The sequence below is a fragment of the uncultured Microscilla sp. genome, assembly GCF_947493425.1.
Lineage (GTDB): Bacteria > Bacteroidota > Bacteroidia > Cytophagales > Microscillaceae > Microscilla.
The window spans coordinates 1-57,671 of the sequence record NZ_CANLRP010000033.1 but is presented as its reverse complement, the minus strand read 5'-3'; the positions used below and the strand labels follow the sequence as shown (position 1 = coordinate 57,671).

Sequence of the window (57,671 nt, the reverse complement as noted above, 5' to 3'; positions counted from 1 at the left end):
CACCAACATTACAGTCAAATTTGTAATAGATGCCAGTGCCTCTATGTTGCACGAAGACCAGCCTAAAGGCAGTAAAGCCTCGATTAAGAAAATAGATTTTGCTCGTTTAATGGCTACCACGTTGGCACACCTTGCCCTGGAGCAAGGCGACGCCATAGGCTTGTTTGCCATCAACGAAAACCAACTGGTGCAGTTAGCCCCTCGGCAACATCGCCAACACCTGCACCGCTTTGTATATGAGTTGTTGCAAATTACACCAGGGGGCAAATTTCCGGCGGTAGACGATAGCCCCTTGTTGTACCATAACCAAGGCGGCAATAAAGAAATGATTGTTTTTATAAGCGATATGTACCAACACGGCAACGAGATTTATAAAACCCTGGAGCAATTGAGTGCTTTACGTAATGAAGTGTTGTTTTTTCACCTCATGGGTAATAATGAGCTGGAACTAAATTATAAAGGAACAGTGACATTGGAAGACTTGGAAACGGGGCAAAGGGTACAGGTAGACAGCCAAAAAGTGCGCAAACAATACAAAGAAGAGTTAGCGCAGCATTTGAACAAAATAAAAACTCAAATGTTGGATTTAGAGATCAGTTACAACTTATTCTCGATGGGCGAACCAATAGACAGGGCACTGAATGATTTCTTGGTGAAGAGGAGGTTTTAAAAAATGGCTTAATGGTTATATTGCTTTATGGCTCTATTGTTTTATGGTTGCGCAAAGCGATTTCTTAATTATGAGAAAAACTACGGGCTTTCGACTAATAAAGCTTACTTAGTGAAGATTTTAGTTACACGCGTCAGCCACTATCGACTATTGACTAGTGCACTGGGGATTAAATAAATATATTATTTATTCGAGGGTATTTTGTTTGCTGACGCACTTCAAAAAGTGCGCAGAGTTAGTTTACAATTCCGATGCATATCGGAACCGGAGCTACGCGTTACTTTTTGAAGTAAAGTAAGCGGGCTAAAGACTCCGAATAATATGATAGAAATTTAGTACCCAATGCACTAGGGCGCATCAACTACTTTCTGATCAATAAAAACTAAGAAAACAGCAAAAAACTCCCGACTCCCGACTAAAAACTATTGACTATCGACTTCCGTCTGTCGGTTTTGTAAACTATTAAAAATCAGTGTGATATAAAAGTGTAGTTACCTATGGAACAGGGTGTAGCTAGCACCTTGCACCTTGTCAGTGCTATGGACTCCCGACCAATGCTGTTTCCTTAAGGATGGAGCATTTAAACAAACAAACGCTTGAGCCATCTGCGACAGGCTCAAGCTAAAAGCTAATGGCTAAAAGCTTTGTTAAGGAAACAGCATTGGACTCCCGACTAAAAACTATTGACTCATGACTATACAACAACCAATATATTTCTGGGCTTTGTTAGGCCTGCTAGTGCCACTCATTATACACTTGTGGAGCCGTAAATCAGGCAAAACCATAAAAGTAGGCAGTGTGCAATGGATGATTGCTGCCGAAAACACCCGCTTGAGCAGTATTCGGTTCAACGAAGCAGGATTGTACCTATTGCGTTCAGGCTTGGTGTTGGTTGTCGTATTTATCTTGCTGGATGTGAGCCAACAACAGCCCAAAAAAGCCGCCCGCTTGCCCACCCAATGGCTGTTGACCGAAGAGGCAATGCTCAGCCATCCCACAGCACGCTTGGCAATAGATTCTTTGCAACAAAAAGGCTATGCTATTCATTTGCTCCAGCCTGGTATGCCCGAAGTATTGCCCACGCAATTAACCGCCATTAAAACCAGTTTGTCTACCAATTCCGCCAAAGCAAGCAATGTTGATTATTGGTCGTTTTTGCGAGAACTCGACACCCAGCCTGCCGCCCCCGAACAGGTATGGATACTTGCCCCCAATGCTGCTCGAAATTTTACAGGAAACCGCCCCCAACTAAGCCTAAAAGTACAATGGTTGCCCTTACCAATCGAGCGCAAACAAGTGTTTTTGGCAGATGCCCTACAGTTGCCCAACGACAGCCTTTGGTTGAGCATTGGCATCAGCACAAAAGAAGGCACTCATTTGCTCAAAGAAAAAGTAAAACAACAACCTTCTATTCAAATCAAAGATTTACCCTTGATCAATGTCCAACGCCAACAAGTGAGCTTTGCCACTGCTCCTCAAAACACGGTACCCATTCGCCAGCCCAAGGCACAAAACGTACAATTGCTATACGATAATGACTTCGCCCTTGACCAGCAATATTTGGCGGCAGCCCTGCAAGCCGTGGGTGAATATATAGGTGTTGAGGTAAAAGTATATGCTACAAAAAAACTGGATGCTACACGCAAAACTGATTGGTTGGTGGTGTTGAAAAAAGGAAAGCTTGTGGCTAAAGATTATGAAAAAACAGGGACGCGAAAATTATTTTATCAAGCAAAAAATGTAGCACAATGGATCATAAGCGATAGCAGCCAAGCCCAGGTGCATTGGTTGTGCCAACGCCTAAACCCTGAGCTAAACCCTCAGGTATTGGAGGTTGGTTTGTTAGAAGAACTTACCCAATGCTTGTTTGCCAATCCAACGGCAACAGCACGAATACGAAAGTTTGACCAAAGGCAACTCAGTAATACACAGGCAGTACCCCAAACTATAGCCCAACAAAGGCGATCAACGGTTCCGACCACTAAAACCCAAAGTTTTAGAGGGTGGCTGTGGTGGCTGTTGGCAGTAGGCGTGTTGATAGAAAGAGTACTGGCAAACCGAGGCAATAGTCATTATAAGCTTGTCACCAACCAGCAAAAATCACTAGAGAATACTCAATAAAAAGAACCATGAATACAGACAAAACCCAGATAAGCCAATCAAAAGAAGCCACCGCCCGGCAACAACTTACGAAACTCCAACGCAAGTGGCGCAAGTACAAGAGCGTTGAGTTGCTACTGTGGGCATTGAGTATTAGCGTATTGGCAATGGCAGCTGTCTACTTGGTGGTACCTTGGTCGGCAGGAGCATTGACTGGCACAGGAGCTTTGCTTGCTGTATGGGTGTGGGGAGGTTTGCTTTGGTGGCGGGGCTTGCGCCAAATTACTTTGTATGACGTGGCACAGTATTTAAACAAACACCATCCTACATTAGAAAACAGCAGTGAGCTGTTGCTTTTGCCCGAAGAAGACCTGAACCTACTTGCTAAAATGCAACGGCAAAAAGTGAGTCTAGCCTTGTTAGGAGCAGTTTCAAAAGCCACATTGCCCCATCAATTGCCCAAAGCCGCCCTTACCTTATTGGGTAGTGGCATGCTTGCCAGCTTGCTATTTACCCTTAACTTTGGCGTTGCCCATTTGCCCAAAGGCACCCAAAAAAACATAGCCAGTGACACCTTAAATAATACGACCCAATTGCCCAAACATTTACCCGCCAGTATTCAAAGCATACAGGCTATAGTGCAGGCTCCTGCTTATACCCGACTAGGCGCACAAGTAGCCCCCGAACTCAATATAAAAGCTGTAGAGAATAGCATGATTCGTTGGAAAGTTCGCTTTAAAGGTGACATCACTCAAGCCGCGATTGTATTCAATACAGGCGATTCGCTACGGCTGCAGCCCAACCCACAACGCACCAACGAGTATGTAGCACAGTGGCGACTCAAAGAGAAAGGGTTTTATCAACTGGTGTTTAGACAAACCACCCAAAAGGCTGCTTTGAGTGCATCAAATGAGTGGCAAAGCAGCGAGTTTTTTTCCTTGACTCCCGTGCCCGATACACGCCCTAAACTTTCCCTTGCGGGGATCAATGATTATGAAGAACTTGAGTTTAAACCCAACATCGATATTAGTTTTAATGCCAAAATAACCGATGATTATGGTGTAACCGATGCCTACATAGTGGCAACCGTGAGCAAGGGGCAGGGCGAATCGGTCAAGTTTAGAGAACAAAAACTACGCTTTGGTAATTTCGTTCCTGGCCGGCGAAGCCATCAACTGCATAAAACACTCAACCTGCAAAAATTGGGAATGGCACCCGGCGACGAACTCTACTTTTTTGTAGAGGCTATAGACAATAAAAACCCTCAAGCCCAAAAAGGACGTACTGAGATGTTTTTTGTAAGTATACAAGACACCACCCGCGAGCAATTGACCGCCGAAATGGGCAATGGGGTAAACAAGTTACCTGATTATTTTCGGAGCCAGCGACAATTGATTATTGATACCGAAAAGCTGTTGCGTAATAAGGCCACGATGCCACGAGATAGTTTTGAGTACAGAAGTAATGGCATAGGAGTAGACCAAAAGATTTTACGATTACGCTATGGCAAATTTTTGGGCGAAGAGTACGAGGTAAGTATTGGAGGCGATGAGCGACACGATGGTCATAACCACGACCACGAACATCATAAGCACGATGACAAAGGCAAAAGAGACACGGTGCGCTACAAAGACAAAAAAACGGGTAAAATAATTACGGAGGTTCACTACGAGGGCGATGGGCACGGCGACCACGATCATGGGCACAGTCAATGGAAAAAACGAACCTCATCGTTGGAAGTACTCAAACGCAACGAAAAAGACCACAAACACCGCCCTAAATCGGCGGCTCCCTCTAACAACCCCAACGATTACGTGCCTACCAGCGTGATGCACCTGCACAACTTGATGGAAGAAGCGACATTTTTTGATGAAGTGCTCAAAAAACAGCTCAAAGAAGCCTTGGTAAATATGTGGCAGTCAGAGCTACATTTGCGTACCCACCGCCCCAAAGCTTCGTTGCCTTACCAATACAAAGCCTTGAAACTCATCAAACAAATTCAGCAAAAATCAAGAGTATATGTAGAGCGCATTGGGTTTGAACCCCCACCCATCAAAGAAAAAGAAAAGCGTCTCAAGGGCGAGCTGGAAGACATCCGAAATGTGTATAAAAAGCGCAACACCGAAGCTCAAGTGCTATACCCCAATATTCGCAAGGTATTGCCCCTGCTGGAGCAATGGCGTAACCACCGTATAACTTTGCCCACTATAAGGCAAAAACAATGGTTGAGGGCAGCAGGCAGTGAGCTTGCTACAGTGGCTATAGACAAACCTGGACAGTTTTTGACTGCTCTGAAAACCTTACAAAAGCTTACCCAAGACCAACTCACCCCTGTCGAAATTAACCGGGTATTGCCTTACCTTATCAATGCCTTGTGGCGTGCGTTGCCGCAAAAAGCTGCCGAACCTGGCACCCAGCGCAAAGTTAAAAACCGTTTGTTGGAAATTTACTTAAATAAACTGGGCAGATGAGATTGGAAGAAATAAAGCCTGAAGAAATCAAACTAACCAGCATAGTGTGGTTGGTAAATCACCAAATGTTTTGGATAGTAACTGTTGTTTCTTTGGTAATGTGGGCATTTTTGAGCTGGCAAGCCTGGCAACGCCCCAATAAAAAATATTTAGTAGGGCGGTTATTGGCAAGCGCAGGTCTGGTGTTGGCTTTGGCAATGTTAGGGCTGCAACCTGCCCGTCAAACCACCCAAAAAACTTTATCCGCTATTTTGCTTACCAACGAGTATACAACGGCAACAGTCGACAGCCTGCGTGAGCGTGAAGACAGTGTACTCGTATTTGGTTATCAAGAGGTAGCCATTGACAAACATACAATCAAAGCCCCCGACGCGGCATTTATTCAACGCAATTACCCCCAACTGGGCACACTGCACATAGTAGGCGATGGAGTACAAACCTATGACTTGCCTAGGCTTAAATCGTTCAATGCTGTATTTCACCTCAATCCCATACCAGCAGGTTTTACCTCTGTAAACTACGCCCCTGAAACCATTGCCCAAGACAGGTGGCAGGTAAAAGGGAGCTATCATAACCCCACCGATACCAATGTGGTATTGGTGTTGGCAAGCCCTGGTGGTGCAGTAGACTCTGCTCTGATTGGTAGTCGTCAGACCGAAAACTTTGCCCTGCGTGACCGCCCCAAAGAAGCCGGGCAGTTTATCTATCGGGTGTTGGTAAAAGCCCCCACTGGAGATACATTATACAATGAACCTGTTCCAGTACACATTCGTCCCAAGCAAAAGTTAAACATTGTGATTATCAACAGTTTTCCCCGGTTTGAGACCAAATACCTCAAAAACTGGTTAGCCACCGAAGGGCATCAGGTAGCAGTGCGTTCTGTTATTTCTAAAAACAAGGTCAAAGATGAGTTTGTCAATCAAAGCGCCACTGGTTTTCAACTCAACGCTGCTTTGCTCAAGCAAATAGACTTGTTGATACTAGACGCTGAATATGCCCAGGGCTTGGGAGCAGGTACAATGGCAGTGTTGCGTCAGGCAATCAAAAATCAAGGCTTAGGTGTGCTCATTCAGGCCGACGAATCGGGGAGGGTGCCTACTGCTTTGGCGAGTTTTCCGCTGGGGCGTATCGAGCATGAAAAAACAATGGTTGATGGAAATGATTTTGGGGTAAAAGGTAGTTTTGAGTTAAAGCAACAGCCTTATTTGCTACAACAAAAACTAGGCATGCTTGCCTTGGTGCGAAACCAACAGGGGCAAGCCTTGGTAGGTTACAACGTGACTGGGTTGGGGTCGGTGGGGATTAGCCTCATTGCCGAGTCTTACCAATTGTTATTGGATGGCAAGCCCAGTTATTATGCCGCTTATTGGTCGCATCTGTTGAGCAAACTTGCCAAAAAACAAATACCCACGCACGTATGGGAGATAAACACGGCTTTTCCTAAGGTCAATGCGTCTTGCAAACTAACCCTTAGTACGGCTACACCCCAGCCAGTAGGCACGCTTACTAAAACAAGTAATGTACTGGAGTTTTATCTACAAAACCAAGTCAATTTTGATCAAAAGTGGAACGGAACTGTTTGGGCAGAACACCAAGGCTGGCATCAGTTGCGGGTAAAAGGAGATACCACCGAACAAACCCCTTTGTATATTTTTGGTGAGCAAGATTGGCAAAATTGGCAAACTATTCATCAAATACGTGCCAACGACCATTGGGCACGCCAACAAGCTACTAATGCCAACTCAAATACGGTTACACCACTTACTCAGCATCAGCCCATACCTTTAGCGTATTTCTTTGGTTTGTTTTTGTTGTGTACAGGTTTTTTATGGTTAGAGCCTAAATTATAAAGTGTAGTCCCATAGACACGCGTTTACGCAAGTGTGTAGTTATCCAATCGTTGGAATGAGCAGTATTTTTTAGGTACACTTATTGTCTTAACTTCTATTAATTAAGAAAATATGAAGTTACTTTGTTAAAAATATAATCAACACGCTCTGTTGAAAATGTCGGGCACCATACATCTGTCACAAGATGAATGAGTGCCCGTTTTTTATTCACTTGTATGTTACCATTATTATATAAAGAGCTTAAGAGTGGCATTATTCTAAGCTAAATGCGTGGTTAGTATTGCTTTATGATTATTGTTATATAAATATTTTGTTACTTTGCGCAATTTATGTTTGATACTACAACTATATTGATATCAAACACAACCTAAAATAGCTGGCTGATAGTATACCCCTTTGGCTAATGAAGTTGTGTCAAATCTTATATAATAGCCCAACGGTTTGCCCCTTCTGTTGTAAGTGCAAGTACTACAGTAGCATTGAATGCATTTCTTCTAACAAATATTTATGTAATATGATCAAAAGATTTACGCTTATTGTATCAATACTTGGATTATTGGCTGGTTTTACCACCACCTTTGCTCAGGTAACCAACTCCGCCTTTAATGGCAAAGTAACCGATAGTAAAAACGAACCTTTGCCAGGGGCAACCGTCGTAATTGTACATAAACCCACTGGTACCCAATATGGGGCAGTAACTCAGGCAAACGGACGATTTTACTTGCCTAACCTTCGTCCAGGCGGTCCTTATAGTTTTCAGGTAAATTTTGTAGGGTTTAAGCCGCAAAAAAAAGAAAATGTTTTTGTAAAATTAGGGCAAAACCTAGCCGTTGATTTTCAGCTAAAAGCAGATGCCGCTACCCTTGAGCAAGTAGTAGTAGTGAGCGATCAGTTGTTTAACAATGACCGCACAGGAGCAACCTCTAACATTAATCGCGACAAAATAGAAGCCTTGCCCACCATTAGTCGAAGCCAGCAGGATTATACACGTTTGACCCCTCAAAGCGATGGCAATAGCTTTATGGGACGCAATGCCTTGTTTAATAACTTCTCGTTGGATGGCTCTATTTTTAATAACTCGTTTGGGTTAGATGCTCCCACCCCTGGCGGACAAACCAGTGCTCAACCGGTGAGCTTAGACGCTATAGACCAGTTACAGGTAAGCATAGCCCCTTATGATGTTCGTCAGAGTGGTTTTACTGGGGCAGGGGTAAACGCCATTACCAAAAGTGGCACCAATGAATTTAAGGGGTCGGTTTATACCTTTATCAGAAACGAACAAATGATAGGAAACAAAGTAGCCGATGAAGAAGTGACCAACCCAGACCTTAAGTTTACCCAGTACGGTTTTAGGGTAGGCGGTCCCATTATCAAAGATAAACTATTTTTCTTTATCAATGGGGAATCGGTACGCCGCGAAGACCCAGGTTCTAACTTTATAGCCAGTCGTCCAGGAGTTGCTGGAGTCAATGTGTCAAGGGTAGAAGCCTCAGTAATGGATCAAATCAGCAATCGCCTGCGCGACCAATACGGGTACGAAACAGGTCCTTACGAAAACTATGTATACAATACCACCAACGATAAGTTTCTTGCCAAACTAGACTGGAACATCAACAAGCAAAACCGCCTGACCTTGCGTTATAACTATCTTAAGTCGGTACGAGAACAAGGTCCCAACCCTTTTGCGATCAATTTTACCGGAGGGCGCTCGCCCAGCGTCAACACTTTGCCTTTTAGAAATTCGGGGTATGCCATCAACAACAACATCAACTCTATAGTAGCTGAGCTGAGCACCCGTTTGGGAAGCAAAATGTCTAATAACCTGGTGGTAGGGTACACCCAGTTTCGCGATTTCAGAACTCCATTTAGTGCCCCTTTTCCTACCATCGAAATTGCCGAAAACAATTTGTCTTATACTACGGTAGGGCACGAACCTTTTTCAGTTAATAATGTACTCGACCAAGACGTTTTTCAGTTTACCGATAACTTTACCATTTATACCGGAAAAAATACCTGGACTTTTGGGGCAAACTTCGAGATGTTTCAGTTCAACAACTCATTTAACTTGTTTTACTATGGGGTGTTTCCGGTGCCTGCCTCAGCGGGTGGATATTCTTTTTCTTCGGTGGCCGATTTTCTTGCTACTACTGACCCTAACAACGCTGCTTATCGCGACTACAATGCAGAGGTGGCACAGTTTCAACAACAACCTTATAGGTTGGTAGAGGTAGATTTAGGGCAGTTAGGGCTTTATGGACAGTTAGAGCGCCAGGTAAACAATAATGTAAAACTGACCTTTGGTTTTCGGGTCGACTTTCCTATGTATTTTTCAAGCATCACGTCTAACCCTTTGGTTACGGCACTTACTTTTAAAGACAATGAGGGCAACGACGAGCAGCTGGACGTAGGCAAGTTGCCTAACGTTAACCCTTTATTTGCGCCTCGCTTTGGCTTTAATGTAGACCTCAATGGCGACCAAAGCACCCAATTGAGGGGAGGAACAGGTATTTTTTCGGGAAGAGTACCTTTTGTGTGGATAGGCAATCAGGCAAGCAACCGAGGCAGCAATGATCCTGCAAACATAGGGGTAGTAAATGCTACTGCCGAGGGTTTTCGTTTTCCTCAGGTTTGGAAAACCAACCTGGCGGTAGATCAAAAACTGCCTTGGGGCATGATAGGAACTATTGAGCTGTTGTATAGCAAAGATGTGAACGGGGTAAAGGTAAGAAATGCCAACCTTGCTGCGCCTACCCGTACTTTGCCCGATGGTAGAGTTGGGTTTGACGCCGCCAACAACAAAGTAAATAGTCAGGTAACGGGTGCGTATGTACTGGACAATACCAATAAAGGATACCAGTTGTCGCTTACTGCCCAGCTGAAAAAACGCTTTAAAAGTGGGCTGGATATAGGACTGGCGTATAGTTACCTTGACTCCAGAGATATGTTGATCTCTACTGAAATTTCTCAATTTATTTTTGAAGGCAACCCCATACAGGGCAACCCCAATCAACCCAACTTGAGCTTTTCTCAGTTTGGACTCAAGCATCGTATTATTGGTTCATTGACCTACCGTAAAGAATATGCCAAAAACTTTGCGACCAGTGTTGCCTTGTTTTACGAAAGTGGACGAGGCGGACGCTACTCTTATACCTACTCTGGCGACCTGAATGGCGATGGGGTAGCTGCAAATGATTTGGTATATGTACCTAACAGTCAAAGTGAGATCAACTTGGTAGACATTCGGGATGCGAATGGTAATGTAACCAAAACTGCCACCCAACAATGGACGGAGCTGAACGCTTTTATCGAGCAAGACTCTTATATGAGTAAAAACCGGGGCAAAATTTTGGAACGAAACGGTGCCCTCAGTCCTTGGTTTCACAATATAGACTTTAGAATTTTGCAGGATTTTTATGTAAAAGTAGGTGGCAAACGCAATACTCTACAGTTAAGTTTAGACGTGTTGAACTTGGGTAATTTGCTCAATTCCAGGTGGGGAGTACGCCAAGTGTTTAACATTGCTCAACCCATCAATTTTGTAGGCAACGATGCCAACGGCAACCCTCAGTATCAATATACCAATACTTTTACTGAGTCTTTCAGAAATGACGCCAGCCTTATCTCTCGTTGGAGAGCACAGGTAGGCGTCCGTTATATTTTTAATTAACGATAGTAAAGGCATAGCCAAACAAATTGAAGAGTAGTATTGTTATACCCCTCATTGCTTCTAGATACAATGAGGGGTTTGTGTTTATATCATAACTGTAACCAGTCCTTGGCAAGCAGCTCATTGTCGAATACCTGACGCTGAAAGTTCTGATTCTGTTGAAACTCCTTCATCGTTTGTGTCAACGCTACTTTTTCAAATACGCCTGAGGGCAATATGGTGGCTACTTGCCTTAACCCTGCTTTTTGGGCAGGTTCATTGATGTTGTCAGCAATCCAAGTTTGCATTTCAGGAGCTACTAAATAAGCCATTTTACGGGCATCAATTAAAGCTTTGTTTAACCTGTTTTCAATGATACAGTTTTTCCAGGCGTACAAGATATCCTTAAAATCATTGATAGACATAGAAGCAGATGTAGTATTCCAGACATCGTTGATGAGTAGCTTTGTCCGATCAATATAGATAGTAACATATTGATTTTTAAGTATAGTATCCATGTATCTTACAGGGTTTTTATTCACTAAACAACCATTGTTTGGCTTCTGCTTCATTATCAAAAAAACGCCTTTGAGTTGTTGCCTTGGGTTCTTCCAATGCTTGTTGTATAGATACTTGCTCAAAAAGAGACGAGGGAAGCACTGTGGCTATTTTTTGTAAACTAGCTTGAAAAGCAGGCATGAGCACATGTTGGCTTGTCCATTCCTGTAGCTCAGGTTCTATCATAAATTGAATCTTACGTACGTCTATCATCGCTTTCTTGGGGAGATGTTGCTTTACCAAACCAAGCCATAGCATCAAGTTAGCCTTAAAATCATCTATAGTCATGTGCCGGGTTTCTGGCAACCACTCGTCTATGATTAGTTCTTGTTCTTTGTCAAAATAAATTTTGAAGAATCGATTTTCTTTTAAGGTTTCCATATTGTTGTATTAAATTTAGTTACAGTATATGGCATAGGTGAAGGGAATAGCACTAGTACCTCAACCTCTAAATACCTGACACATTATTTCGGCGATATTCGCACCCTGACTTTACTTAAAAACTATCGCGTAGCTCCGGTTCCGATATGCATCGGAATTGTAAACTAACTATGCTCAATTTTTGAAGTTCGTCAGAGAACAAATCTCATCCAAAATAAATAGTGCATTTACTTAGAGGATAAGGTACTAGCCAAGCAACCATTGCTTAGCTTCATCTTCAGAGTCAAAGTATTGCCGTTTTAATTGTACCCGATCAGGGTGTTCATTGATGGTTTGCTGTACCGATACTTTTTCGAAAATAGACGTAGGCAGCAGGGTGGCCATCTTTCTTAAGCCTGCTTTAGCTGCAGGAGCAGCTATATACACTCCTGACCACTCTTGTAGGTCTGGGTCTATCATAAACTTCATTTGGCGGGCATCTATCAATGCTGCGGTTACCGCATTTTCAATGACCAGCTTCTTCCACTGAGTCAGGGTGGTTTTAAAATTTTCAGGGTTCATGCCCTGAGAACCTTCTTGCCAAACATCTACGAGTAATTTGTTGACAGCATCGAGATAAGTAATTATAAATGGGGTGCTGCGTAAAGTTTCCATGCTTGATTGTTTTAAAGTGAAAATAATCAAAGATGCTGGTTGCGGTATTGTTTAGGAGACATTTGGGTAAATTTCATAAAAATGCGATTGAAGGTAGATTTGGAGTTAAAGCCGGCATCGAAAGCAATGCCTAGTATAGTTAAGTGAAGGTGTTGTGGATTTAATAGCCTTTGTTTTACTTCTTCTACCCTGTAGTAGTTTACAAAGTCATGGAAGTTTTTGTTTAGTTCATTGTTCAATATTTGTGATAAAACTTTAGGCGATAGGTGTAAGTGACGCGCTAACTCATTGAGTGTAAGCGTAGGATGAAGGTATAATTGCTCTTTTTCCATTGCTTGGATAACTTTATCGATATGAGGCGATTTTTGTGATAAACTTGCTTGTTTTTCAGTATTTGCTGTATTTTCCAGAGAGGAGGCTTGATGAGCAACATCAAGTGATGCTACCATATTGGGGGTGTATACTTGAGGTTGAATAAACCCGGCAAACCCTATGATGTAAATGATAATGGCCAAAAATATTTGTAAAGGGTAAAAAGCAATGTAGTCGAGCACAAAACTAAATACCTGAATATTGAATAAGGCAATAACCAACCAAGCCAACCACACCAAAGTAAGTAGTACAATCATTACTTGTAGCCAATTGAGCGTAATAGCATTGGTATTAGAAAATTGTTGGGGTAAAATACGACGATGTTTTTTAAGCAGGCGAAAAGCCAAGAGGTTGTATATCAACCCTGACAATATTCCACCTACTTGTTCTACAGAGTTAAACAACAGGTAGGCTTGTGAATAACTGTGGTGGTTAGACTTGGGCAAACTTTGCAGCCAAAGCACCAGGTACACCATAAGAGTAATGGTAGCAGGTATAAAATGAACCAAGTCTTTGCGCTTAAACCTAAACTGGGGTAGGGTAAGGCTTTTGACATAAAAATACAGAGCCGGACCGATAATAAATATAAAAGAAAAGGGGATAAAAAGATTGCCAAAGTGATAGTCAGGTTGATTGAGCAACTCTGAAAGTAAAAGGGAAAAGATACGCCTTGCGACATAGTACCTGAAGCTATGAAAAGAGATGGCAAACAACAGGATGGCTAAAAACACATTGGCTTGTCGGTTGTTCCTGAAGTTAAATAGCAGAATAAAAGCGAGAATCAAGCCTTGGATAATACTGGGCAACGTGAGGTTTTTGTAAAAGGCAAAAGCCCAGCGCTTGGCGCTTACCTGAGTCCACACAAAAGCAATACGTCCCACCTGTGCGTTTTTAGAAGGCAGCAGTTTCATCTTGCACCCTGGCTCAGGGCAAACCCCTGGTTGGTTATATACGACATGGTCAGCGTTGCAACCACAGGGAGGACAGTAATAATAAGTTGGTTGTTGGACTTGGATAGCTGAGTCAGCCTGAGCAAATACCTGTATAGGTAAGGCTGTAGCAAACACCAGCCACCAAACACACACCACTTGAAAAACCGTATGCATGCCCAAATGTATACAAAAAATCAGTGATTTATTTCACGCTTATCAAACCACTCTTGTTGTGAAGCAGTATAGATCGTTTGCAACGCGTGCTTCTCCACTTTTTGTTGTGCTTTCATGATCGCCTTGGTAACCATGCTATGGGCAATACTTTCATTTTCATCCATTCCCATACTTTCCATCATACCTATGATGCGGTCGCTACCAAATAATTGCATAAAAGGCTCATCGAGCGAGGTAAAAAAACAAATAGGGGCATTGGGTAAGTAATCTTTGATTTGCTGCAATACTTCCTGGTCGCGTTCATACGCTGGGTAGTGTTCAGAAACAATCACTTGTAATTGGTTGCCATGGGCGAGGTATTGAGGCAATGTACTGAGTTGTGACAAGTTGTGGGCATTGATTACAAAAATATTGGTGGGGTTGGTCACCATGTCGCTTGCTTCTATAGTCTGGTGCGATACTTCAAGCTTTTCTAACATGAGTTGCACCTCCTGCTGGGTATTATCAAAATGGTGCACAATCAATACAATAGCGCCTGCTTCGGTTATTTTTTCCAAAAACCTGTACAATCCCTTAAATTTCGCAACTTTGCTTATCCATACTTTGTCGTCAGCTTGTATTCCTTTTTTCTTTTTTTTAAAAAACATTGTGGTGGTAATTTGATTTAGACAACGTGCAGTGGAGTCTAAAATAATGAATAAAAAACGTTTGCCTGATCAATTAGGCAAACGTTTGGCTCAATGTGTCTTAAGGTACGCATTTTTTGGCAAGAAGCCTAAATTTAGCGCTTATGACGATGTGGTGGGGCTATTTTTTTAAGTGTTGCCTTTTGTTTGTCGGTAAGCTGATTTTTAATCCTGATCATAAGCCTCAGTTGCTGCTTTTTGATTTGGCGCTCAAGCGCAAGTATTTTTTCAAGCTGTAGAAGGGCTGCTTTTTCATTTACCTTGGTTTGTTGAGTAAGCGTATGCATTTTTTCCATTTCCCGGTGCAACGCCCACTGCAACTTATTGAACGCTGCCTGAGTACGTTGCATTTCGTTGCTGATATATTGTTGCTGGCTTGTAGTCAATCCTATTTTTTGCTGATTTTGCATGACCATTTCTGGTGGGAAAAAACCTTGTTTTAAATGAGGCTGACGGGGGCGGCTACGGTGTTGGTTGGGTGGTTGTGCCCAACCAATTTGTACCAAACCCAATACTAGAATAAATAGGGTAAAAAACTTTTTCATATTGTTGTATTTAGTAATAAGTATTAACGCCAGTAGGAAGCAAATCGTCAGAAGGAGGTTGCCAGTCAGAAATACTATACTTTGCCTGGTGCTTGGTGTTAACAGTACCTTTTACTGCTTCTTGATTGCTTGCCAAAGTAGCAGGCAACAGTACTTTAGAGGGAGCCTGCCACTGACTAATGTGAGTAGCTTGCATAGGAGCCGTAGATGGGCTTTGGGCAAGTTGATAAATACCAATGTTCAAGGCAATCAACAACCCCGCCGCTACCAGAGAAAACCGCCACTTGCTTTTTTTCTTTATTTCCGATGCTTTCAAGGTAGCTTCCCAAATGCTGTCAAAACCAGGGGTAAACCCAGCTTCTGTTTCTTTTTGTTGTTTAAATAAGTTTTTTAATTCGGAATCTTTCCAGGGTTTAGCAGCCATACTTATTATTTTTTATTGAGTCGTAAAATATAAATTTTAAAACAAGTCACGGGTGAGGTTTGCCTGTTTTAGTCTTTTTCTTAATTGTTTTTTACCACGTTCATAATGAGTTCTTGCAGTGCCAGTAGTAATGCCCATAACCTTTGCTGCCTCTTCTATGCTTAAGTCCTGGTAAAACACCAAGTGCAATATTTGTTGCTGTTGGGCAGACAGTTGCTTAAGCATGGTTTGAAAAATAAGCTGTGTCTCCTGATCTTGTGGGCTTGCGTCAACCTGGTGGGTAAACAGATCAATATGACCACTTAACGCATCATTCAACTGGATAAGGTGAGGGGATTTTTTGCGGTAAAAGTCAATGGCTGTATTTCTTATGATTGTAAAAAGCCATGTTTTAAATTGTGCCTTTTGTTGCCGGTACCTTGCTTTCTCTTCCAGTATTTTCAAATACGACGACTGTAGCAAATCTTCTGCTTCTTCCCGATTACCATTACAACACCTGAGTGCCCAGGCAAAACTCTCCTGGTGATGGCCCTCCAGTTGTTGCCGTATTTGTATAATATCCATTGTATATAAAATCTGAGAAGTTGTTTGGTTATTTTATCGCAGAAGAAAGTGATTTATAGTACATCATCTACAATAAAAAGAGAGAGGCACCTATTTTTGTACTTAGGAATAGTAAGGAAAGATTACCGTGCCAATGAAAAGTTATTTTGTCTATTCCTTCGTGGATTTTTGGCATAACCATACGTGTGATTGTGGTTATCTTTGAACCCTACCAGTGTTCTTTGTTGTGCAGGAAAAAAGGAAGACAATAGTGATGATTTGCCAGTGTAGAATAGTTTTTATCTCCGTAGGTGGGTGAGCCTTATGTTCGAAATCTCGACAATTGTATTGTCGAAGTTAACAAAAGTTATCCACAATTCACATTTGCTTTGTTGATAAGTCTGACTACCTGTGAAACAAGCTCATTGATTAGTCGTTTGAGAGAGTCAAGTTTATGAACTAAATTCTTGACAATCTTCATTCTTGACCTATTTTTGTGTATAGCCATTAAATACAAACCATGTATTATCATAAAATTCATTATTTACTTGTTTGCTCAATTTTTTGCCTGTTTTTATTACCCTCACAAACGCTGGGGCAGACCAAGCTCTTGACTGAAGATGAATTACTAGAGGCAAAAGTGTACACTACGCTCAAAGAAGCGCTACAAAACCCCGACAGTGTATTTAAGTTTAAGCTCAGAAACCGCTTGCTTGAAAAAGTACCTGAAGAACTTTTTCAATTCAAAAACATCCAAAGCCTTGAGCTGGAAGTCAATCATTTTAGGCAGTTTCCAGTGGGGGTCTTGCGTTTTAAAAAACTACAGGTGTTACGCTTGGGCAAAAACTATTTTAGAAATGTGCCCGAAGAAATAGCCCAACTTAAGCATTTGCGGGTGCTCGACTTGCAGTGGAACTACCTAACCACCCTCCCCGAAAACCTTGCAAAACTCAAAAAACTAAAAGAGCTTAATATCAAGTGGAACGCTTTTGAAGTATTTCCAGAGGTAGTGACTAAACTGTCAAGCCTTGAAAAACTCACCCTGCACTTTAACAAACTCAAGCGCATTCCAGCGTCTATAGGTAAACTTTCTAAACTACAGTACCTGGAAATGTCAGGCAATGAACTTATTGGTTTGCCCAACTCTATTGGTAACCTCAAAGAACTACTTAGTTTAGATGTATCTGACAATCACTTTATATCATTGCCACAAGAGGTGGGCACCTTGTCTAACCTGGAAATCTTAGACTTAGGCAACAACCAAATTACCCGTTTAAATAGCAAACGTATACAAATGTTGGTGGCAGCCAAAAAGCTGAACAAAATCTGGGTGTTGCCTGACAATCTCCATTCGCTTAAGCAACTAAAAACTCTAGACCTAGTAGGAAATCAACTGACTAAGTTGCCTAGTGAAGTAAGCAAAATCAAAAGCCTTACTACACTAGACCTAAGCGCCAACGAAAACCTAGACCTCAAAATGGTTTGTTCACAACTTAAGCAGTTGCCTCGTTTAGGCATTGTGGGTTTGCGTTACTGTAGGCTTACAGCGTTGCCGTCAGAGTTTGGCGAACTTACCCAACTGCAGGGTTTAGACCTGTACGAAAACCAGTTAACCCAGTTGCCCAAAGAAATGGGCAACCTCAAAAGACTACAAGTATTAATTCTTATCAAGAATGCCTTTACCAAAAGCACCCAAAAAAAAATACGCGAGATGATGAAACACTCAGAAGTGATTTTTGGCGAGTACGAGGGGAGGAATTGATGGGGGCTGTCTCATAATAGGTTTTAGGAGAATATTCTTCTAAATACTAGCCATACCTGGCAGGTTTTTAAAGTCTGGTAGGTATAAAATTTCTTAAAAGAGGTTTTTCCTTCATAAAGTTTGGTAGCCTTTGACTTATGAGATAGCCTCTTTTTTATTTCAATAAGCGCATCACTTGTTGGTATTCAGGTTTTGCCAGCTCGGTTTTAAGCAATTGATAAGGTTTACGAAAATTGCCCCTACCTCTGTTATCAATAAAAGTATAGCGCTCGGTTTCGCGTACCTTATGCCCTTTTTCTTTAAGTTGGTTCAAAATCTTTTTTCTCAAAGCAAAATATTGTTCAATAAGTTCTCCAAACCCCTTGTCTATGGCGTTGTAGGCTTTTTTGAAGCTATGGTTGCCCAAAATGCCCATATATACCAATTGGTGACGTTTTTTAGCCCATATCATATATTTGAGAATATAAAACTTAAACTCTAGGTAGGCATAGTAAGTAGCGTCTAGTTCTGCAAAAAAATTAAACCAATCGGCAGGGGTTTGTTTGGTTTCTTTAGTATAATAATTATACAAATTCATAGAGTTTTTTGCTCCCTGATAATAGGCGTTTAGCTCGTCGAGCAAGCCATACACTCCTTCTAACTGAGTTCCCTGGCTTTTTTGCGAGGGCGAAATGTAGGTAGCAAACCTGAATGTTTGTAGGTCTTTGGGTACAATCTGGGCAATTTCTTTGCTTGGAAAAGTTTGCGTTTGTGTGACCAATATCGATTGTTGAGTGTGAATAAAAAACAAAGAATAGTGTTTGTTTCGATTATAAAGGTGTGGTGTTTTTCGCAAAGTCTGGTAAGCAAGACGTTGGGTGTATAAATGGCAAATCTCGTGTACCACTGTGTTGAGATCTTTGGCTATGTCTGCGTCGGTGGCACCGTTCATAAACGCTACAAAATCTATATTACTGCCCAGGCTCACGCTGGTTTTGCCTATTCGAAACGATGCAGGAGTATCATAATATGCTTTGACTATAGCGTATCCGTTAGGATCATATTTTTTGAGCAATTGCCAGGCACGCGCTTTTATTTGCGCCCGATTGCGGCTTTGGGCATAGGCAGTGCTGGTGATTTGTATGGTGCATAATAAAATTAGTACACTTTTTAGCCATCCCATAATATAGGGACTTCGGTCGTTTTTCAACAATCCATAATTCATAGTTTATGCAGCTACTTTGGTTTGTAATTGTGTTTTTATAGAAGGTGTGATGCGTTGTATTTATCCAGTTGGTAGACCATGATGCTAAGTCATAAGTTGGGTTGCCTGGTATCACTATAAAGTGCAGACTATTTTAAAAACTTCAAGGTCTCCTTATTTTTTACGCGTTGCTACCAACAAATTGGCACCTTGCTTTAGGTAGCCAAACGCAAAAGGCAGGGCTTTGATATTTTGGCGTGTATTGTATTTTTGGCGCAAGCCTTTCTGGTAGTATAACTTATTATACATAGCTGGTGCCCCTACATAACGGCCATAAAACGATAAACTCCACCTTTGGGCATCTTTGGCAAAAGCCTGTAGTGGTATACCTGAGTCATCTTGTACACACACCTCGGCATGGTCTAAAATTGCCTTTTGTAAGGTAGCAAAACCAGGTTGGTGCAGCCAATAGCCAGCAGTTTTTAGCATGGCAATAGGGTGGTTAAGTGCATTCATTAGTTGAGTCACTACTTGCTGGTTTTTTTCCTGACTCAAGTCAGTTTGGATATAAAGCAAAGATTGTTTTCTGGTTTTTGCTACATTCAAAAACTCTATTCTTACCCCTTTGAGGTTGTTTTTTTCTGCTTGAGCAGCTTTATTTTCATCAATCACCGTCTCTATGCTTTGTTTATCCAGCGTTACATATTCTATATTACTTATGTGGTTATCAGTGCGGGCAAGCAGCACATTCAGCACAGGCAATACACCTAATTTACTTAAATGCTGTTGCATGTCTACAGAGCTAAAATATCCTCGTTGTGAGAAAAGACGCAAGGCATTTCTTACATTACCCAAATAAGCATTCAATTCATTTTCTTTGAGGTCTTTAAGTGCAGGTAATGTACCGATTGGCTCAGCTCCCAGCAATATGTACTCGTCGCAATTGGGGAATAAAGTATAAGCGTGTAAAAAATCGGGACCACTTAAAGGGTATATTAACTGATGCGAAGTGTTGTTCAGATGATCGATCGCAGAAGAACTCCAGGTACGCATCTTTTTCAAACGATCAGCCTCAAGCGTTTTCCACATGCCCTCTATGGCAGTAATGTGGGTTTTGGTAGCTTTTTGATCAAAGATACGGGTAACCATTTGATTGCCTGCTGTATTGAAAGGCATGCCGCCTAAGATAAGTGCCAGTGAGGTGGCTTTTTCGTCAATTTTCAAGGCAGTATTTTCGCCAGTATTGTTCACTGCTTGCACATGATCCCGTTGAATAGAGCGATTCTCTAAACGAGGCATTTTCTCTTTTTTATCGCCCGCAATGCGATAGATAAAAACAGAAGCTACCAAAACTAAAAAAATCCAGATAAACTTTCTCATAAATTAGTGAGCACTTTGCCGAATGGTAAATATACTAAAAAACCTCAAAAACCAATATGATTGTATGGATAATCAAGTAGTTAACCGTCTAAGGAAGTGGTTGGTAGATAGGGTGTATGCACTTACCAAATAAGTATAACTGATACTAGGTAAAAAACCTTTATGGTTTGTGAGTAAAAACACTCATGTGCTTTTTTGTTAAAGTAGTCGCCCAAAACCTTGAATTCATCGAACCTCGCCAACTTGTGATGATCAAGCCTGGTTAACTGTATAGACAACATATGTTTAGCTCCTAAACCTCCCTATTTGTGATTATAGACCTGTTTCTACATAAAAATATATAAGTAACTGACCTTTCGCAGTGATTTTTTTTGTTTAATAATAATTACAGTGTTGGTTTATGAGTGCGTCAGCTGGACTCAGCCTTAGTTTGTTGCCGTTAAGAATCTGTGAAACGAAGCCGTAAAAACAGATCATTGTTTGAGCCGCAGGCGAGTTTGAGCTGTTTCGGCGTAGTGCAACAGATTTAGGCGAAACAAACTACAGCTGCGGTGCTTGAACTCTCCGAGAGCAAGCTCGGAGCTGCGAGCCGAACTTGATTCGGAGGTTTTTTGATTACTTTTTTACCTGTAGAAAATCCATGATCCCGAACTTGATTCGGGGAAGTAATGGCTCACAGATACTCGAATCACTGCTTTTTATAAGCGTATTTTGCTGAGTGTTATTTTTTCACATGAAACAAATTTTTGACCTGCGAAAGGTCAGTAAGTAATTATTAAAAAAATGTAGGATACAACTTTAAATAAATAACCTGATGAACATTGTTTTGGTGAGCCTGAAAGGGGAAACAAAGTTAAGTGAGTAACAGCACTTGATTGACTAAGTAAAAATACTTATAACCATCCTCCTTTGTTTATTGTTATATACTTACAACCAATCCCTTCTATTCAACTGAGCAAACACAAACGAACTTATTTAGAATAAAAAACTGATAAAATGAAAATTGCTCCCATCACTAACAATGAGTCAGAACGCTTGAAAGCCTTGTATCGCTATAGAATTATGGATACAGATTTTGAGCAAGAGTTTGATGACTTGATCAAACTTGCTTCTCATATTTGTGAAACGCCCATTTCTTTAATGTCTCTGGTAGCAGAAGATAAGCAATGGTTTAAAGCCAAGGTAGGACTTGAACCCAGAGAAACCCCTCGTGAACAAGCTTTTTGTGCGCATGCCATTCACAAACCCGAATTATTTATTGTAGAAGATGCTACCAAAGATGAGCGTTTTCATGACAATCCATTGGTCACCGGAAACCCCGATATCAGGTTTTATGCTGGCATGCCTCTCACCACCCCTGATGGCTTCAGCCTGGGTACATTGTGTGTAATAGACAAACGCCCCCGTGACTTAAGCGAAGCTCAAAAAACTGCCTTAAAAACTTTGGCTTCTCAGGTGATAGCTCAGTTGGAGTTACGTCTGAAGTTAGAGACCATTGCGCACGAAAATAGAAAAGCTACTGAAAAAAATCAAGCCATTGTAGAAAGCATCCGTTATGCCAAACGTATTCAAAGAGCCATGCTTCCTGCTACTGATGAAGTACACAAGTTGTTTAGCGACTTCTTTGTTTTTAATCAACCCCGTGACATTATAGGAGGCGATTTTTATTGGATATCGGAAGTAAAAGGTAAAAAAATAGTAGTGGTAGCAGATTGTACCGGACATGGGGTGCCAGGTGCTTTGATGGGAATGTTGGGCAATACATTGCTGCGTGATGTGGTAGACAAGAAACAAGTGACTAACCCAGAGAAAATTTTGACTTACCTGGATGTCGAAATATCTAAAGTATTGCACCAGGAGGAGAACAATAACAATGATGGAATGGATATGACTGTAGTTTGTATAGATGACCAAGCCCAAACTTTGACTTTTGCCGGAGCGCACCACAAAATGGTATATGTACAAGCAGGAGCAACTTATATAGTGTCGGGTGATAGATGTGGAGTAGGGGGAAACAGTAAAAAAGAGCAGGGAGCAGAGTTTACGTCATATAGCATAGATTTTTCTGAAGAAGAAGAGCAACCTATATTTTACCTTTTTTCCGATGGTTTCAGAGATCAATTTGGTGGCAAAGAAAATAAAAAATATTCTTTAGGTAAGTTGATCAAAACTTTGCAACATATTCATCAAAAACCAGGAAATGTTCAGCAAAGACTATTAAAAGATGAGCTGACCGAGTGGATGAGTATAGCAGGTGAGTCTCAAATAGACGATGTGTTACTGCTGGGTTTTTGCCCCAAGTCACCACAAGTACAAAAAGCAAAAATTGTACAAGAAAGAGAAGTCGTAAAAACAGCCTAACCCCCTTTTTTATTTGTTCAGCTCACAACCTGCCGTTGATTGCTCAGTTGTGGGTATTTTACAATTTTTTTGTTAGGTGAGGTTTAATTGTTTAAAATATCGAAAACTATTCACTTATTTAGTTGTTCTACTATGAGCACCACAACTCTTGTATGATTGTTGCAGTGTACAACTTGACCTTTTAATGTCAGGCAAACCAGGTGGAGTATCCACCAACCAAACTATACAATCACAAATCAACTAGTAGAATAAAAAGCTGATAAAATGAAAATTGCTCCCATCACTCCTGATGAACCAAAACGTTTAGAAGCGTTGTATCGCTATAATATAATGGATACAGGTTTTGAACAAGAGTTTGACGACCTGGTAAAGCTCGCCTCTCACATTTGCGAAACCCCTGTGTCTTTAATGTCTTTAGTGGCAGAAGATAAGCAATGGTTTAAAGCCAAAGTGGGTCTTGAGCCTAGAGAGGCACCACGAGAGCTATCTTTCTGCGCGCACGCTATTCATACCCCCGATTTGTTTGTAGTAGAAGATGCAACTAAAGACGACCGTTTCCACGATAATCCTTTTGTGGCAGATCACCCCAAAGTAAGGTTTTATGCTGGCATGCCACTCACTACCCCTGATGGGTTCAATTTGGGTACATTATGTGTGATAGATCAACGCCCACGCGACCTGGATGAAGCTCAAAAAAAAGCATTAAAAACCTTGGCTGCCCAAGTAATTGCTCAATTAGAGTTGCGTTTGAAACTAAAGGTGATAGGGCAAGAAAAAAGAATAATTGCTGAAAAAAACCGAGCCATTGTAGAAAGTATTCGTTACGCCAAGCGTATTCAAAGAGCTATGTTACCTGTTGCTGACGATGTAAAGAATATGTTTGATGAGTTTTTTGTGTTGAATCAACCCCGTGATATTATAGGTGGCGATTTTTACTGGGTATCTGAAGTAAAAGATAAAAAAATTGTAGTAGTGGCAGACTGTACTGGGCATGGCGTACCAGGTGCTATGATGGGAATGTTAGGTAATACCTTGCTACGCGATGTGGTAGATAAAAAACAGGTCACAGAGCCAGAGAAAATTTTATCTTATCTGAATACGGAAATTTCTAAAGTCTTACATCAACAAGATAACGACAACCATGATGGCATGGATATGGGCGTGATTTGTGTAGACGACAAGGCGCAAACCTTGACTTTTGCCGGAGCACATCATAAAATGGTATACATTAAAGACGATGAATCTTTTATAATAGCTGGTGACAGGTGTGGGGTAGGAGGGAATAAAAATAGTAGAAGGAAACATAAAATAATTTTTACAGCACACACCGTAGATTTTTCTGAAGAAGGCGAATGGCCTATTTTCTACTTGTTCTCTGATGGTTTCAGAGACCAGTTTGGAGGCAAAGAAAATAAAAAATATACTTTACGTAGATTGATAAAAAAACTACATACTATTTATAAAAAGCCAGGAAATATTCAACAACTCATATTGAGAGATGAGCTCAAAGACTGGATGATTGCTGGGAATGAATCTCAGGTAGATGATGTATTACTGCTGGGTTTTCGTCCTAAGTCCGCCCAATATCGAACTACAGAAGCTACTCAAGTAACAGAGTTTGTACAGGTATAATGCTATATGTAGTAATAATCAAAAAAAAGACAAACCCTAAAACTAACTAGTTTTAGGGTTTGTCTTTTTTTTGATCTACCTGTTGATAATCAGTGCCTTATAAAATTTTTGTTGTTGATATACCACCATTACTGTGTACATACCTGCGGGCAATTTGTTGACAAGTATCTGCATTGTCTGGTTGGTTTGCCCTATTTGTTTGAGTTGTCCTTGTCCTAGTTGATTAATTACATATACAGTGATTGGAGACACTTGTCCGGTTTTAACTACCAGGCGAATATCATCTTTGGCTGGGTTGGGGTACAAATCAATACTTGGTGTGGTGTTTTGATAATTGACTGCTTGCCACTTTGAGTAAGAGGTCGCCCCATCTATATCAACCGACTTTAGTCGGTAGTAATTGATACCACTGTGAGGATAATTGTCTTGTGCCGAATAGTGTTGTAAAATAATGGAGTTACCTACCGCTTCAGTCCTGCTTATTTGGCTAAAAGTATGAAAGTCGGTTGTTTTTTCGATGATAAAATGTGAAGTATTCTTTTCACTGATAGTTACCCAACGAATGTCAACAGTATTTTGACTGGTTAATTTCACACTAAATTTGCCTAACTCTATAGGTAGAGGTATTGTGGTACCAGGCACTGTCCAGCCGCTATCAGTACAGCTACTACAGGTTCCTCCATCAGTACCAGTAGCGTCGCAGCCTGGGCTTCCTGCATTACAGTCGTTTCCTGGTATACCAGGAGTGCTACTAAATACTGCTGGTGTACCAGGGGGATTGTTCACGAGTAAAGGACCTACTCCACCACCGCCACCGCCACCATGTGCAGCGCCATCGTCAACATCGGCTCCATTACCACCATTGGCATGGGCTACTATAGCACAAGGTAAGTTGTATTGGTTTACTTCAAGCAGTATGGCACCACCGGCACCCCCGCCACCCCCGCCATCGTTTCCTGCCGTGATAGAAGCATCTTCACCATTTGCCAAAAAGCCATAGGTTCCCCCACAGCTAGTCGTCACTATATTGGCGCGTATGATGATCATGCCTCCACCTCTACCACCTACCGTGGCATTGTTGTTGTTTTGCTGACCGCCGCCACCGCCACCGCCCATAAATACCTTGTTGGTGCCTGCGCTGTAGTCAAGGGCAATGCCTCCCAAACCGCCTCCATTGGCAATGCTGCCTGAGCAAACGCTAGAGCCAGGCCAACCTATGCCTCCTACGCCACCAGCGGTATAGTTACCCCCGCCGCCACCCCCAGCATTATGAGTATTGCCTCCCCCGCCTCCGTTGGCAAGGTTGGCTCTGCCGTATTCCATGTTACTTATTTCAGTGGCTACTCCTAAGCCTTTACGAGCTTGATGAGTACCATCAGATGTCCCACCACTACCCGCATTACGGGCATAATCGGTACTTCTTATACAACCTCCATCGCCAGTGGTATTAGGCACACCTCCACCAAAACCTTGTTGGCTTACGTCTACATTGGCGCCCAGTGTAAGTGTGCCACTTACCTCAAATGTAACAATGCCACCTGTGCCTTGTGAGTCGTTCCAGGTAGCTGGAGTAACAGTTCCATTGATGGTTACATTGGTGTATTGGGGTACGCTTACCACTTGTACATAGCCACCTGGTGTGCCAGGCGTATAAGTACGATTGATGTTATTGAGGGTAATCTCATAGCTACCTCCCCCCAAGTCATTCAGCAATTGAATACTTGCCATTTCATAGTTTCCGGCGTTGTTGTAAGACAATATATCGCCAAATGTGGCAGTATTGGTACCATCAATGGTTACCCCTTTCATCTGAATGAGTAATACTTTTTCTCCAGCATCAAAATCGATGATACTCCCATTGAGGTTGTCTATGGTAACTACATTGGTACCTGTATTAATAGCTGTAACGCGTGCGTAGCTATTTACTACTCCACTAATAGTTTGACCCAATGACAGAGAAATGCTGATAGCCAGGAGGTATACGGTGAGAAATAAGGTTTTCATATTCTTTATAATACTTTGATAATGCTTATTGCCTGATGTAAGAAAATAACGTTCTATGTTGATTTAAAAAGATATTATTATGGCAATAAATCCGAATTAATAGAATAAAGTAACCTTTTTATGTAAAATACATCTGCTAAGCCTGGGCTTGCCCAAGTGACTGAATGTGTGTATAAATATGCTTTAGCTTTTGATTGAGTTTTTCAATGTCTTGTTTTTTGTGTAAAATACGTTCGCTTGCCAAGTCACGGCGTACCCCTATGTCATCTACATGTGCCTCATGGGTGCGCTTCATCAATTCATCAGTAAAGTAGCCTTCCTTAAGTTCCGATACCACCATATTTTGTAGCTCTTCTTCCTGCATGAGAATCTCTGAAATAATATGAATCGCTTTTTCATAGTTTTGTAAGGTGATCATATATTCCTGGTTATCAGGTGGTCCACTGTTCTTTTTAGAAGGTTTGACTTCCTGGGCAAGTTCTTCTTTGAGCTTTTTAAGTTCTTCTTGTTCAAGCGCCTTACGGTTTTGACTTTGGGTAATTTTTTTAAGCTCTTCTACCAAATGCTGGAGCTCTATGTTCCGAAAACTGCCCTTTCCCTTGCATACATAACAAGTTTTATTGCCCATAAACCCAGTACCTTCGCATACCTCACAAATAAACAACAACGAATCTTCGTTTTCACGGAAAAAGTCTTTTACTTTTTTTAAGGCATTTTGTTTCTTTTTAAACAACGTTTGGTGCTGAAGTATTTCTGCCGGGATGTTTTGAATACGGTTGGGGTATACAAACAAGTGTTGTAATTTGGGTAGTTGAGCCACTACCGAAGGCAAGCTAATCAATGTATTGTGGCTAAGGTCAAGGTGGTGTAAGTTTTCGAGTGCTTCTACTTCTGATGGAATCGTAATGAGTTGATTATAACTAAAATCAAGGTGTTCGAGCTGGGTAAGTTCTTGCACCTCATAAGGTAGCTCTTTGATATAGTTGTGGCTAAGGTTGAGGTACTTAAGTGTAGCCAGGTCTTTCATCTGAAAGGGCAACCCCTTGATTTGGTTATGGCTAATGTCTAAGTAAATAAGGTTGGGTAAGTAAATGATTTCCTTGGGAATTTCAGGCAACTGATTGTGTTTAAGGGTCAATTGTTTGAGTTGCTTGAGGGTAAATACCTCGCGGGGTATTTCGGTCAGTTTCAAACCAGACAAATCGAGACTGGTGAGGTTTAACCTTTGCACCTTGGCTATGCGTTGTGCTGTTTTCTTGTTCATCATTTACTTATTTGTCTTTCAGAAACTTTACCGTAATCCAGTAATCTAATAATTCTTAGTGATGTTGTCAAAATAAGGTAATCAATTTTAACCTAGATATTTTTCGTCAAATGAGGCGGCTAAAATGTAGAAGTTACCCTTGGCTGTATTACTAACGGGAATTTTAAAGAAAACGAACAGTAAGAGCAATAAATATAACCACCTGGATTACTATCCACAAAAACGCTTTTAAATAGTTGGGTTGTTGTTTGAATAATAAAATCAAAGCAGTAAATATTCCAGCTGCAATGCCTGAAGGAATGGCTATGACAAGCAATAGTGCCTGAAGGTTGAGTTTGCTGTTGGGGCTCAATGATATGGTATAGCTCATTGCCAAAGCAGCTACAATAAAAACAAGCAAACCAGTAATGCCATTTCTTAAAATAAAATTGGTATGATTCATCTTCTGTAAGGAATTTTTTGCAATAATAATTATTTTAGCGCACATAACTAAGCATACCCCAACCCCATGATGTCTTTGCCCAAAACCATTATCAACCTCCCCGTTGCTCGTATTTTGCTATTCTTAGTGATTGTTTTGCTGGTTTTTACGAGTTGTTCGAGACGTATACACGCCAAAGGACCAGTAGAAAAATACCTCGATATAATGCCCCCGGCTACCTTATCTACTGTAAGTGTGCCCATTAGTATACCTATTCCAGTATTACAAAATGCTGTCAATCAGCAAATTAAAGGCAGTTTATATGCTTTGAATAACCTGAGTTATACTGGAGCAGAAAGCTTTTCGATGAAGGTTTGGAAACAAGCCCCTATTTTAATTCGTGGGTGGCATGGCGATCAGTTTGAAGTAACGGTACCTGTGCGTACTTGGCTCAAGGGGAGCATAGATACTGACATATTGGGGCTCAAAATCAAAAAATCTACTACTGCTAACCTTGGTATGCGTATTAGGTTGGCAACTAAAATAGCCTTGGATGGCGAGTGGCAGGTGAACACCACAACTCGTATTTTGGGTTATCAATGGATCAAGGCGCCTGCGGTTTATTTGGGGCCTATAAAAATTCCGATGAGTTTTCTTGCCAATAAACTAATTGATAGTCAGTTAAAGTACATTGGTAAACGCTTGGATGCAGAAATAAAAAAACAGGTAAAGATTCGTCACATGTTGAGCAAAATATGGCAAGAAGTACAAGCGCCTTTTCTGGTATCTGAAGAACACAATACCTGGGTGATGTTAGAGCCCAAAAGCTTAATGATGACCCCCATGAATACTCGTAATCAAACACTGAGTACAATAGTAGGAGTAAGGGGATATGCATCAGCTTTGGTGGGTAGTAAGCCTAAGCCGTTGCCAAAACAACCATTGCCTCAACTCACCTTAAAAAAATCACTAAATAGCGAGTTTAATATATATTTACAAAGCAGCATTGATAAAAATTATGTGATAAAACTAGCAAAAAAGAATTTTCTAAATCAAACCTTTCGCAGTGGTAAACGCAAAGTAAAAGTAATAGGTCTAAACCTATACGGTAGTGGCAAAAAGCTGGTGATACAGGCACAACTTAAGGGAAGCTTGAATGGAACAGTATACCTATCAGGAACACCCAGCTACGATGCCAAACAAAAAAATATTGTGATCAATGACTTGGATTTTAGTGTAGATACCCGCAATAAATTAGCAAAAATCGCCGATTGGTTATTTCATCGCCGGATCATTCGAAAGATAAAAACAGCTATTGAGGTGCCTGTAAAAGCCAAACTAGAAGAAACACTTAAAGAAGCCAGGAAAGCCCTCAATAACTACAAGGTTTCTCCAGGCGTTCATTTGCAGGGCACAATCCACGACTTGCATATAGAGAAGGTTTTTATGAAACCTAAAAGCATTGTTACCTGGATACTTGCCAGTGGCAAAATAGCTGTAATACTGAAAGGGTTGTAGGAATATTTTTATAGATTGTTTAAAAAAAGCAAAGGGCTGTTTTTTTAAGTATGTTTGTTGTTTTTTTAGGGTTTTTCTGGTTTATAATTTTGTTTAAGTTGTATTTTTAGAATTAAATATTGTATAAGTCACTTTTTTTGGAAGATGTGCGGGGTATAGTTAGCCTACTAAAAACAGCTAAATCATTACTTTTGCAAATTAATTGTTTTATTTGTGGAAGAAATTGCACTTTTTACTAACGATATATGACTTATTCAAGAATAGCAGGTCTAGGGTTTTACGTACCCGAAACTATGGTAACCAACCATGACTTGGAAAAATACATGGACACAAGTGATGAGTGGATCCGAGAACGTTCGGGAATCGAAACCCGCCACTTTTTTACCGAAGGCAAAGATACTGTATCTAAGATGGGGGCCCGTGCTTCTGAAGTAGCGATGGAAAAAGCAGGAGTAACTCCCGAAGAGATTGACTTCATTGTATTTGCCACGCTTAGCCCCGATTACAACTTCCCTGGTTCTGGTGTATTATTACAACGCGAACTCCCTTTTCGCAACATTGGTGCACTAGATGTACGTACCCAGTGTACCGGATTTATTTATGGACTATCAGTTGCCGACCAATTCATCAAAAGTGGCATGTACAAAAATGTACTGGTGGTAGGTTCTGAAATCCAATCCAACATATTAGAAAAAAGTACTCGTAACCGTGACTTTGCGGTACTGTTTGGCGATGGAGCCGGAGCAGCAGTAGTGCAAGCTACCGACAACGAAGATAGCCGTATCTTATCTACCCACTTGCACTCAGAAGGTAAATATGCCGAAGACTTACTATTGGAACACCCAGGTAGTAACCTGAAAGACCGCATGTCTACCAAAATCATAGAAGAGGGCAAACACCTGCCTTATATGAAAGGGAGCGCCGTTTTTAAGCATGCGGTAACTCGTTTCCCTGAAGCCATCAATGAGGCTTTAGACGCCAACAATATGACCAAAGATGATATTGATATGTTGGTACCTCACCAGGCAAACCTGCGTATTTCAGAGGCAGTACGTCGTAAAATGGGTTTAGACGAAGATAAAGTATATAACAACATTCAACGCTACGGAAACACCACCGCAGCTACTATTCCTATTGCTTTAAGTGAACTAGACGAAGCTGGACGTTTGGAAAAAGGGGATGTAATATGTTTGGCTGCTTTTGGTAGTGGATTTACCTGGGCTTCTTGCTTGCTTAAGTGGTAGTATGGTTAGCCACAAGCACTGAACAATAAGTGACAAGTCATTCATGAAAAGAAACACTGCCTGTTTTGGGTGGTGTTTTTTTATGGGTTACCCACCAAAAGAAGCAAAAGCCACAAACTTGTGATGAATCACTTGTATCTTGCAGATTCAACTAAAAAAGACTATAAAAATATGTTAGGAGCCATTGCTGGTGATATTATAGGTTCTATGCGTGAAAAGCGCAACCACGCCTTGTATCGTTTGTCTAAAATGACCATTCGCGATGATGCTGCCATGCAGCGTGAGCGAGCCTATACCAAACGCGAAGATTTTGACTTGTTTGAAGGTTATAACAATTTTACTGACGACACGGTGATGACCTTGGCAGTAGCTGATGCTATTATGAATCATCAACCTTATGGGGCAACCATTAAAGCCTATGGCAGGCGGTTTCCAGATCGAGGGTATGGTGGGAGGTTTCAGAAGTGGCTTAAAAGTGATGATATGACTCCTTACAACAGTTATGGCAATGGGTCAGCCATGCGGGTAAGCCCAGTAGCTTTTGCTTTTGATACCTTAGAAGAAGTACTCGCCGAAGCCAAGGCAAGTGCTGAAGTAACCCATGATCACCCGCAAGGGATAGAAGGCGCACAAGCAGTAGCCGCAGCGGTGTTTATGGCAAACAAAGGCGAAAGCAAAGAGGCCATTCGTGAGTATTTGATAGAAACTTATGAGTATCCTTTGCAAGACACCATCAAAGACATTCGCCCAGGCTATAAATTTGATGCTACTTGTGAAGGCTCTGTGCCTGAGGCAATCATTGCTTTTTTGGATGCTACCAATTATGAACATACCATACGGCTTGCCATTTCGCTAGGGGGCGATGCCGACACTCAGGCAGCTATAGCGGGAGCCATTGCCCAGGCCTTTTATAAAAAAATTCCCGAAAATATTGTTACCCAAACCAAAGCAATATTGGGCACTGGCTTGTGGCAGTTGGTAGAAGGTTTTCAGGAGACTTATGGGGTAGTGTATTAAGTATTACATATGTTATATCAATACTCCACAGTGATTTTAGTCAAAGTTGATTACTGATTACCTTCGTTGAGCTCCCGTTGGTCGGTTATCAAATGTTTATAAGTTTAAAAACTATTTAATTACGTGTTTAGACGTAAAGCTGAAACCCTTTGAAAAATAAAGCAAGTACACAAATTTAATATACGCCATTGGTTTACAATGATTAATAGGGTAAACATTTACTCGAATCCGCTATGGACTACGGACTAAATGCTATGGACTATTGTTATATATTAACAAATCAAGAAAAAATAGCCCAATTTACTTAAAAATAGCCATTGCTTAAGAAAATTTCTATATTCAGCCTTCATCACAAAATAAGATGAAGAAATCATTATTACACAAAATCATTAAACAAGGTTCATTGAGTGTGGATACAGAGGGTTGATTACTCTGCCTCAAGTGATGTAGCGTACAAAAAAATTATACTTAAACAAAAATGGTTTTGAGGATGGATTTTGACTAATTGTCTGAATACCAACTTTAATCCTAGTATAAATCGGTTTTTGTTAGCAACGCATCGTGCGCTTTTATCTGTTGGATAACAAGAAAGCTACACAAAATACGCATGCTTCAAGAAACTGCATAATATCAGGGGCTAAATGGCTTATGCCTACCCAACACTCAATACCTATCCAAAAAAATGAATGCTGGAAAAAAATACTTTGTTATTGACTTTGACAGTACCTTTACAAAAGTAGAAGGGCTGGATGAGCTGGCTGGAGTTGCCCTTGGTAACTCGCCTCACCGCGAACAGGTGACTCAAGAAATTAGCAATATTACCAACCAAGGGATGGATGGGTCTATCTCGTTTTCCGAGTCATTGGAAAAACGTATTTCTTTGCTCAAAGCCCATCGCGATCATATTGGCGAATTGGTAGAAAAGCTCAAGACCAAAGTTTCTGACTCGTTTCGACGCAATCAGGTATTTTTTGATGAATATGCTCCTCAAGTGCTGGTAGTATCCAGTGGTTTCAAAGAGTTTATTACACCTATAGTAGCTGAGTTTGGCATTGCTGCTGACAACGTGTTTGCCAATACCTTTACCTTTGACCAAGATGGTTATATTGTGGGTTATGATCACAACAACGTACTATCGAAAGACAAAGGAAAGGTAAAACAACTAAAAGCACTAAATTTAAAAGGCGATGTGTACGTCATTGGTGATGGCTATACCGATTATGAAATCCGCGAAGCAGGACTTGCCAATAAGTTTTATGCTTTTACCGAAAACGTAAACCGTGACTCGGTACTGCACAAAGCTGACCATATTGCCCCTACATTGGAAGAGTTTTTATACGATAATAAATTACCTATGTCACTATCTTACCCCAAGAACAGAATCAATGTGTTACTGCTAGAGAACATTCATTCTGATGCAAAAGAATTGTTTGAAAAAGAGGGCTATAATGTAGAAATTATTGCCGGAGCTTTGGATGAAGCCGAGTTGAGCGAAAAAATTAAAGATGTACATATTTTGGGTATTCGTTCGAAAACCCACGTTACTCGCAAAGTACTTGAAAACGCTAATCGCCTGATGGTGGTAGGTGCTTTTTGTATTGGTACCAATCAAATAGACTTGGAAGCTTGTCTGGAAAAAGGCGTACTTACTTTTAATGCACCTTATAGCAATACTCGCAGTGTGGTAGAGCTTGCCATTGCTCAAATGATTATGCTCATGCGTAACATACCCGATGTGTCGATGAAAATGCATCAGGGGATTTGGCAAAAATCTGCTGCCAACAGTAACGAGATAAGAGGGAAAAAACTAGGTATTGTAGGATACGGTAATATAGGCAAGCAGTTGTCAGTATTGGGCGAGGCGCTTGGCTTGGATGTGTACTACTACGATGTGGTAGAAAAACTTGCCTTGGGAAATGCCACCAAATGCAAAACTATAGAAGAGTTACTGTCAACCGCCGATATTATAAGCTTACACGTAGACGGACGTTCAGATAACCGCAATATTTTTGGTAAAGAGTACTTTGATATAATGAAAGATGGGGTCATTTTTATGAACCTAAGCCGGGGCTTTGTCATAGATATTGAGGCATTGAAGGTAGCAATTGAAAGTGGTAAAATTCGTGGAGCAAGCATAGATGTATTCCCGGAAGAACCTAAAACCAATGAAGAGCCATTTAAGTCAGCCCTGAAAGGTTTGCCCAATACCATCCTTACCCCACATATTGGGGGCAGCACTCAGGAAGCCCAAAAAAACATTGCCAACTACGTACCTACTCAAGTGTTTAACTATATTAACAAAGGAGATACTTTTGGTAGTGTTAACTTCCCAAATATTCAGTTGCCCGAACAACGTAATGCGCACCGCCTGATTCATGTGCACGAAAACGTGCCGGGTATTTTGGCAAAGATCAACACCATACTTAATCGTCATGAGGTAAATATTTTGGGGCAATACCTCAAAACCAACGAAAAACTAGGGTATGTAATTACTGATGTAAACAAAGAATACGATAAAGAGCTTATCAACGAAATGAGGGCTATTCCACATACAATCAAGTTTCGCCCCTTATATTAAGCTTTGCTTATCAATAGATCATCTATCTTTAAACCCTTTTAGGTGAGCCCTAAAGGGGTTTTACTTTTTAAGGAGCAATTAAAAAATAGGTAGGTTATTTCTTGTTTGCTCCCTTAGGAATGGTGTAAAAATAAATTTCTATAGTTTAATAAAAGATGAGGTTAAGAATGTAAATTTATTTTGGTACCATTCCTTAAAACAATACTCCGCAGTGATTTTAGCCAAAGTTGACTACTGATTACCTTCGTTGAGCACCGATATACATCGGTATCTAAGGACTCGCCAGAGGCTCGGTTATCAGTAGGTTATGATTTTAAAAACTATTTAATTGCACAGCGTAGACCTAAAACTGAAACCCTTTTAAAAATAAAGTAGGTACACAAATTTAGTATAAACTACTGATTTACAGGGTTTAATAAGGTGAATATTTACTCGAATCAGCTACGGACTATGGACTAAATACTATGGACTATTGTTAAAACCTAAGCGTTGTATTTGGTAAAAATTTTTGCAACTGCTTTTGTTGTTTTTTTTTGAGGCGATTTTTTATCAAAATCAACATGTTGAGATGCTTTAGTGAGTGTTGAGCCGTGATAGAGAGCGCCTTAAGTTGGTTTTCCGACAAGTTGACAAACCTTAATTTGGCAAGCGTTGTCCAAGCAGCATTGATCTTGGTTAGTTGGTTTTCGTGCAAATGCAACTCTTCAAGTAGGGGTAGTTTTGCAATAGCAGCTGGTATATTGGCTAAACGGTTGCCGTGTAAATCTAATACCCGCAAATGAGGTAGTGCAGACAAATGAGCAGAGTAGGAGGTGAGCTGATTGTGCCCCAAGCGTAATTCCTGCAAATACTTTAGTTGGGCAATTTCAGCGGGCACATCCTTCAACTGATTAAAGTTAAGGTTCAAGGCCTGTAAATTTTTCAATTGAAAAACTTCTTTAGGAATAGAGGCGAGATCAGCATTCCATAAATCAAGCTTGATTACCTGGTCAGGAGCTTTCAATGCTGTCTCCAGAGATACAAAAGGCTTTACTTTTTGCAATGCTTTGGCAGACAACAACTGGGCGTTTAGTGGCAATGCAACCATCCAGCAAATAAATGTCCCAAAGTATTTATACAACATCATTTATTGACTGTAATTACCAGGTCTTGTCCTACCTTCAGTTTATTATCAGGCAGGTTATTCCATACTTTAATATCTTCTACCTTTACCTTGTACTTTCTGGATATTCGGTAAAGCGTGTCGCCAGATTTTACCGTATGAAACAAGGTTTGTGTTCTTACTACACGGTGGTTCAAAGAAGAGGTAATCTTTACTGGTTTTATTGGGGCAATGGTTGGGCTCGCCTTTGCTACTTTTTTCTTGCGGTATCTTCGAGGTGTTTCATAAATAGGGGCATACAAAATCTCCACCGCAAACCTTTTGCCCGTGGCATTCAAATCTTCATATACTGACTTTGACACCTTCAAAATGAGTTTATAACGGGGACGCATATTGCCAATTACAGTAGCGTCTACGTATTGCCCATTGGCTGGATTTCTTATCCTAAGTAATGTTCCTCTGGCGTAAGACACATGCATTGCCAGGTATTTATTGGTTTTTTGAGAGTCGCTGATTACCTCTGCGAGTCCTCTTTGCAGCACTTTCTGTCCTTGGGTGGGCATTGCCCAAAAACATAGTAATAGGCAATGGAGTGAAATAAAAGTTTTCATAGTGTGTTATTTTCAAGTAAATGTGTTGGCTTATAAAGTAAAAATAATGGAATTAAGCATAAAAAAAAAGCGCTCGTTGTAATAACGAACGCTTAATTCTACTATATTTTTAAACTTAGTTTTTCTCTAAGTCATAGTCAATTTCTACTGGAATATTTTCATTGGCTTCCAATTGATCATAAGCACGTTTAGTGAGCTTTATAATCACATTTTCAGGAGCACCTACTGGTAACTTACCAATAACACTTACTACTACCAATTTGCCATTGCTCAGGTTAGTAACCCTTACAAATGAACCCACAGGAGCAGTACGGTGTAAAGCTTGGTATTTTTGACTGTCTTGTCCTACATCTATCATAGAAGCCATCCCTTTTTCGAAAACCATTACTTTGTCTTCTTCAGTTTTAGTAGTACGGGTTGGGTTATCTATCACCATATTTGGTCGGGTAGTAGCAGCAGCCGGCTTAGTAACCCTTTTTGTAATGTTGGGTGGAGGAGGAAAAATTTTCTTCTTCACCGTGTTAGTTGCGGGTTGTTTGTATACTTTCTTGGCAGGAGGAGTATAGGTATTGGTTACTCTCTTGGTTACAGGAGGCTGCGCCTGCTTATACACCTTTCTGGTAGGAGGAGTATAAGTAGTACTTGTTTTTACTGGTTCCTTCTTTTTTACAGGAGTACTCTGTGGCAAAGTACCACCTGGACGAATCAGGTCAAACACATCGTTTGATTGTTTTACTGGGTTGCCAGTGTTTACTTTTGGCTTAGGAATACCACCTGGTTTAGTTATTTCCTCTTTTTTGGGAGGATGTTTAGTGTAAATATTCAAGGTTTGACCCACCACCAAATCGTCGGTGTTTCTGAGATTGTTCCAATCTTTAATCTCTTCCATCTTCACCTTATGTGCCTGAGAAATGTTCCACAAGTTATCTCCCGACTTTACCACATATTTCACCTTTACTTTACCATCTACTTCATATTTGTCTTTACTGCCGTTAAAGTCCAGTGGATTGTCTCCATTAGAAGGTTTCTTCACCGGAGTAGGCTGTTCTTTCAATATAGGGTTGTTATTTCCTTTGTTCCCTGTATTGTTGTTATGAGTGTTTTCAGGAGCCTTATAACCCTTAGGGTAAATCACCAAAGTAGACCCTGCTTTGATATAGTTGCCACTTGTGATATTATTCCATTTCTTTATTTCAGCAACACTCACCTTGTATTTGCGACTTATTTTATACAAAGTTTCACTTCTTTGTACCACATGGGTTATTTTACCCTTTTCATTCGTGTTAGGGGTTTTGTATTTCCTAATGGGGTTTTCGTCTGAAGTAGAGTTGTTTGTCTTTACATTCAAAGGATCAGGGTCATTTTTATGAGGAGTTACTCCACTAGGCTTGTCATTGGTACCATTGCCATAAATCCATAGCTCATCCCCTATTTTGATCTTATCAGAACTAAGGTTATTCCATTTCTTTATGTCAGCGATTGACACCTTATATTTTTTGGCAATTACACTTAGCCATTCTCCTTTTTTTACCTTGTGTTTGATTGGTTTTTCATTAGGAGAGGCGGTTTTATAGGTGCGAGTGCTCCTTTTACGTTTGTTACGCATGGCTATTTTTTTGCGCATTGTGTTGCGCTTAGAGGCACGCCTTTTACCAATGCCTACGATAAGCTCTTGCCCTGGTATTATTTTGTTGTTCGAAACCCGCGGATTCCACTTTTGAATAGCATTGACAGATACTTTGTACTTCTTAGAGATTCTGAACAATGTTTCGCCCTTGGTTACCTTATGGGTAGTCAAACTATATTGCGATGAAGTGTATATTCGTTGAGTATTTCTTTTTTTAGTTGTTTTGGCAGTGTTGGGGGTAGTCTTCTTAGCAACTACCTGGGTATGGTTGTTTTTAGGTATAAGCAACGTTTCCCCTGCTTTTATCCCATTTCTTGCCAAAGGGTTATCACGGTAAATGTCAGCTAATTGTAAGTTGTACTTTTTTGCCACGTCTTCTAAAGACTCTCCTTTCAACAATGTATACTTATAAAAAATCTTACCCCCTGTATTGGTAGTAGGCAAGTTTTTTTGAGCAAAAATATTGTTGGTAGTTAAGAACAATCCTAAAATGCTGACCAAGAGTAGTTTGGTTGGTTTCATTTTTAGTGAGGTTTTATTTAAAGTTTTAAACTCATTAAATGAGTTTTATGTTTCACAAAAAATACTTGTTTCTCAAATACAAAAAAAGTATCTAAACCTATACCAGTAAGTTGTTGCGCAATGTTTTGGTGCAACAACACCTGATTTTGATGATTTAAGACCAATAAATTATTGGCTAATCCCTGAGTTGATTGGTGAAAATACGAAATTATAATGAAATTTTCATACTCCAGGTAATCAACAGCCTGTACAATCTGCAAGTTAAATTTTTTTTTCAAAAAAATAGCAACTGTTTGAAAATAAGCCATTTCATTATAATAATGAAACGGAAAAATTGCCTTGTTATTTTCATTTTTGAGAACATCGAGTGATTCAAATTCTCGAAATTGCTCTAAAACCTCTCCAGTTTTTAGGTCAAGTAGCTGATATACTTTAGTACTTTGTTCAAACGATATGGTGAGCACTTGCCCTTGAATAATCTGAGAAAAATTAGCTTTTTGCGTTTGCCATAATATTTGTTGAGTAGCTACATCTACCGCAATAATTCCCTGAGATTGTGGCTTTTGTGTATCAGGGTAAGTGTACAAAAGCAATACACCTGCGTGTAGTTCAGCCATACCCAACCACCAACTTTCTTCTAAGGTGAAGTTTTGCCACAATACCTGGTTTTGGTGTATATCAACAGCTGTAAAAGATGTTTGGTATGCCTCTCCATTACGGGTTTGTATTACTAGTAAGGGGACGGTATCATCTACCAATATTTTCCATACTTGCTCATTAAGTGCGACCGATAGGCCGGTGGGTAACTCCTGAATGAATGAAACTTCCATCATATTGTTGGTTTATATATTCTTGGTTCGTTGCCTGTCCGAAAGTTGGTAGAAATTTTCATACGAATAAAATACTTTGTATCTTTCTTTACCTTTATTTACGTTTTATAAGATATATAGCATCAAAGCATCTTTAAATGCTAAAACTAGTAGCTAATGCTTAATTTTTTTAGGTACAAAAACAGCTGTTATAGATCACCCACTTATTGTACCTCCAACTTGAATTACTTCTTTTACAATGAAACAATTATTCGCTCAAAATACATATAGACTTACCAGGGTTCTTTGGTGGCAGGCAGCATTTGGCATAATGTGTTGGCTTGGGGTGTTTGGTCAACTACAGGCACAAGACAATGTGGAGACTGGTAAAACCAAAGTGTTTGTTATAAAAATTCGCCAGGAAATCAACCCACAGGTGTCTCGTTATGTAGATATAGCCCTGGAAGAGGCGCTTAACTTAAAAGCAGACTATATTATAGTTGATATGAATACTTATGGTGGTAGAGTAGACGATGCTGATTATATACGTACTAAATTGCTTGATTTTAAAAAGCCTGTATGGGTATTTGTTAATAAAAATGCGGCTTCGGCTGGCGCGCTTATTTCTATTGCCTGCGATAAAATTTATATGCAACCAGGAGCCACCATTGGAGCAGCTACTGTGGTAACAGGCGATAAAGGCAAAGCCGCTCCAGACAAATACCAATCATATATGCGTGGTATGATGCGTGCGACCGCAAAAACCAATAAGCGTGACCCACGTATTGCCGAGGCAATGGTTGATCAAAACATAGAGATTGAAGGCATTAGCAAAAAAGGTGAAGTAATTACTTTTTCTACCGAAGAAGCCATCAAACACGGTTATTGCGAAGGCAAAGTCAATACAATCAAAGACCTATTGACCAAAAATAATGTCAAAGATTATGAAGTGATCAATTTCAAACTTAGCCAAAGTGAGAAAATTTCTAATATATTTCTGAACCCCGTTATTAGTGGACTATTGTTGTTAATTATTGTAGGTGGTTTATATTTCGAATTGCAAACCCCTGGGGTAGGCTTTCCTATTCTTGCGTCTATTATAGCAGCTGCATTATATTTTATTCCTTATTATTTAAACGGTCTGGCTGAGTATTGGGAACTTGCTTTCTTAGTAATAGGTATTTCATTGTTAATGGCAGAGTTTTTTATTATACCAGGCTTTGGTGTGGCTGGCGTGCTGGGTTTCCTATGTACCTTTGGCTCATTGCTATTGATGATGATAGACAACGATTGGTTTGATTTCTCAAAAGTGCAAACCAACGCCTTATCAGACTCATTCATTACAATAGGCATTGGCATCATTGGCGGAGGGTTGGCTATAGCACTGGCATTGCCGCAATTTTTAAAGAGTAAACGCTTCAAACAAATTTCTTTGCAGGATGTAATGGACTCAGAGGCAGGGTACACTTCTACATCTTACTTAGATAACTTTGTTGGGCGTCAGGGGGTTGCCCATACTGTACTACGTCCAAGTGGTAAAATAAGGCTGGGTGACGAGTTATATGATGCCGCAAGCCAAGGCGACTTTATAGAGAAAGGGACAAAAATAATTGTGATTAGCCAAGAAGGAACATCATTGAAGGTAAAAAAAGAGGAAGATTGACCAGTTTTTTGTTCGATATATAAATGACCAAAGCCGAGAGATCTCCTCGGCTTTGGTCATTTATGGTTAAACCAAGTTTTTTACTTGACAATAGTATGGGTCAAAGTACCATATTTATGCCGCAACACCAGCAAATAACTCCCTTTAGGCAACATGCCTAGTTTGCTTAGCTGCAATTGGTTGCCCCCTTTAGCCGCTTTTTGGTGGTAAACCTGGATTGTTTGCCCTAATAAAGTTCTTATTTCGATGCTTACAGTTTGCTCAAAAGGCAATGTATAGTTCACCGTTAGTTCATCTTTGAACGGGTTAGGGGCAGTAGATACAATGCTATAACTTGCTTGAAAGTTAAGCACTTTGATTTGAGAATAACGATAAGCCCCATTAGAACTCACCGTTTTCAAGCGATAATATAATATAGGGCTTAAGCCTACAATGACTTCTCTGTCCCATACTGAATATTGATGCACTGGTTTGACAGCATCTTTGAATGTTATTTTTTGCCCGGTATTCACAAATTTTTGTCCATCTATAGAACGTTGCAGTTGGTAATAAGCAAGTGTTTTATCATTTAAGGCTTTCCAGCGAGCCAATACCCCCTGTTTACTTTGATTTACAGTAAAGTTGAGCAATCCAGTAGGGAGCGGGGTACCAATAGGATCTTGAGTGGCCAGTGTAAAAGGGCTAAAGTTTACTACATTGGCCGAACTTATAATACCGTTCAATGCGCCAACTGTTACATCACCTCCATTACCTTCGTTTTCCCAACGTGTTGAACCTGCATCCCAACGGGCGATGCGCAAATCTGCCGACTTTCCTACTCCACAACTACGGGTATTTTCATAACTTAGTGATACTTGTACATTAGAAGCGCCAGCTTCACGGTTTATTATCCAATATTCACAGCTACTTATTTTAGTCAGGTTGATATCATCTTTAGTATTGGGATCATAAGGAGTAGTAGCTGGGTCTACGTGAAAGTATTGTGCTGTAAACTCATCACTTGGATCAGCTGGAGCAGTAATAGCAACGCTGGCTATATGCCCTCCATTGCCCACCGGAAAAACAAAAGCATCATCCCCTATTTTTCTTACCACACCATCTATATAGCTCTCATTACTTCCATTACTTGCTGTAGCATTATCATTAAAAATCACTTCATTATTGCCTGTGTTTACCACCCCATCGGTAAGTGTAAGCGCCCCAGTAACTCTAATACTATGAGCAAGCGTTATTCCTGCGGTACTGGTATTTTGTATAATAAGGTTGTTAAATGATAGCTCATCGACTGTACTGCGAGACTCAAAGTGGAGTGATACAGCAAGTAGCTGTCCTCCTGCGTTGGTGTCATCATCATCGTTTACTAAGATTTGCCAATCAGCTTTTATGGCACTGGTAATCTTACTCAACTCCTGACACTGGGGACGTACACTTTGGTTGGCAAAATTATGATTAATACCTACATAAGCCGATACAGCTGTAGTGGCATAGTCACTAAAGGTAACATTAGTATAGTTAGAACCGCTCCCTCCATTGTCTGCCGATAATAGATAAGCAGTAGAAGCTCCCGCAGGAACCACCCATATTTCCAGCTCATCATTTGCTGGATGGTTGATATTTACCGTAACACCAGTAAGTGTATTGTATAGGTTGGGGTCATAACCTGAAATATTTCGCACGGTAGCCTTTGGAAAAGGTAAATTGGCTGTGCTGGTGCTGCAGTTATTTCCCAAGTCTAATTCATTATCATTGATAAGGTTAAAAGACGCAGCAGTAAGGCTCCCACTATTGGTTACTATGGTAGATGTACCAGTATTGGTAATAGTTTGGTGGGTAGTACCATTCAAGGTCACTGTTGCCGTAGCACCCGACATCCATGAGTTAGAACTGTTAATATTGCCTGCTACTGTTAAATTTGCATTACTACCATTCATATCTACCACCCCTTCATTGTTTAGGTGGCCCCCAATGACTAGCGTATGTCCACCATTAGCAAACCTGAGTTTAGCTGTAATCAATACAGTCAAATTTCTACAGCTCGCATCTGTATCTACATATACTATATCGCTGCAGTTAATCACTACATCATCATTAATATTAGGTACTGTCCCCTTCGACCAGGTAGAGGCGTCAGACCACTTGCCCGAAGTGACCGAATAATTGGCAGTGACTCCAGTGGTAGCTATCACAGAGGCTGTTCCGCCAAGTTTAGAGAGTTTACCTTCGTTTACCAGATAAAGGCGGTAATAGTAGGTTTGCCCAGGAATAAGCCCTGAATCAGAGTAGATATTTGTGCCAATGGGTACCTGATTTTGAAAACTAAAGTTTACATTATCAATAGAACGGTAGAGCACAGCCCCTACTGCATTGGTTGCATTAGGGTTAATCCAGGTTAGGTCTATCTTAGTATCAGTTACACAAATTGCCTGAAAGTTATTAGGTAACCCTGTTACTTCCTCTACTTCAAGGTTGATAAAACGCCTGTTGTTGGCAACGTTAGTATGTAGCAATGGAACATTGCTTCCACTGGCTATAATATTGTGATAGTTGGCCGAGTTCGCTTCTCCATCATTGTCGGTAGTATTGGGTATAGGATCAGCAATGCCTCCATCTACTTGCAACCCTAGGTAGTTTTGAGGGGAGATGCCAACCCCAATGCCTAGATGCACTTGAGCCACTGCACCGTTGTTAGAACCATTGCGAAAGTCTGTTGGCATTTCTCCATAAACAAAATAAATGCGCCCACCTTCAGTAGTAGCCCCTGTTCGGGGAGTGGTTTCATAAATATGTGCTTGAAAAGTAGCTGTTTGTCCAGAAATGTTTCGGTGGTTGAGTAATATATCTTTCCACTCTATTACCATATACCTATTGGGGGATGTGCCTGCTAGTTTGTAGTGTATTTTTCCAGTACCCGAGGTTTTAAAACTTCCTGTAATAGGGGCAGTTTCGAGGTTAAGCAAGGTTCCTGAAGAGAGAGGAGATATTCTAGGTTCTTTGGTAGCAATGGCATGTGTGTTGGCTTCTGTGGCTACTGTAATGTTGCCAAACTGCAATACTCCGTTGGTATTTACACTGAAATCGGTAAAACGTTTGCCCATAAACCACACCTCAAAACCAAAAGGAGTGATTGACGAACTGGTGTTGAGCTGGTTGGCTCCTATAAGTTGGGTAGTACCACTACTCATGTCTTCGAGAGTAGCAGCGGCGTTGGTGGCAAACTGTGTGCTATTAGGGCTTCCATAGTTACTCGCATTTTGGCTAAAAACAGGGGAATTACAAAAAAGAGCACACACAAAGACTAAGCAAAGCCATGGTAAAGTTGACTTGTTCATTGGTAGTTAGCGGAGTTTGTGGTTTAATATATTATTTTATTTAGTTTGTATATACAACTAAACAAACTTCATTGTGTTAAATTTACATAAGTGGATACGCTACTATTTGATGAAAGTTGTAGGCATTTGCTAATAAAAGCGGGAATAAAACCTACAAAGTACAAAGTTAACAGTAATATTATAAAATTGGCTTTTTACAAGATATACTGCAAAGTTTTAGGTGTATGTAAGCAAGGGGTTATTTAAGAAAAACTTATTTTAACCGTACATTCCCCCCGAAACCTTTTAATTTGCAAGATTATAAAAAACTATCATTGTCTCACCATGCACAACAACTATCATTTCTTAAAGCACCTTTCAAAAGAAATTGCTCAAAAACTACAAACCTCGTGGAGCATGGGCTATCAGTCAGGTGTAGCTACCGCCAACGTTGAGGGAATGAAGCTGGCAGAAGCCTTTAGTCAAAATAAAGATGAATTAGTACTTGGTTTCTATAGTGGTCAGGAAGAGTTTTATATCAAGGCAGTACTTCGTCCAGACTTTGCCTGTTTATCCTTTACTCAGGAGTTTTTCAGGGCAAAACGCAATAGTGTTGACTTATTTAAGGTATTGCAAGGCAAAAGAGTGCAACATGTAGTACAACATATCAATGAGCGGGCATTTAGTATTTTGTTTGAGCAAGGGTATGCATTGTTGTTTAAAATGCACGGAGGACGCTCCAATGTCATTATGTTTGAACAAGGTGATTTTGTGATTTCATTTCACAAGAAAATGGTCAAAGATCAGGCGTTAAAACTGATGGAGATGGACAGAGTCATTGGGCAAAATTTAGCAGATTTTGAACGAGAAGAAGGGAATATAAGGGCTTTATATCCTACACTAGGCAAAGATGTAGGCAAATGGTTAGAAGCTCAAGGTTTGTTTAAAGTTACTAATTTGTCGGAACAATGGGACATTATTCAGAAAAACTTACAGGATATAGAAAAAGCGGGTTTTTACATTTATTTTGACAAAGGATTGCCTAAACTCTTACCTTTCTTACGCGACTCTGACTACAAAGAACACCATGATAGTGCAATAGAAGCAGTCAATAACTTTTACTATCAATATGTGAAAATTAGCTCGTTAGAAAAGCAAAGAGAAAAGGCGAGTCGTGTTCTTAATAAAAGGATTAAGCAAACCCAAAATTACCTGGACAAAACGTATGGCAAATTGGCAGATTTAGATGATAGTAATAAAAACGAGGAAATAGCTAATATCATCATGGCCAATTTACACGCCATTCCTAAGCGTGCAAAAACTGTAGAGTTGTTTGATTTTTACCATGATACTCAACGCATCATTAAACTTAAGGAAGATTTATCCCCTCAAAAAAATGCAGAAGTCTATTATCGAAAGGCTAAAAATGCCCGCATAGAAATACAAAAACTAGAAGAAAATATTGCCCGAAAAGAAAGGGAAAAGAAGGAGCAGGAAAAGCATTTGGCAATTGTTATGGAAATAGACAACTTTAAAGAGTTGCGTAAGTACCTCAAAAATAATCGTTTAAGCACCAGTACCAATCAGGCAGCTCAAGTGGACAAGTTCCCATTTAAACGGTTTGATTATCAAGGGTTTGAGATTTGGATAGGTAAAAACTCAAAAAACAATGACTTACTGACTCAAAAATACGCTTACAAAGAAGATTTATGGTTACACGCCAAGGATGTGAGCGGGTCGCATGTAGTGATTAAATACCAGGCAGGTAAAAGCTTTCCTACCGATGTAATAGAAAAAGCCGCTTCATTGGCTGCCTATTACTCCAAGCGGAGCAGCGACACGCTGTGCCCAGTCATTGTTACCCCAAAAAAGTTTGTCCGCAAAACCAAAGATTTGGTAGACGGACAGGTAATTGTTGATAAGGAAGAGGTGATTATGGTTGTGCCCGAAAAGTTTGAATGATTATAAATAAAATGCCTGATGAATATTTATTGAGTGTAAGGATGATAAAAATAAAAATGACTATGGATAAAATATCCATAGCCATCTGGGCTATACTATACTATAAGTTAAACCTTGAAAATTGATAAAAGGAAAATATCCTTTACAACTTTGTTATATTTTAAAAAGTAGAGAATCTACTTGAGTTTCTGTTTGATAAATATCTTGATACAAACTTAGGGAGCTTCCAAAGCTTTAGCTAATTTTCAACCTATACAAAAGCTCTACAAGACAAGTTTTTTATCTATACAATGTATATACAAGATGTGTTAATATGTTGATTTGTAGTTGATTGTGTGATTTTTATAAAAAAGCCAAAAATCATTTTATTTGGGAAAACCATAGAAATATGTAAAAACTACTTAGGCTACTTTCATCATAAATTCGGTCAGATTATCATCTGTTTCTAATTGCAGTTTTTTACGGATACGATAGCGAGCCATTGCTACACTGTTGGGGGCGATGCCTAAGATGGTGGCCATTTCTTTAATGCTAAAGTTCAATTTTACTAAAGCACACACGTGCAACTCATGTGGGGTAAGGTTGGGGTATTGCTGTTTCAGCTGCTTAAAAAAGTCTTGATGCACCTGCTCAAAAACTTGCCGAAATTCTTCCCACTCTTTGTCAAGGTTAAACCCTTGTTCTACCAAACGATTCAAGTTGCCTAGTCCTTTTTTCAATTGCTTGGGGTTTTGTGCCAAAGCAAGTAACCCTGCCTTGATTTGCTCAAGCAATTGATTTTTTTTGATCATGTGCAAAGTATGCGATGTAAGTTGCTGGTTTTTGTAGGCAATTTCTTTTTGTAACCCTTCTTTGGCAAGCTGTTCATTCTTAAGCTTTTCTTGCATAAGTGTTTGTTGGGTTTGATAAATCTCTTGTTGTTGCTGCAATATTTCCCGGTTTTTATGAATTTTGAGTCTTTGCCTGCTGGCGATCAAGAGTGAGAGTGCTATTGTGAGTACAAATAATGTAATCACAATATAAATAGTAAGCTGATCTATTTTTTTTTGATGAGCGAGTAGTTGAATCTCTTTTTCTTTTTTTTCATTGATATAGTCGGCTTGAATTTCTGCCATTTGTCGACTTTGCTCTGAGTTAAAAACACTGTCTTTGAGGTAATTGTATTTTTGGTAGTATACCAAAGCAGAGTCAGCTTTGGTTTGCTTATAAAATAATTGATATAAACTATGGTAGGCTTCTATGATCCGGTTGGCAGCCTTGATTTGTTGGGCTATCTTTAGGCTCCCCAAAAAATTGTGCTTGGCTTCCCCAAATTTGTCTTGTGCCAGGTATACATCTCCTATATTATCATAGGTAGCTGCTTTTATTTGTTGATTCTCTACTTCTTTGTTGGTAACCAGCGATTTATTATAAAACTTCAAAGCTTTTTTAAACTGCTGTTGCCGGGCGTATACTATGCCAATGTTGTTATACGAAATCACTAATCCTTCTTTATCTTGTATCTCCTCTCGAATCTTAATAGCGTTTTCGTGGTATTTTTCAGCTTTTTTGAAGTGCTTTTTATAAAAACATACTACCCCCAAGTTGTTATAAGCGAGTGCAATTTGCTTTTTCTGATTGAGTTTCTGGGCAATAGCTAAAGCTTTCTCATAGTAGGTTTGTGCATGAGGCAAATCATTTTGCTGCCTGTATACCATCCCTATTTCACTAAGAAGCTTAGGTTGTGGGGCTAATAATTGAGCTTCTTCATAAATTTTGTAAGCTTTCATAAAAAAACTAAGCGCAACCGTATGTTGGGTTTGAATCCGGTAAGTTACCCCCAAGTTGTAGTAGGCTTGGGTGATCCCTGTTTGATAGTGAGCACTTTGAGCAAACTTGAGTGCCTGTTCTGCGTATTTACGGGCTTTGCCAGGAGCGCCTTTAAAGTGTAACTCAGAGAGTTGGTTATAGAGCTTTACCTTTTGGCTGTCTGTTTTGGCTAACTTGAGTTGGTTTTGCAGATGTTTCGTTGGACTTTGTCCATAATTAGTGGAAAACAAGCTTATTACAAACGATAATGATATAGTTAAAAAAAGTTTCATATAGTATACGTTCCGAAGGTACAATAGCCATTTTACGGGAAAGATAACATTTCATTACTTTATTATCTTCCTTTTGGAAAAGAAAGTTTATCTCCAAAACTAAAGCAATGTCAATGAGCAAAACTAGCAAGTATGGCTCATTGACAGTCCAAAGTTAGCTATGTATCTCTATCAAATACTTTATTGTACACTGTGTCTCTTTATATACAATGTATTCATTGTTTATCAAGTCGGCACCTCCACGGGCAAATAAAGAGTCATAATTTCCCCGTCCTTTCAAAGTGACTTCATCCAAGTCATACATCCAATACTCATGTTGTTTGCGACGCATGCAATTGCCCAAGTGTACATCATACACAGCTAAGTATGCCTTGTTTGACTCCCCACTTGTCCAGAAACTACCATAAAGTGATGAGTACCCCATAGATTTTTTTACTTTGTCAGCAAAATATAAACCATAGCCAAACATCTTACCTGTAACTACTGCATTGGCTGGGCGTAACACTAAGCCAGTTTTTAATATCGACCACCAGTTTTCATTTCGGCTTCCGTGCCAAAGCAGTTTGGTGCGCCTATTTTGAGCATCGCTTACTTGTGTGTCAAACAATGCCTGGCTTTTTAGGTGGGTCACCTTATAAGCTTGCTGAAAATACTCGTCAAAATATTTATTACCCATCAGTTGACGTATTGCCATGACATCACTCAATGTGGCGGCTTCAATTTTTACCCCAATGCTGTCAGTCAAAGTCATCGCCTGAGTTTGACTTGTAGTATTTTGTAAGGAGAGTACCTCACCTCGCATTACATCTAAGGTCGCTTGTTCTTCTAGCACCCTACGCATTACATCTTGATTATTTTCTAAACGAATAGTGAGGTAATCTTCTACAGAATCCATCTTACGCGGAATCACTGTAAACAACTGTAATAATAATTGATCTACCTCTGCTCTGGGGTCATGACCTTTGTTGAGTAATGTTGTAAGCCCCGATATTTCATCTATCAGCATTTGAGCCTTTTCCAACTGGACAAGGCTTACATTTTGGGCATTTACTACATAGTTATTGTTTACCGACTGTTGGGCGTATGCTTGCAGGCTTTGCACAAGTTGTATAATGCTGGGTAGTGCTATAATTTCAAGCCTGTTTTTTGAGTTAGAATCAAAGTCTGTTTGATGTATATAAGTAACATCTTTATAGCCTTTGCGTAGTTTTTCTTTATACTTCCTTGTCCACTCTTCAATAGGATAAGTGTAAGTATTTGTGCCAGGCTCTCCAATACGACCATACTCAGCTGTAAATGTTCCATCCTCATTGTCAGTCATATAATAAAACTTATTGTCATCCTCATAGCTATAGTAGTAATAACTATTTCTATGCTTTGTTTTTTCATTACTTACCTTAATGAGTTTTTTTGAGCGTTGACTTCTGATAGTACGGGCAAGTATCGAAGCAGTGGCTTGTTTTAGACGAGTAGCTTCATTAGCATATCCGCTTTTATCCAATGTTTTGGTGATTCTCTGTAAGAGTTCGGGCACATCTATCCGGTTTACACTGCACTCTAAAGTGTCTAGAGCTTTGCTCCAACGACCCATTTTGATATAACTACTCACCAAGTGCTCCATTGCCTGAAGTTTCTCTGTGTCTTTCCATATTTTTTCGATGATGGTGACTGCTTGCGCAAGTAGTTTATCTACCTTACTATTATACCCTAATAATTTGGCGATATAAAAGGCAACTTGTGTAATGCCAAGCGCTTTTTCATACTTCCTTTGTAAGTCATTTGACATCGCTAAAGCCTCACCCAATAATGCGCTGCTTTGTTTTTTGGGCAAAGAGGTTGATACGAGCGTCCACACCCATATTTTACTCAAAGCATTCTTAAAATGAATTAATACCTCTAGAACCTTATTTGGTTTGTATTGTGTAAGAATCTGCTTGGTTAGTTTTTCAATCAATTGAAGTCTTACCGGAATATCTTTGATCTGTTCTGCTGCTAAAAGTGCCTCTGTAAGGTTGTTCCCAATGAGTCGTTCACTTACGCCTTTCAATAAATTAACCTGAGTCTTTATAGTTTTAATTTCGACAACAATTGCCAGCGCCTTATTTACTTTCCCTAATTGTAGATAATGGTCTGCTACCTGTTTGAGTGCAGAAGACTGGCTACGTGGTGTTAGAATCTTCTGGGCAACTTGGTGGGCAAATTCTACAGCTTGGCGAGCCAATGCCTGACTTACCATTGTTTGAAGCATGAGAGTCTGCCTTCTATTGTCAGGCATTAGTTTGACAACCTCCAATGCTTGTTCAAACTCCTGAGTACATTGTAGTTGTTGAAAAATCATTTCCAAACCAACTACCTTGTTTTTGAACTGTTTAATGTCTTTGGCAAAAGCCAAGGCCTTTTCTATAGCTTTATTTTTTAGATAGTAAGCAACAGTTTCTTTCTGTGTCATAGTGCGGAAACTTTTGATAAAAATTATTATAAAATGTATTTCAATTTACCAATAGTTACCCGCCTTATCCAGTGCTGTCGCTGTGGAAGTTTAGTTTATTTTTTTTATTTAAAAATAAGTTGTAAGTATTTGATATTTAAATATTTACAGCGATTTTGTGTATAAAGTGATTTTATTTTTAAATGTACCGAATTATTGCTTGACTGTACTTTTTACTTCCCTAGTTCTATTGAACGTTGAAGCGCCTGTTTCAAGCCCTCCTGAATATGTTTGTCTAAAGTAAGATGCCCAAATCTGGTAATAGCCGCCTCAGTTGTCCCTCCTTTTGACGATACTCGCTTGATCCATTCATTGCAACTTGCCTGGCTACGGTTTTCTAAATGAACCGCTCCCATAAATGTTTGTTCTACCAAAAGCTCTGCTTCTGATTGGCTAAAACCCATCTGTTGTGCTGCATCCATCATTGCCTGCATAAAATAAAACACATAAGCCGGGCCACTTCCCGAAATGGCTGTTACTGCATTGAGCTTTTCTTCATCTTCAAAATACAATGATTTTCCGGTGGTGTTAATTAGGTTTTGAACAATAAACAATTCTTTTTTATCAACAGATGCAGCTGCCGTAAAGCCTGTCATTCCCATGCCAATTTGGGCAGGTAGATTAGGCATTGCCCTTATAATTTTGGTAGTAGGAACCCAACGCTTTATTTTATCAATACTAATCCCTGCCATAATAGATATCAGCAAGTGGGCTGGTGTAAGGTAAGCACGTATAGTATTGAAAAACTCCTCTGCATCTTGTGGTTTGATTGCCAGAAAAATCAAATCCATGGATTTAATCCATTCACCCGGTTGATGATAAGCATTACTGTATCCCTCTTGTTGTAAATCAGTCGTTTTTTGCTCAGAGTGCTCAAGAATATAGAGTTGCTCTTTGGTAAGTAGGTGATTATTTAGAAAGCTGGTAATATAAATACTACCCATATTGCCTGCCCCTACAATAAGTATATTCATGCGAGATAATCGTTTGGTTGGTTCAATGCTTCAAGTATACAGCCTTTTTTGAGCATAAACCAAGACCAGCCATTGAGTTTTTGTGCTAATTCAATCAAAAGCTATAAATTTGCCTCCTCTAAAGTCAAACAATAAAACTGATATGCTCGAAACATTGACACAGTGCCCTGTATGTGGCGAAAATGACATGAAAGATTTTCTAACCTGTAAAGACCATACAGTAACTCAAGAAAGCTTTACCATTGTTCAATGCTCACGCTGTGGATTTAAATTCACTAACCCACGCCCCGACGAAGCCCATATTGGACGTTATTATCAATCAGAAGAATACATCTCACACAGCAATACCAACAAAGGATTAATTAATCGCATTTACCACATTGTGCGTAATCGAGCACTTAAGAGCAAACTTAAATTAGTGAATAAATTGGTAAAACAGCAGCCTAAAAATATGCTGGATGTAGGTTGTGGAACAGGGTTCTTTCTAAAAACCTGTAGAAGTGATGGCTGGCAAGTGACAGGTTGTGAGCCAGACCAAAAAACCAGAGCAGTGGCCGCCGAAAATGTAGGTATAGATATTTTAACTGATATATTCGAGGAGCAAATCAAGCCCAACCAATTTAGTGTAATTACTATGTGGCATGTGTTAGAGCATGTACATCAAATAGACAAAATCATCCAGCGCTTATATCAACTGTTAACCAATCAAGGAGTACTAGTAGTAGCAGTACCCAATGCCAATGCCCACGAAGCTAATCAGTTCCAAAGCGCCTGGGCTGCTTACGATGTTCCACGCCACTTGTATCATTTTACCCCCGAAACGATCACCCCTTTATTTCAGCGGCATGGTTTCAAGGTAGAACAACACTTGCCTATGCCTTATGATTCATACTATATAAGTTTGCTTAGCCAAAAATATCAAGCAGGTAAAAACAATTACCTAAAAGCTGTATTACAAGGGTGGAGTTCAAACCAATGGGCAAAGAAAAATAACCATAACTATTCTAGTGTCATTTACATCATTACAAAAGCCTAAACCTAAAATTAACCCACCCATTTATTACTAAACACCAGCTTTGTTTTCAGTCAAAAGTTTATATATTTACACAACCAACGTTTAACCGCAAGTCAAACTTATGTTCGAAAACCGAGTAGATTTAGAGCAACTGAAAGAGGCTGTGTTACAAATCAAATCAGAAATAGGTAAAGTTGTAGTAGGGCAGCCTGATATGGTAGAACTACTCATTACAGCTATATTAACTGATGGTCATGTGCTGATAGAAGGAGTACCTGGTGTTGCCAAAACACTTACTGCTAAATTAATTTCCAAAATCATATCTGTTGACTTTTCCCGAATTCAGTTTACCCCTGACCTAATGCCTTCTGATGTATTGGGTACATCAGTGTATAATCAAAAAAGTACAGAGTTTGAATTTAAAAAAGGACCTATATTTTCAAACCTTGTCCTTATTGATGAGATAAACCGTGCACCAGCTAAAACTCAATCGGCATTGTTTGAAGTGATGGAAGAACGGCAAATTACTTTTGATGGTACTACCTATCAAATGAAGCCACCGTTTATCGTATTGGCTACCCAAAACCCAATAGAACAAGAGGGCACCTACCGCTTGCCTGAAGCTCAACTTGATCGTTTTTTGTTTAAAATTGATGTAGGCTACCCTTCTCTAGAAGAAGAAACAATTATTTTAACTAAAGCCTTGGACCGTAAAGGTTTGTCTCAATTTAATGATGTTCAACCTATTCTTTCAACCCAGCATATAGAAAGCTTTCGTCAAAAAGTGAAAGAAATTCATGTAGAGCCTGAACTTGTCAAGTATATCGCCGAAATTGTCAGCCAAACCCGACAGCATAATGCATTATTTTTAGGAGCGTCGCCTAGAGCATCCCTAGCTATTCTTAATAGTTCACGTGCAGGTGCTGCCATGCAAGGGCGAGATTTTGTGCAGCCTGATGACATAAAAAAAGTGGTCACTCCAGTTTTACGACATCGTATTATTCTAACCCCTGAAAAAGAAATGGAAGGACTAGGAGTAGGTGAAGTAATTAAGCGCATTGTTCAAAGTGTAGAAGTTCCACGTTAGCCACCTTTATAATTAACTCATGAAGTTTCTCCAGTCATTTTATCTAAACAATCGCTTCTTCCTTGTCATTATATGCATTGTATTGTTATTTGCACTGGGGTTTATTGTACAGGCATTAGTAGGCATTGCCAAAATTGCACTATTGGTATTGGGCATACTTTGTCTCATAGATTTACTCTTAATATATGGTATTCGTAATGGATTGAAAGGTGCACGCAGTGCCAATGAAAAGCTTTCTAATGGCGATGAAAATAAAATACAGTTGCACATACAAAACCATTACAGCTTTCTTACCTTTCTCAAAATCATTGATGAAATCCCACACCAATTTCAAATTCGCAACTTTCTCTTTCAAACTACCCTTGAACCAAGAGCCAGCAAAACCTTGGAGTATAAACTACGACCTGTCAAAAGAGGGGAGTATAAATTTGGAGCCTTGAACTTATACATCTCTACCAAAATAGGCTTTATCGCTAGGCGCTACCGTTTTGCCCAGCAGCAAATGATTCCAGTTTACCCATCTTATCTACAAATGCGTAAGTACGAGTTATTGGCCATCTCTAACCGTTTGACTGAGGTTGGCATCAAAAAAATAAGAAGAGTAGGGCATAACCAAGAGTTTGAGCAAATTAAAGAGTATGTACAAGGTGACGATATACGAACCATTAACTGGAAAGCTACCGCCCGTCGAAACAACTTGATGGTAAACCATTACCAAGACGAAAAATCACAACAGGTGTATTGTATAGTAGATAAAGGTCGGGTAATGAAAATGCCCTTTGAGCAAATGAGCTTATTAGATTATGCCATCAATGCAAGCTTGGTGATATCTAGCATTGCAATGAATAAAGATGATAAAGCCGGTTTAATTACTTTCAATCGCCAAATAGAATCTATTCTCCCTGCCCGAAAGGGACTGGCACAAATGCAAAGTATTTTAGAAGTGCTTTATAAACAGAATACAGCGTTCAAAGAGTCAAACTTTGAGAAACTATATATTACTCTCAAGCGAAAAATCAAACACCGCAGCCTCATTATATTATTTACCAACTTCGAGTCTGAGTCAGCACTTACCCGTCAGCTTCCATACCTAAAAGCTATAGCTGGGAACCATCTATTACTCGTAGTTTTGTTTGAAAATACAGAACTTAGAAGTTTACTTGAAGCGCCTGCTTATTCAACTGAAGAGGTGTACATGAAGACAATTGCAGAAAAGTTTGACTTTGAAAAAAGACTCATAGTCAAAGAATTGAGGAAGTGTGGAGTACATGCAGTCTTATCCACTCCTCAAAGCCTAACTGTCAATACAATTAATAAATACCTTGAGTTCAAATCACGTGGTTTGATCTAACCATTAAATGTTAACAATAAAAACCCCCAATATTATGGAGGTTTTCAGTAGTATATAATTAATAATAACTAAGTACTTATTTCTATTTTAGTAACAGCTTATTTAGAAACACGGTTTTGTCTTCTAAACTAAACCAAGAAAAATACTCTTTATCAGCTTCTGAAGTAATCGCTATATTACCAATAAATTTATCTTTTTTCTCCTGTCCGTTTACAATTAATTTAATCTCATTGCTTTTCGAGTCCTTATAAGTCATTGCCCAGTTCTCACAATTTTTACCTAGCATTACCTGTGGTACACCTCGCGAGTCATCAATATTAAAAGGACCTTGCTTTTTCTTGTTGGAAAAATGGAGATAATAGCCATTGTTACTTTTACTCAACAAACACCAAGATTCACTCTGAGGCGCGAATTTTACATAAGCAATCTTATCAAATAACCCCTTAAAGTATTTATCATTCATTACTAATGAATCTTTAATACCACTGCCCCTTTTTATTATAGCTACATTTTTTCGGCTATCACTTACCGCAAACATCTCTACATTACGTGAAAACCCCTTTTCTCCTTTTATATAAAAACGTTTTTCTTTACCCACCACAAAATTGAAGCGATTATAGCTTTTACCCATATCTACTTGTTGTACCAAACCTTCATGAGGACCATATAACTCGTCGTTTGCCAAATAGTAAATTTTTTGATCCTTAATAATGTTCAAGCCATAATTGCTCCCTCTAGCAATAAGGTTATCACAGTCATAATTAGGGTTGTTGAGCAACTCCCGTTCATAAGTGCCCACTACACCATTACTGGTTTCTACTATAATCTGTTTAACCTTCTGTCCTCCCTCCAGTATTTTAGTAGGAGAGTCTTTAGGTTCAGCAGTGAGCACCCACCTGTTGGGCTCTAAAAACTGAAAATCAATAATTTCTGCATAAGGTCCCGCTGTTTTGCCATCATCAAATACCACATAATGCTCTTCCGGACGGTTATTGTATATAATAGCCCACCTTTTACCGTTTTTACTCAAATGATAGTTTTGTAATGAAAGGTATGGACCACGTTTTTTACCATTAATTACAACTTCTGTAGTACCCTCTGCTTGGTTAATTAAAACATAAGCCCATGAGTTGCCCCTGATTTTTAAACCTACAGGATAAAACGGTAATTCATGTACGCCTAGCTCTTTCCCAGTATAAATCACGTAACTTGTTTCATCTTTAGAGTCAATGAATCCCCAGTTATCATAATTAAATACAGGTTTTGCCAACTCTCTTCGATTAAAAGGACCATATTTTTTGCCTTTAATGTGATAACTCCTGCTAAAGTCCTTTACATCAGCTGTTACTACAATATAACCCAATTCATCTTGATACAAACCCAAAGAATTCTCCTCATGGGCTACATACTCATTCTTATCAAGAGTATAGATTTTTTCTTTTTTTAGAATTTGTCCATACGTGTTTGATATAAAGGAGCAAATCAAAATTATAGATAGGAATTTTAGATTCATAGTATGGTGCGATTGTTAATGAAGTTTGTATTCTCTATACGCAGTACCAATAAGGAGGTTATGCATAACCTTGACCTTCACAAATACTGTTCTAAATTAAAATTGTTGTTTTGAGTTATGTAAAAAATACATGATCTATAAGGTAAAGTAAGTCAATTTACAGTCCAAATGCACTATACAGTTTTCGGAACTCTTTGATTTTCAATAAGTGATGGCAGATTTATATTGTTTTCTTCTCTGATCTGTATCATTCTTGGTACTTTCCTGCTTGTAATAAGTACTCAACGTTGCAAAGAGGCTGGCTTTGTGGTAAGTTTATGTTGTATGTCATTGTGGTCTAACAAAAATAGGCGAAATGGAAAAAATAAAGTGTTCCGGAGAAACAAAACACTTGTTTGATAGAGTAGCTTTGTGGATTTACTAATGGTCAAATGTAAATCCTGTTCAATAGAACAATAGGTGGCGTACAAGCACTTGGTTGTAATTAAGTATATCTAACCAATGCTTGCAGTTAATAATTAAAGTCTTACCTTTGCATTCACAAATTTCAAAGGGGATTTGTCTTGAAGGAGTTGAAAAAGTGTAAAAAATGGAGCGGTAGAATTTACCGTTATTTTTTTGTTCAAGTTGTTGGATATTAAAAATAAAGCTTGCACCTTTGCACTCCGAAAAATAAACAATGGTTTGTTTTTGTTTTGAATAGTTGAGTAATAAAGTCAAGCGACAGCGATCAAAAAAGATCGCAATTTTTTTACCCTAAGTTTGGATATTAAAAATAAAGCTTGCACCTTTGCACTCCGAAAAATAAACAATGGTTTGTTTTGATTTTGAATTACTGAATGAAGCGTCTGTTTTGTTTTGACTTGTTTTTGTATTTAAGTGCAAAATTCTTCAAAACGTTTGATTTTCAAAATTAAATTCGGTTAAAATAATTCTAATTTAATTAGGAAGTTAAAATTAAAATTCAGACCTTTGTCACCCGAAAAAATAGGGGTTTATTTGGAAGTTTTAATCTTTAAATAAATTCTTTTAAAAGCTTTTGGAAATAAGGAAAAGGCTTGTAACTTTGCACTCCGTTTCTGAAACGAAAAATGCTTTTAAAGATATCGGAAAAATAGATTGAGCAATAACGTTGCCAATTCCAATTACCTTCAAATGTGGAGGTAACAAGTTCTTTGAAAAGATGTT

The 57,671-nt window shown here is 39.6% G+C and carries 39 protein-coding genes (1 of these 39 running past the window's edge); 17 read left to right on the top strand and 22 right to left on the bottom strand.

What is annotated here, in order from left to right:
- From Q0954_RS11340 to Q0954_RS11320, 5 genes are all read left to right on the top strand, one after another.
- A protein-coding gene (locus Q0954_RS11340) for a DUF58 domain-containing protein (protein ID WP_299456901.1) crosses the window boundary here: on the top strand, positions 1 to 670 show its 3' portion. Its footprint begins 248 nt before the window's first position; 670 of the gene's 918 nt are visible here — the last part of the coding sequence; the start codon falls outside the window, past its left edge; the stop codon is at positions 668 to 670.
- Positions 671 to 1,360: 690 nt separating this feature from the next.
- Positions 1,361 to 2,791, top strand: a complete 1,431-nt coding sequence (locus tag Q0954_RS11335) for a BatA domain-containing protein (protein WP_299456900.1) — start codon at positions 1,361 to 1,363, stop codon at positions 2,789 to 2,791.
- 8 nt (positions 2,792 to 2,799) lie between these two features.
- Positions 2,800 to 5,241, top strand: coding sequence for a hypothetical protein (locus tag Q0954_RS11330; protein ID WP_299456899.1), 2,442 nt, complete (start codon positions 2,800 to 2,802; stop codon positions 5,239 to 5,241).
- A complete protein-coding gene (locus Q0954_RS11325) occupies positions 5,238 to 7,091 on the top strand; it encodes a hypothetical protein (protein WP_299456898.1) in 1,854 nt (617 codons plus the stop codon). The genes Q0954_RS11330 and Q0954_RS11325 overlap by 4 nt, the downstream gene beginning before the upstream one ends.
- 514 nt (positions 7,092 to 7,605) lie before the next feature.
- The gene (locus tag Q0954_RS11320) at positions 7,606 to 10,758 is read left to right on the top strand and encodes a TonB-dependent receptor (RefSeq protein WP_299456897.1); all 3,153 of its coding nucleotides are present in this window, start codon (positions 7,606 to 7,608) and stop codon (positions 10,756 to 10,758) included.
- 89 nt (positions 10,759 to 10,847) lie between these two features.
- On the opposite strand, the gene Q0954_RS11315 is transcribed toward Q0954_RS11320, so the two are convergent.
- The 8 genes from Q0954_RS11315 to Q0954_RS11280 all read right to left on the bottom strand — a co-directional run bounded on the left by Q0954_RS11315 (position 10,848) and on the right by Q0954_RS11280 (position 16,027).
- Positions 10,848 to 11,255, bottom strand: a complete 408-nt coding sequence (locus Q0954_RS11315) for a hypothetical protein (RefSeq protein WP_299456896.1) — start codon at positions 11,253 to 11,255, stop codon at positions 10,848 to 10,850.
- 16 nt (positions 11,256 to 11,271) lie between these two features.
- The gene (locus Q0954_RS11310) at positions 11,272 to 11,676 is read right to left on the bottom strand and encodes a hypothetical protein (protein ID WP_299456895.1); all 405 of its coding nucleotides are present in this window, start codon (positions 11,674 to 11,676) and stop codon (positions 11,272 to 11,274) included.
- 246 nt (positions 11,677 to 11,922) lie between these two features.
- Entirely contained in the window at positions 11,923 to 12,330 is a 408-nt protein-coding gene (locus Q0954_RS11305; protein WP_299456894.1) for a hypothetical protein, read from the bottom strand.
- A 26-nt stretch (positions 12,331 to 12,356) separates the two neighbouring features.
- Entirely contained in the window at positions 12,357 to 13,808 is a 1,452-nt protein-coding gene (locus Q0954_RS11300; protein WP_299456893.1) for a helix-turn-helix domain-containing protein, read from the bottom strand.
- Positions 13,809 to 13,828: 20 nt separating this feature from the next.
- Entirely contained in the window at positions 13,829 to 14,455 is a 627-nt protein-coding gene (locus Q0954_RS11295; RefSeq protein ID WP_299456892.1) for a hypothetical protein, read from the bottom strand.
- Between the two features lie 134 nt (positions 14,456 to 14,589).
- Positions 14,590 to 15,039 (bottom strand): Spy/CpxP family protein refolding chaperone, encoded by a 450-nt coding sequence (locus Q0954_RS11290; protein ID WP_299456891.1) that lies wholly within the window; start codon positions 15,037 to 15,039, stop codon positions 14,590 to 14,592.
- 10 nt (positions 15,040 to 15,049) lie between these two features.
- Positions 15,050 to 15,463, bottom strand: coding sequence for a hypothetical protein (locus tag Q0954_RS11285; protein WP_299456890.1), 414 nt, complete (start codon positions 15,461 to 15,463; stop codon positions 15,050 to 15,052).
- A gap of 36 nt (positions 15,464 to 15,499) precedes the next feature.
- A complete protein-coding gene (locus Q0954_RS11280) occupies positions 15,500 to 16,027 on the bottom strand; it encodes an RNA polymerase sigma factor (RefSeq protein ID WP_299456889.1) in 528 nt (175 codons plus the stop codon).
- Between the two features lie 499 nt (positions 16,028 to 16,526).
- Between Q0954_RS11280 and Q0954_RS11275 the strand changes: the two genes are divergently transcribed.
- Positions 16,527 to 17,768: a leucine-rich repeat domain-containing protein gene (locus Q0954_RS11275; RefSeq protein WP_299456888.1), complete on the top strand. Its 1,242-nt coding sequence runs from the start codon at positions 16,527 to 16,529 to the stop codon at positions 17,766 to 17,768.
- 154 nt (positions 17,769 to 17,922) lie between these two features.
- On the opposite strand, the gene Q0954_RS11270 is transcribed toward Q0954_RS11275, so the two are convergent.
- Together Q0954_RS11270 and Q0954_RS11265 are read right to left on the bottom strand one after the other, a co-directional pair.
- Positions 17,923 to 18,972 (bottom strand): hypothetical protein, encoded by a 1,050-nt coding sequence (locus Q0954_RS11270; RefSeq protein WP_299456886.1) that lies wholly within the window; start codon positions 18,970 to 18,972, stop codon positions 17,923 to 17,925.
- Positions 18,973 to 19,125: 153 nt separating this feature from the next.
- Entirely contained in the window at positions 19,126 to 20,331 is a 1,206-nt protein-coding gene (locus tag Q0954_RS11265) for a hypothetical protein (RefSeq protein WP_299456884.1), read from the bottom strand.
- A 996-nt stretch (positions 20,332 to 21,327) separates the two neighbouring features.
- On the opposite strand from Q0954_RS11265, the gene Q0954_RS11260 reads away from it, so the two are divergent.
- Together Q0954_RS11260 and Q0954_RS11255 are read left to right on the top strand one after the other, a co-directional pair.
- Positions 21,328 to 22,692 carry a SpoIIE family protein phosphatase gene (locus tag Q0954_RS11260; RefSeq protein WP_299456882.1) on the top strand — a complete coding sequence of 455 codons (1,365 nt, stop codon included), beginning with the start codon at positions 21,328 to 21,330 and terminating at the stop codon, positions 22,690 to 22,692.
- 264 nt (positions 22,693 to 22,956) lie between these two features.
- Positions 22,957 to 24,324 carry a GAF domain-containing protein gene (locus Q0954_RS11255; protein ID WP_299456879.1) on the top strand — a complete coding sequence of 456 codons (1,368 nt, stop codon included), beginning with the start codon at positions 22,957 to 22,959 and terminating at the stop codon, positions 24,322 to 24,324.
- Positions 24,325 to 24,399: 75 nt separating this feature from the next.
- On the opposite strand, the gene Q0954_RS11250 is transcribed toward Q0954_RS11255, so the two are convergent.
- From Q0954_RS11250 to Q0954_RS11240, 3 genes are all read right to left on the bottom strand, one after another.
- Positions 24,400 to 26,328 (bottom strand): T9SS type A sorting domain-containing protein, encoded by a 1,929-nt coding sequence (locus tag Q0954_RS11250; RefSeq protein ID WP_299456877.1) that lies wholly within the window; start codon positions 26,326 to 26,328, stop codon positions 24,400 to 24,402.
- A 136-nt stretch (positions 26,329 to 26,464) separates the two neighbouring features.
- Entirely contained in the window at positions 26,465 to 27,595 is a 1,131-nt protein-coding gene (locus tag Q0954_RS11245) for a leucine-rich repeat domain-containing protein (protein WP_299456875.1), read from the bottom strand.
- Between the two features lie 160 nt (positions 27,596 to 27,755).
- Positions 27,756 to 28,034 carry a hypothetical protein gene (locus tag Q0954_RS11240; protein ID WP_299456873.1) on the bottom strand — a complete coding sequence of 93 codons (279 nt, stop codon included), beginning with the start codon at positions 28,032 to 28,034 and terminating at the stop codon, positions 27,756 to 27,758.
- A 66-nt stretch (positions 28,035 to 28,100) separates the two neighbouring features.
- Here Q0954_RS11240 and Q0954_RS11235 point away from each other — a divergent pair, with 66 nt between their 5' ends.
- The 4 genes from Q0954_RS11235 (at position 28,101) to serA (ending at position 34,370) form a co-directional block, all read left to right on the top strand.
- Positions 28,101 to 29,531, top strand: coding sequence for a DUF4403 family protein (locus Q0954_RS11235; RefSeq protein WP_299456871.1), 1,431 nt, complete (start codon positions 28,101 to 28,103; stop codon positions 29,529 to 29,531).
- Positions 29,532 to 29,776: 245 nt separating this feature from the next.
- Complete coding sequence (locus tag Q0954_RS11230; RefSeq protein WP_299456869.1) at positions 29,777 to 30,775, top strand: 3-oxoacyl-ACP synthase III family protein; 999 nt, start codon at positions 29,777 to 29,779, stop codon at positions 30,773 to 30,775.
- A gap of 123 nt (positions 30,776 to 30,898) precedes the next feature.
- Positions 30,899 to 31,792 carry an ADP-ribosylglycohydrolase family protein gene (locus Q0954_RS11225; RefSeq protein ID WP_299456867.1) on the top strand — a complete coding sequence of 298 codons (894 nt, stop codon included), beginning with the start codon at positions 30,899 to 30,901 and terminating at the stop codon, positions 31,790 to 31,792.
- A 682-nt stretch (positions 31,793 to 32,474) separates the two neighbouring features.
- Complete coding sequence (serA, locus tag Q0954_RS11220; RefSeq protein WP_299456864.1) at positions 32,475 to 34,370, top strand: phosphoglycerate dehydrogenase; 1,896 nt, start codon at positions 32,475 to 32,477, stop codon at positions 34,368 to 34,370.
- A gap of 475 nt (positions 34,371 to 34,845) precedes the next feature.
- Here the strand turns inward: serA and Q0954_RS11215 are convergent, their stop codons facing one another.
- From Q0954_RS11215 to Q0954_RS11200, 4 genes are all read right to left on the bottom strand, one after another.
- Positions 34,846 to 35,496: a leucine-rich repeat domain-containing protein gene (locus tag Q0954_RS11215; RefSeq protein ID WP_299456862.1), complete on the bottom strand. Its 651-nt coding sequence runs from the start codon at positions 35,494 to 35,496 to the stop codon at positions 34,846 to 34,848.
- Positions 35,493 to 36,083, bottom strand: a complete 591-nt coding sequence (locus Q0954_RS11210) for a LysM peptidoglycan-binding domain-containing protein (RefSeq protein ID WP_299456860.1) — start codon at positions 36,081 to 36,083, stop codon at positions 35,493 to 35,495. Before Q0954_RS11210 ends, Q0954_RS11215 begins: the two co-directional genes overlap by 4 nt.
- 115 nt (positions 36,084 to 36,198) lie before the next feature.
- Positions 36,199 to 38,232: a LysM peptidoglycan-binding domain-containing protein gene (locus Q0954_RS11205; protein ID WP_299456856.1), complete on the bottom strand. Its 2,034-nt coding sequence runs from the start codon at positions 38,230 to 38,232 to the stop codon at positions 36,199 to 36,201.
- A gap of 17 nt (positions 38,233 to 38,249) precedes the next feature.
- Positions 38,250 to 39,065, bottom strand: a complete 816-nt coding sequence (locus Q0954_RS11200; RefSeq protein ID WP_299456855.1) for a DUF4905 domain-containing protein — start codon at positions 39,063 to 39,065, stop codon at positions 38,250 to 38,252.
- Between the two features lie 235 nt (positions 39,066 to 39,300).
- On the opposite strand from Q0954_RS11200, the gene Q0954_RS11195 reads away from it, so the two are divergent.
- Positions 39,301 to 40,704 (top strand): NfeD family protein, encoded by a 1,404-nt coding sequence (locus tag Q0954_RS11195; protein WP_299456854.1) that lies wholly within the window; start codon positions 39,301 to 39,303, stop codon positions 40,702 to 40,704.
- An 80-nt stretch (positions 40,705 to 40,784) separates the two neighbouring features.
- On the opposite strand, the gene Q0954_RS11190 is transcribed toward Q0954_RS11195, so the two are convergent.
- Entirely contained in the window at positions 40,785 to 44,033 is a 3,249-nt protein-coding gene (locus Q0954_RS11190; protein WP_299456852.1) for a T9SS type A sorting domain-containing protein, read from the bottom strand.
- A 324-nt stretch (positions 44,034 to 44,357) separates the two neighbouring features.
- On the opposite strand from Q0954_RS11190, the gene Q0954_RS11185 reads away from it, so the two are divergent.
- Complete coding sequence (locus Q0954_RS11185; RefSeq protein WP_299456850.1) at positions 44,358 to 45,974, top strand: NFACT RNA binding domain-containing protein; 1,617 nt, start codon at positions 44,358 to 44,360, stop codon at positions 45,972 to 45,974.
- Positions 45,975 to 46,375: 401 nt separating this feature from the next.
- Here Q0954_RS11185 and Q0954_RS11180 read toward each other — a convergent pair whose 3' ends face one another.
- From Q0954_RS11180 to proC, 3 genes are all read right to left on the bottom strand, one after another.
- Positions 46,376 to 48,055, bottom strand: a complete 1,680-nt coding sequence (locus Q0954_RS11180) for a tetratricopeptide repeat protein (RefSeq protein ID WP_299456849.1) — start codon at positions 48,053 to 48,055, stop codon at positions 46,376 to 46,378.
- A 154-nt stretch (positions 48,056 to 48,209) separates the two neighbouring features.
- Positions 48,210 to 50,504, bottom strand: a complete 2,295-nt coding sequence (locus tag Q0954_RS11175; RefSeq protein ID WP_299456848.1) for a hypothetical protein — start codon at positions 50,502 to 50,504, stop codon at positions 48,210 to 48,212.
- A 212-nt stretch (positions 50,505 to 50,716) separates the two neighbouring features.
- On the bottom strand, positions 50,717 to 51,517 hold the full coding sequence (proC, locus tag Q0954_RS11170; RefSeq protein ID WP_299456847.1) for a pyrroline-5-carboxylate reductase: 801 nt from the start codon (positions 51,515 to 51,517) through the stop codon (positions 50,717 to 50,719).
- Between the two features lie 142 nt (positions 51,518 to 51,659).
- On the opposite strand from proC, the gene Q0954_RS11165 reads away from it, so the two are divergent.
- The 3 genes from Q0954_RS11165 to Q0954_RS11155 all read left to right on the top strand — a co-directional run bounded on the left by Q0954_RS11165 (position 51,660) and on the right by Q0954_RS11155 (position 54,970).
- Positions 51,660 to 52,553, top strand: coding sequence for a class I SAM-dependent methyltransferase (locus tag Q0954_RS11165; protein ID WP_299456845.1), 894 nt, complete (start codon positions 51,660 to 51,662; stop codon positions 52,551 to 52,553).
- A gap of 100 nt (positions 52,554 to 52,653) precedes the next feature.
- On the top strand, positions 52,654 to 53,619 hold the full coding sequence (locus Q0954_RS11160) for a MoxR family ATPase (protein WP_299456844.1): 966 nt from the start codon (positions 52,654 to 52,656) through the stop codon (positions 53,617 to 53,619).
- A 19-nt stretch (positions 53,620 to 53,638) separates the two neighbouring features.
- Complete coding sequence (locus tag Q0954_RS11155; RefSeq protein ID WP_299456843.1) at positions 53,639 to 54,970, top strand: DUF58 domain-containing protein; 1,332 nt, start codon at positions 53,639 to 53,641, stop codon at positions 54,968 to 54,970.
- Positions 54,971 to 55,052: 82 nt separating this feature from the next.
- Here the strand turns inward: Q0954_RS11155 and Q0954_RS11150 are convergent, their stop codons facing one another.
- The gene (locus tag Q0954_RS11150) at positions 55,053 to 56,456 is read right to left on the bottom strand and encodes a hypothetical protein (protein WP_299456842.1); all 1,404 of its coding nucleotides are present in this window, start codon (positions 56,454 to 56,456) and stop codon (positions 55,053 to 55,055) included.
- Between the last annotated feature and the right edge of the window lie 1,215 nt (positions 56,457 to 57,671).

What these genes read in the sequence shown, in the direction of transcription:
- Q0954_RS11215 (WP_299456862.1), bottom strand. Translation starts at nt 35,496, where the DNA reads ATGATGTTGTATAAATACTTTGGGACATTTATTTGCTGGATGGTTGCA.
- Q0954_RS11255 (WP_299456879.1), top strand. Translation starts at nt 22,957, where the DNA reads ATGAAAATTGCTCCCATCACTCCTGATGAACCAAAACGTTTAGAAGCG.
- Q0954_RS11285 (WP_299456890.1), bottom strand. Translation starts at nt 15,463, where the DNA reads ATGGCTGCTAAACCCTGGAAAGATTCCGAATTAAAAAACTTATTTAAA.
- Q0954_RS11210 (WP_299456860.1), bottom strand. Translation starts at nt 36,083, where the DNA reads ATGAAAACTTTTATTTCACTCCATTGCCTATTACTATGTTTTTGGGCA.
- Q0954_RS11180 (WP_299456849.1), bottom strand. Translation starts at nt 48,055, where the DNA reads ATGAAACTTTTTTTAACTATATCATTATCGTTTGTAATAAGCTTGTTT.
- Q0954_RS11335 (WP_299456900.1), top strand. Translation starts at nt 1,361, where the DNA reads ATGACTATACAACAACCAATATATTTCTGGGCTTTGTTAGGCCTGCTA.
- Q0954_RS11250 (WP_299456877.1), bottom strand. Translation starts at nt 26,328, where the DNA reads ATGAAAACCTTATTTCTCACCGTATACCTCCTGGCTATCAGCATTTCT.
- Q0954_RS11295 (WP_299456892.1), bottom strand. Translation starts at nt 14,455, where the DNA reads ATGTTTTTTAAAAAAAAGAAAAAAGGAATACAAGCTGACGACAAAGTA.
- Q0954_RS11185 (WP_299456850.1), top strand. Translation starts at nt 44,358, where the DNA reads ATGCACAACAACTATCATTTCTTAAAGCACCTTTCAAAAGAAATTGCT.
- Q0954_RS11310 (WP_299456895.1), bottom strand. Translation starts at nt 11,676, where the DNA reads ATGGAAACCTTAAAAGAAAATCGATTCTTCAAAATTTATTTTGACAAA.
- Q0954_RS11155 (WP_299456843.1), top strand. Translation starts at nt 53,639, where the DNA reads ATGAAGTTTCTCCAGTCATTTTATCTAAACAATCGCTTCTTCCTTGTC.
- Q0954_RS11190 (WP_299456852.1), bottom strand. Translation starts at nt 44,033, where the DNA reads ATGAACAAGTCAACTTTACCATGGCTTTGCTTAGTCTTTGTGTGTGCT.
- serA (WP_299456864.1), top strand. Translation starts at nt 32,475, where the DNA reads ATGAATGCTGGAAAAAAATACTTTGTTATTGACTTTGACAGTACCTTT.
- Q0954_RS11175 (WP_299456848.1), bottom strand. Translation starts at nt 50,504, where the DNA reads ATGACACAGAAAGAAACTGTTGCTTACTATCTAAAAAATAAAGCTATA.
- Q0954_RS11235 (WP_299456871.1), top strand. Translation starts at nt 28,101, where the DNA reads ATGATGTCTTTGCCCAAAACCATTATCAACCTCCCCGTTGCTCGTATT.
- Q0954_RS11280 (WP_299456889.1), bottom strand. Translation starts at nt 16,027, where the DNA reads ATGGATATTATACAAATACGGCAACAACTGGAGGGCCATCACCAGGAG.
- Q0954_RS11200 (WP_299456855.1), bottom strand. Translation starts at nt 39,065, where the DNA reads ATGATGGAAGTTTCATTCATTCAGGAGTTACCCACCGGCCTATCGGTC.
- Q0954_RS11320 (WP_299456897.1), top strand. Translation starts at nt 7,606, where the DNA reads ATGATCAAAAGATTTACGCTTATTGTATCAATACTTGGATTATTGGCT.
- proC (WP_299456847.1), bottom strand. Translation starts at nt 51,517, where the DNA reads ATGAATATACTTATTGTAGGGGCAGGCAATATGGGTAGTATTTATATT.
- Q0954_RS11205 (WP_299456856.1), bottom strand. Translation starts at nt 38,232, where the DNA reads ATGAAACCAACCAAACTACTCTTGGTCAGCATTTTAGGATTGTTCTTA.
- Q0954_RS11245 (WP_299456875.1), bottom strand. Translation starts at nt 27,595, where the DNA reads ATGATGAACAAGAAAACAGCACAACGCATAGCCAAGGTGCAAAGGTTA.
- Q0954_RS11225 (WP_299456867.1), top strand. Translation starts at nt 30,899, where the DNA reads ATGAATCACTTGTATCTTGCAGATTCAACTAAAAAAGACTATAAAAAT.
- Q0954_RS11290 (WP_299456891.1), bottom strand. Translation starts at nt 15,039, where the DNA reads ATGAAAAAGTTTTTTACCCTATTTATTCTAGTATTGGGTTTGGTACAA.
- Q0954_RS11265 (WP_299456884.1), bottom strand. Translation starts at nt 20,331, where the DNA reads ATGAGAAAGTTTATCTGGATTTTTTTAGTTTTGGTAGCTTCTGTTTTT.
- Q0954_RS11195 (WP_299456854.1), top strand. Translation starts at nt 39,301, where the DNA reads ATGAAACAATTATTCGCTCAAAATACATATAGACTTACCAGGGTTCTT.
- Q0954_RS11230 (WP_299456869.1), top strand. Translation starts at nt 29,777, where the DNA reads ATGACTTATTCAAGAATAGCAGGTCTAGGGTTTTACGTACCCGAAACT.
- Q0954_RS11275 (WP_299456888.1), top strand. Translation starts at nt 16,527, where the DNA reads ATGTATTATCATAAAATTCATTATTTACTTGTTTGCTCAATTTTTTGC.
- Q0954_RS11330 (WP_299456899.1), top strand. Translation starts at nt 2,800, where the DNA reads ATGAATACAGACAAAACCCAGATAAGCCAATCAAAAGAAGCCACCGCC.
- Q0954_RS11270 (WP_299456886.1), bottom strand. Translation starts at nt 18,972, where the DNA reads ATGAATTATGGATTGTTGAAAAACGACCGAAGTCCCTATATTATGGGA.
- Q0954_RS11160 (WP_299456844.1), top strand. Translation starts at nt 52,654, where the DNA reads ATGTTCGAAAACCGAGTAGATTTAGAGCAACTGAAAGAGGCTGTGTTA.
- Q0954_RS11300 (WP_299456893.1), bottom strand. Translation starts at nt 13,808, where the DNA reads ATGCATACGGTTTTTCAAGTGGTGTGTGTTTGGTGGCTGGTGTTTGCT.
- Q0954_RS11240 (WP_299456873.1), bottom strand. Translation starts at nt 28,034, where the DNA reads ATGAATCATACCAATTTTATTTTAAGAAATGGCATTACTGGTTTGCTT.
- Q0954_RS11315 (WP_299456896.1), bottom strand. Translation starts at nt 11,255, where the DNA reads ATGGATACTATACTTAAAAATCAATATGTTACTATCTATATTGATCGG.
- Q0954_RS11260 (WP_299456882.1), top strand. Translation starts at nt 21,328, where the DNA reads ATGAAAATTGCTCCCATCACTAACAATGAGTCAGAACGCTTGAAAGCC.
- Q0954_RS11305 (WP_299456894.1), bottom strand. Translation starts at nt 12,330, where the DNA reads ATGGAAACTTTACGCAGCACCCCATTTATAATTACTTATCTCGATGCT.
- Q0954_RS11165 (WP_299456845.1), top strand. Translation starts at nt 51,660, where the DNA reads ATGCTCGAAACATTGACACAGTGCCCTGTATGTGGCGAAAATGACATG.
- Q0954_RS11325 (WP_299456898.1), top strand. Translation starts at nt 5,238, where the DNA reads ATGAGATTGGAAGAAATAAAGCCTGAAGAAATCAAACTAACCAGCATA.